Annotated in this window: 49 protein-coding genes, 1 tRNA gene, 1 other RNA gene and 3 pseudogenes (1 of these 54 running past the window's edge); 36 read left to right on the plus strand and 18 right to left on the minus strand. The window is 52.8% G+C overall.

Features of this window, described 5'->3' with window-relative positions:
* Positions 1 to 221: 221 nt before the first annotated feature.
* Positions 222 to 1841: a class I adenylate-forming enzyme family protein gene (locus tag Y017_RS11665; RefSeq protein ID WP_035461001.1), complete on the minus strand. Its 1620-nt coding sequence runs from the start codon at positions 1839 to 1841 to the stop codon at positions 222 to 224.
* Positions 1842 to 2169: 328 nt separating this feature from the next.
* Between Y017_RS11665 and Y017_RS11670 the strand changes: the two genes are divergently transcribed.
* The 15 genes from Y017_RS11670 (at position 2170) to Y017_RS11740 (ending at position 18064) form a co-directional block, all read left to right on the plus strand.
* Positions 2170 to 2646 carry an NYN domain-containing protein gene (locus Y017_RS11670; protein WP_035461004.1) on the plus strand — a complete coding sequence of 159 codons (477 nt, stop codon included), beginning with the start codon at positions 2170 to 2172 and terminating at the stop codon, positions 2644 to 2646.
* A 177-nt stretch (positions 2647 to 2823) separates the two neighbouring features.
* Positions 2824 to 4179, plus strand: a complete 1356-nt coding sequence (locus Y017_RS11675) for a wax ester/triacylglycerol synthase family O-acyltransferase (RefSeq protein ID WP_011589085.1) — start codon at positions 2824 to 2826, stop codon at positions 4177 to 4179.
* Positions 4180 to 4495: 316 nt separating this feature from the next.
* Positions 4496 to 5215 carry a YebC/PmpR family DNA-binding transcriptional regulator gene (locus Y017_RS11680; protein ID WP_035461007.1) on the plus strand — a complete coding sequence of 240 codons (720 nt, stop codon included), beginning with the start codon at positions 4496 to 4498 and terminating at the stop codon, positions 5213 to 5215.
* A gap of 41 nt (positions 5216 to 5256) precedes the next feature.
* Positions 5257 to 5745: a CinA family protein gene (locus tag Y017_RS11685; RefSeq protein WP_035461009.1), complete on the plus strand. Its 489-nt coding sequence runs from the start codon at positions 5257 to 5259 to the stop codon at positions 5743 to 5745.
* A gap of 202 nt (positions 5746 to 5947) precedes the next feature.
* Positions 5948 to 6982, plus strand: a complete 1035-nt coding sequence (gene recA / locus Y017_RS11690) for a recombinase RecA (RefSeq protein WP_011589082.1) — start codon at positions 5948 to 5950, stop codon at positions 6980 to 6982.
* Positions 6975 to 7439: a regulatory protein RecX gene (locus tag Y017_RS11695; protein ID WP_035461010.1), complete on the plus strand. Its 465-nt coding sequence runs from the start codon at positions 6975 to 6977 to the stop codon at positions 7437 to 7439. The genes recA and Y017_RS11695 overlap by 8 nt, the downstream gene beginning before the upstream one ends.
* Positions 7440 to 7690: 251 nt before the next feature.
* Positions 7691 to 8458 (plus strand): sulfite exporter TauE/SafE family protein, encoded by a 768-nt coding sequence (locus Y017_RS11700; protein ID WP_011589080.1) that lies wholly within the window; start codon positions 7691 to 7693, stop codon positions 8456 to 8458.
* A 234-nt stretch (positions 8459 to 8692) separates the two neighbouring features.
* Entirely contained in the window at positions 8693 to 11284 is a 2592-nt protein-coding gene (alaS, locus tag Y017_RS11705) for an alanine--tRNA ligase (protein WP_035461011.1), read from the plus strand.
* 156 nt (positions 11285 to 11440) lie between these two features.
* Positions 11441 to 12667 (plus strand): aspartate kinase, encoded by a 1227-nt coding sequence (locus Y017_RS11710; protein WP_011589078.1) that lies wholly within the window; start codon positions 11441 to 11443, stop codon positions 12665 to 12667.
* A gap of 210 nt (positions 12668 to 12877) precedes the next feature.
* On the plus strand, positions 12878 to 13066 hold the full coding sequence (gene csrA, locus Y017_RS11715; protein ID WP_011589077.1) for a carbon storage regulator CsrA: 189 nt from the start codon (positions 12878 to 12880) through the stop codon (positions 13064 to 13066).
* A 106-nt stretch (positions 13067 to 13172) separates the two neighbouring features.
* Positions 13173 to 13262, plus strand: a tRNA-Ser gene (locus Y017_RS11720).
* 158 nt (positions 13263 to 13420) lie between these two features.
* A complete protein-coding gene (gene pyrC, locus Y017_RS11725) occupies positions 13421 to 14455 on the plus strand; it encodes a dihydroorotase (protein ID WP_035461012.1) in 1035 nt (344 codons plus the stop codon).
* 5 nt (positions 14456 to 14460) lie between these two features.
* A complete protein-coding gene (locus tag Y017_RS11730; protein ID WP_035461013.1) occupies positions 14461 to 15492 on the plus strand; it encodes a GTP-binding protein in 1032 nt (343 codons plus the stop codon).
* A gap of 44 nt (positions 15493 to 15536) precedes the next feature.
* Positions 15537 to 15866, plus strand: a complete 330-nt coding sequence (locus Y017_RS11735; protein WP_035461014.1) for a multidrug efflux SMR transporter — start codon at positions 15537 to 15539, stop codon at positions 15864 to 15866.
* 41 nt (positions 15867 to 15907) lie between these two features.
* Positions 15908 to 18064, plus strand: coding sequence for an acetyl-CoA hydrolase/transferase C-terminal domain-containing protein (locus Y017_RS11740; RefSeq protein ID WP_035461015.1), 2157 nt, complete (start codon positions 15908 to 15910; stop codon positions 18062 to 18064).
* An 84-nt stretch (positions 18065 to 18148) separates the two neighbouring features.
* Here Y017_RS11740 and Y017_RS11745 read toward each other — a convergent pair whose 3' ends face one another.
* Both Y017_RS11745 and Y017_RS11750 read right to left on the minus strand, forming a co-directional pair.
* Positions 18149 to 18685: a DUF4282 domain-containing protein gene (locus Y017_RS11745; RefSeq protein WP_011589071.1), complete on the minus strand. Its 537-nt coding sequence runs from the start codon at positions 18683 to 18685 to the stop codon at positions 18149 to 18151.
* On the minus strand, positions 18679 to 19713 hold the full coding sequence (locus Y017_RS11750; protein ID WP_011589070.1) for a DUF2804 domain-containing protein: 1035 nt from the start codon (positions 19711 to 19713) through the stop codon (positions 18679 to 18681). The genes Y017_RS11745 and Y017_RS11750 overlap by 7 nt, the downstream gene beginning before the upstream one ends.
* A gap of 429 nt (positions 19714 to 20142) precedes the next feature.
* Here Y017_RS11750 and Y017_RS15465 point away from each other — a divergent pair.
* The 7 genes and pseudogenes from Y017_RS15465 to Y017_RS11790 form a co-directional block, all read left to right on the plus strand.
* Positions 20143 to 20442: pseudogene (locus Y017_RS15465) on the plus strand (transposase); the annotation flags it as partial.
* Positions 20443 to 20521: 79 nt separating this feature from the next.
* Positions 20522 to 21715, plus strand: a pseudogene (locus tag Y017_RS15095) (IS3 family transposase).
* 37 nt (positions 21716 to 21752) lie between these two features.
* A pseudogene (locus tag Y017_RS15470) lies at positions 21753 to 22429 on the plus strand (DDE-type integrase/transposase/recombinase); the annotation flags it as partial.
* Between the two features lie 267 nt (positions 22430 to 22696).
* Positions 22697 to 26782, plus strand: a complete 4086-nt coding sequence (locus Y017_RS11770; protein ID WP_081737618.1) for a non-ribosomal peptide synthetase — start codon at positions 22697 to 22699, stop codon at positions 26780 to 26782.
* Between the two features lie 122 nt (positions 26783 to 26904).
* Positions 26905 to 28206 (plus strand): glycosyltransferase, encoded by a 1302-nt coding sequence (locus tag Y017_RS11775; protein ID WP_035461016.1) that lies wholly within the window; start codon positions 26905 to 26907, stop codon positions 28204 to 28206.
* A gap of 26 nt (positions 28207 to 28232) precedes the next feature.
* Positions 28233 to 28964 (plus strand): 4'-phosphopantetheinyl transferase, encoded by a 732-nt coding sequence (locus Y017_RS15245; protein WP_155849266.1) that lies wholly within the window; start codon positions 28233 to 28235, stop codon positions 28962 to 28964.
* 708 nt (positions 28965 to 29672) lie between these two features.
* Complete coding sequence (locus Y017_RS11790; protein ID WP_035461017.1) at positions 29673 to 29897, plus strand: hypothetical protein; 225 nt, start codon at positions 29673 to 29675, stop codon at positions 29895 to 29897.
* 171 nt (positions 29898 to 30068) lie between these two features.
* Here the strand turns inward: Y017_RS11790 and Y017_RS11795 are convergent, their stop codons facing one another.
* Together Y017_RS11795 and Y017_RS11800 are read right to left on the minus strand one after the other, a co-directional pair.
* On the minus strand, positions 30069 to 30257 hold the full coding sequence (locus Y017_RS11795) for a hypothetical protein (protein ID WP_035461018.1): 189 nt from the start codon (positions 30255 to 30257) through the stop codon (positions 30069 to 30071).
* Positions 30257 to 30817 carry a PadR family transcriptional regulator gene (locus Y017_RS11800; RefSeq protein ID WP_011589061.1) on the minus strand — a complete coding sequence of 187 codons (561 nt, stop codon included), beginning with the start codon at positions 30815 to 30817 and terminating at the stop codon, positions 30257 to 30259. Before Y017_RS11800 ends, Y017_RS11795 begins: the two co-directional genes overlap by 1 nt.
* A 683-nt stretch (positions 30818 to 31500) precedes the next feature.
* On the opposite strand from Y017_RS11800, the gene Y017_RS11805 reads away from it, so the two are divergent.
* From Y017_RS11805 to Y017_RS11815, 3 genes are all read left to right on the plus strand, one after another.
* On the plus strand, positions 31501 to 31968 hold the full coding sequence (locus tag Y017_RS11805; RefSeq protein WP_035461020.1) for a YbjN domain-containing protein: 468 nt from the start codon (positions 31501 to 31503) through the stop codon (positions 31966 to 31968).
* Positions 31969 to 32018: 50 nt separating this feature from the next.
* On the plus strand, positions 32019 to 32684 hold the full coding sequence (locus Y017_RS11810) for a 2OG-Fe(II) oxygenase (protein ID WP_046961980.1): 666 nt from the start codon (positions 32019 to 32021) through the stop codon (positions 32682 to 32684).
* A 297-nt stretch (positions 32685 to 32981) separates the two neighbouring features.
* Positions 32982 to 33431 (plus strand): Hsp20 family protein, encoded by a 450-nt coding sequence (locus tag Y017_RS11815; RefSeq protein ID WP_011589058.1) that lies wholly within the window; start codon positions 32982 to 32984, stop codon positions 33429 to 33431.
* A 199-nt stretch (positions 33432 to 33630) separates the two neighbouring features.
* Here the strand turns inward: Y017_RS11815 and gap are convergent, their stop codons facing one another.
* The gene (gap, locus tag Y017_RS11820; protein WP_035461021.1) at positions 33631 to 34647 is read right to left on the minus strand and encodes a type I glyceraldehyde-3-phosphate dehydrogenase; all 1017 of its coding nucleotides are present in this window, start codon (positions 34645 to 34647) and stop codon (positions 33631 to 33633) included.
* A 224-nt stretch (positions 34648 to 34871) separates the two neighbouring features.
* Here gap and ffs point away from each other — a divergent pair.
* From ffs to Y017_RS11840, 5 genes are all read left to right on the plus strand, one after another.
* An RNA gene (gene ffs, locus Y017_RS15105) (signal recognition particle sRNA small type) lies at positions 34872 to 34968 on the plus strand.
* A gap of 145 nt (positions 34969 to 35113) precedes the next feature.
* On the plus strand, positions 35114 to 36961 hold the full coding sequence (gene dnaX / locus Y017_RS11825; RefSeq protein ID WP_035461023.1) for a DNA polymerase III subunit gamma/tau: 1848 nt from the start codon (positions 35114 to 35116) through the stop codon (positions 36959 to 36961).
* A gap of 84 nt (positions 36962 to 37045) precedes the next feature.
* Complete coding sequence (locus Y017_RS11830; RefSeq protein ID WP_011589055.1) at positions 37046 to 37363, plus strand: YbaB/EbfC family nucleoid-associated protein; 318 nt, start codon at positions 37046 to 37048, stop codon at positions 37361 to 37363.
* A gap of 24 nt (positions 37364 to 37387) precedes the next feature.
* Positions 37388 to 37990, plus strand: coding sequence for a recombination mediator RecR (gene recR, locus Y017_RS11835; protein ID WP_011589054.1), 603 nt, complete (start codon positions 37388 to 37390; stop codon positions 37988 to 37990).
* A 151-nt stretch (positions 37991 to 38141) separates the two neighbouring features.
* Positions 38142 to 39284, plus strand: coding sequence for an acyl-CoA dehydrogenase family protein (locus Y017_RS11840; RefSeq protein WP_011589053.1), 1143 nt, complete (start codon positions 38142 to 38144; stop codon positions 39282 to 39284).
* A 121-nt stretch (positions 39285 to 39405) separates the two neighbouring features.
* Here Y017_RS11840 and Y017_RS11845 read toward each other — a convergent pair whose 3' ends face one another.
* Together Y017_RS11845 and gpmA are read right to left on the minus strand one after the other, a co-directional pair.
* Positions 39406 to 40398 carry a putative solute-binding protein gene (locus Y017_RS11845; RefSeq protein WP_011589052.1) on the minus strand — a complete coding sequence of 331 codons (993 nt, stop codon included), beginning with the start codon at positions 40396 to 40398 and terminating at the stop codon, positions 39406 to 39408.
* A gap of 815 nt (positions 40399 to 41213) precedes the next feature.
* On the minus strand, positions 41214 to 41960 hold the full coding sequence (gpmA, locus tag Y017_RS11855; protein ID WP_011589050.1) for a 2,3-diphosphoglycerate-dependent phosphoglycerate mutase: 747 nt from the start codon (positions 41958 to 41960) through the stop codon (positions 41214 to 41216).
* A gap of 220 nt (positions 41961 to 42180) precedes the next feature.
* Here gpmA and rnd point away from each other — a divergent pair, with 220 nt between their 5' ends.
* The 5 genes from rnd to Y017_RS11880 are packed head-to-tail and all read left to right on the plus strand — an operon-like array spanning position 42181 to position 44868.
* Positions 42181 to 43254, plus strand: a complete 1074-nt coding sequence (gene rnd / locus Y017_RS11860; protein ID WP_035461027.1) for a ribonuclease D — start codon at positions 42181 to 42183, stop codon at positions 43252 to 43254.
* On the plus strand, positions 43254 to 43571 hold the full coding sequence (locus Y017_RS11865; protein WP_011589048.1) for a YcgL domain-containing protein: 318 nt from the start codon (positions 43254 to 43256) through the stop codon (positions 43569 to 43571). Before rnd ends, Y017_RS11865 begins: the two co-directional genes overlap by 1 nt.
* Complete coding sequence (locus Y017_RS11870) at positions 43561 to 44022, plus strand: YcgN family cysteine cluster protein (RefSeq protein ID WP_011589047.1); 462 nt, start codon at positions 43561 to 43563, stop codon at positions 44020 to 44022. Before Y017_RS11865 ends, Y017_RS11870 begins: the two co-directional genes overlap by 11 nt.
* A gap of 49 nt (positions 44023 to 44071) precedes the next feature.
* Entirely contained in the window at positions 44072 to 44419 is a 348-nt protein-coding gene (locus tag Y017_RS11875) for a hypothetical protein (RefSeq protein WP_231483492.1), read from the plus strand.
* Complete coding sequence (locus tag Y017_RS11880; protein ID WP_011589045.1) at positions 44416 to 44868, plus strand: HIT family protein; 453 nt, start codon at positions 44416 to 44418, stop codon at positions 44866 to 44868. Before Y017_RS11875 ends, Y017_RS11880 begins: the two co-directional genes overlap by 4 nt.
* Positions 44869 to 45120: 252 nt before the next feature.
* Here the strand turns inward: Y017_RS11880 and Y017_RS11885 are convergent, their stop codons facing one another.
* The 5 genes from Y017_RS11885 to Y017_RS11900 form a co-directional block, all read right to left on the minus strand.
* The gene (locus Y017_RS11885) at positions 45121 to 45483 is read right to left on the minus strand and encodes a PilZ domain-containing protein (RefSeq protein WP_011589044.1); all 363 of its coding nucleotides are present in this window, start codon (positions 45481 to 45483) and stop codon (positions 45121 to 45123) included.
* Between the two features lie 5 nt (positions 45484 to 45488).
* Complete coding sequence (locus Y017_RS15250) at positions 45489 to 45641, minus strand: hypothetical protein (protein ID WP_155849267.1); 153 nt, start codon at positions 45639 to 45641, stop codon at positions 45489 to 45491.
* A gap of 186 nt (positions 45642 to 45827) precedes the next feature.
* On the minus strand, positions 45828 to 48158 hold the full coding sequence (locus tag Y017_RS11890; RefSeq protein ID WP_035461029.1) for a TRAP transporter large permease subunit: 2331 nt from the start codon (positions 48156 to 48158) through the stop codon (positions 45828 to 45830).
* Positions 48159 to 48355: 197 nt separating this feature from the next.
* The gene (locus tag Y017_RS11895) at positions 48356 to 49369 is read right to left on the minus strand and encodes a putative solute-binding protein (RefSeq protein WP_011589042.1); all 1014 of its coding nucleotides are present in this window, start codon (positions 49367 to 49369) and stop codon (positions 48356 to 48358) included.
* A 67-nt stretch (positions 49370 to 49436) separates the two neighbouring features.
* Positions 49437 to 50465: a hypothetical protein gene (locus Y017_RS11900; RefSeq protein WP_011589041.1), complete on the minus strand. Its 1029-nt coding sequence runs from the start codon at positions 50463 to 50465 to the stop codon at positions 49437 to 49439.
* A gap of 175 nt (positions 50466 to 50640) precedes the next feature.
* On the opposite strand from Y017_RS11900, the gene Y017_RS11905 reads away from it, so the two are divergent.
* Positions 50641 to 52002 carry an AarF/ABC1/UbiB kinase family protein gene (locus Y017_RS11905; protein WP_011589040.1) on the plus strand — a complete coding sequence of 454 codons (1362 nt, stop codon included), beginning with the start codon at positions 50641 to 50643 and terminating at the stop codon, positions 52000 to 52002.
* A gap of 167 nt (positions 52003 to 52169) precedes the next feature.
* On the opposite strand, the gene Y017_RS11910 is transcribed toward Y017_RS11905, so the two are convergent.
* The 5 genes from Y017_RS11910 to Y017_RS11930 form a co-directional block, all read right to left on the minus strand.
* The gene (locus Y017_RS11910; RefSeq protein ID WP_081737620.1) at positions 52170 to 53345 is read right to left on the minus strand and encodes a putative solute-binding protein; all 1176 of its coding nucleotides are present in this window, start codon (positions 53343 to 53345) and stop codon (positions 52170 to 52172) included.
* 125 nt (positions 53346 to 53470) lie between these two features.
* On the minus strand, positions 53471 to 54541 hold the full coding sequence (locus Y017_RS11915; protein ID WP_011589038.1) for a putative solute-binding protein: 1071 nt from the start codon (positions 54539 to 54541) through the stop codon (positions 53471 to 53473).
* 136 nt (positions 54542 to 54677) lie between these two features.
* Complete coding sequence (locus Y017_RS11920) at positions 54678 to 55679, minus strand: putative solute-binding protein (protein ID WP_231483493.1); 1002 nt, start codon at positions 55677 to 55679, stop codon at positions 54678 to 54680.
* A gap of 556 nt (positions 55680 to 56235) precedes the next feature.
* Positions 56236 to 57003 (minus strand): YciK family oxidoreductase, encoded by a 768-nt coding sequence (locus Y017_RS11925; protein WP_035461035.1) that lies wholly within the window; start codon positions 57001 to 57003, stop codon positions 56236 to 56238.
* 128 nt (positions 57004 to 57131) lie between these two features.
* Positions 57132 to 57671 carry the 3' portion of an HAD-IA family hydrolase gene (locus tag Y017_RS11930; protein WP_035461037.1) on the minus strand. The gene runs 129 nt beyond the window's last position, so only the last 540 of its 669 coding nucleotides appear in the window; its start codon lies beyond the right edge, outside the window; the stop codon is at positions 57132 to 57134.

Genomic DNA, 57671 nt, shown 5'->3' on the forward strand with positions numbered 1-57671 from the left:
CCTCGATTAATTTTCGGGGGGATTACATGTCCACTGCCCCTGGCCGAAATCAATGAGAACCCGTGCTCAACAGAAGGGGGAGTGAACAACTGGTGTTTGAGTCAGGTAACCGGATTATTTCTGTCTTGATTTTGTGCGTGTCCCCGATGAGTACAGCCTGTAAAAATGGATATAGAAGTGCAATAAAACGGGCCGGAAGACAACATTCCGGCCCTTTTGCGTTACTGAGCCCGCAATTCTTTCTTCATGATCTTACCTATCGGATTGCGGGGAATGACATCTACTAGCCTCATCTTTTCGGGAAGCTTGTAAACACTCATACCCTGACTCTTCAGGTAGTCATTGATTTCCTCTAACGCTGGCGGATGGCTCTCATCCGCAGGCACCACGCAAATGCAGACACGCTCCCCCATGATTTCGTCCGGGTGGGGTATGACGGCCACGTCTTGCACCTTATCAAAGCCAAGCACGGCGTTTTCCACCTCGACACTGGAGATGTTGAAGCCTCCGCGGATCACCATGTCTTTCTTGCGATCGTAAAAGCCTACGTGGTTGGCATTTTGCACAATGAACAGGTCTCCGGTGCGGAAGAAACCGTCAGCGGTGAAAGACTGCTCGGTGATGTCCGGGCGTTGGAAGTAACCGGCAAAGACCCCCGGGCTTCGGTAGCAAAGCTCTCCGATGCCTCCGGGCTCGGTGATTTCCTCATCCTGGTCGCCGAGAATCTTCACTTCAATGCCATTGATGCCGGAGGGCCATTCGACGCTTTCTCTGCCCCACCAGGGTAGATGATCCACCCGCATAGCCAGGTCAGGTACGTCGGCGGGGCCGGCCACTAGGCAGGAGCCTTCGTTCTGGCCCCAGATATTGACGATGTCGATATCCCAGCGGCGCTTGAACTCCTGCATGGACCAGGCAGAAGGCGGTGCTGACCCGGTGGTGATGGTCCGCACGCTGGACAGATCGAGCTGGTCCACGTTGGGCAGTTTGGCGATCATGTTCAGCATCGCCGGTACTAGGATGGTATATTGAATGCGCTCTTCGGTAAGCTGGCGCAGCAAGATCTCCGGCGTGATGGGATGGTGCAGCACTAGGGTCCCTGCTGCCGCTAGCCAAGGTACGTAGTTCACCCCCACCGCTGTCATGTTTACCAGGGGCGCCACGCATAGAATCCGGTCGCCCTGCTGCAAGCCACAGGTGGTGAACACGAGGTTAATCATGTACTCCCAGTTGTTGTGGCTCATGGGGCAGCCTTTAGGGTCTGCCTCAGTGCCAGATGTCCAGCACAGCGTAAAAATATCATTGGCTTCTACTGGCACCTCAGGTCCCTGGCTGGGTTTGCTGCGGGCAATATCGGTCAGTTCTTTCAGGCCAATGTAGTGCTCGAAACCCAGCTCCTGGCCTAGAGCTTGGTAATCAAAGCCGTGAAAGCTCTCAGCCGACGCGTAGAAACGGGCCTCGGTCATTTTTTTCACATAACCCACATCCTTGCTTCGCCATTGCATAGGCAGTGCAGAAAGCAAGCCGCCGGCCTTTGCTGCGGCTAGGTACAACATGGCCAGCTCCCACACGTTGGGTAACTGGGCCACTAATACGTCGTCCTTACCAAAGCCGCGGCGCGACAATTCTGCTGCCGTAGCATCCACTGCCTGGCCGAACTCTGCCCAGGTGAGGCGCTGGGCGGGGGTGCCCACCAGCTCGTTCCGGTTGGGGGGATCCACCACCGCTTCTCGCTCTGGGTGGGCGATACAATTGGCGGCAGCGCGCTGGAGCAGGGTCTTGTCCCCCCAGTGCCCCATGTTCGTATATTTCTCAACCAGTTCAGGTTTGTGCAAAATCATGAATTAATTCTCCTGTGACGGTTATTGTTGTTGCCATCCAATTGGAAGCGATGATGGTTGACGTCGACACTCGGGACCATATTCCTGCCAGTAGTGCTTCGACACTATCCGCCAGTGATACTTATTTTTCTAGGACGGGTTTGAACGTCTCGATCATTTTGCTGGCATTGCTAATATTGTATTTCTTGGTGTAAGTGGCGGCATGGGTGTAGATGCTGAGGGCATGTTGCTGTAGTAAGTTACGGTAAAGAGCCGCAATGGGCCGCTTTGGAAAGGGCGGTGATCTCCACCGAAGCGCATTCAAAAAGTCTCGCTAACCGGAATGTATATGCCTCGCATCGCCGTCTTTGCTGACGTCCAGAATATTTATTACACCACCCGCCAAGCTTTTGGGCGGCCTTTCAATTATCGGGCGCTTTGGCAGCAGCTGTCGGCGCAGGGCGAAATAGTTCACGCATTGGCCTATGCCACTCACCGTGGCGACGACGGGCAGACGAAATTTCAGGATGCGCTTAAACACATTGGCTTCACGGTTAAACTCAAACCCTATATTCAGCGCAGTGACGGTTCCAGCAAGGGTGACTGGGATGTGGGCATTGCGGTGGATGTGATGACGCTGGCTCCAGAGGTGGATACGGTGGTGTTGCTTTCCGGGGACGGAGATTTTGATGTGTTACTAACGCGAGTTGGCGCTAACCCGGGGGTTCGTACTGAAGTGTATGGGGTTGAGCCGCTGACTGCGCGTTCGTTGATTGATAGTGCCTCGGTGTTTCATCCGATAGGAGATGCGTTGCTATTAAAGTGATATCAGAGACTTCCGAGCGCTGATAGGCGCGGCAATGGATATCTTTGGCTCACTGTTGATAACCAAACGCAACGATTTTGCTAATGCTCTGGGGTTAAAAATCCGGATGATAGGACGTTCGAGCCTACCCTAGGTGTCAGGCCACTGCGATACGGATAACAATAAGGAGCAGCAAGCATGGCCCGTAAATTGTCTATTATGGATTCCGGCTGGTTAATGATGGAGACCCGGGAAACCCCTATGCATGTGGGGGGGCTGGCGTTGTTTGCCATTCCAGAAGGTGCTCCTGAGGATTATGTGGAAAGTATCTATCGATACCTGGTGGATGTGGATAGCATCTGCCGCCCATTTAACCAAAAGATTCAGTCTCATTTGCCCCTGTACTTAGATGCTACTTGGGTGGAAGACAAAAATTTCGATATTGACTACCACGTACGGCATTCTGCCTTGCCTCGGCCGGGACGGGTGCGTGAGCTGTTGGCGTTAGTATCGCGGTTGCACGCCCAGCGTTTGGATCCTAGCCGCCCGTTGTGGGAGAGCTATTTGATCGAGGGGTTGGAGGGAAACCGTTTCGCTCTTTATACCAAGATGCATCACTCCATGGTGGATGGGGTGGCAGGGATGCACCTAATGCAGTCTCGCCTAGCTACTTGTGCCGAAGACCGTTTACCCGCCCCTTGGTCTGGCGAGTGGGATGCAGAGAAGAAACCGAGAAAGAGCCGTGGCGCTGCAGCGGCGAATGCCGGCATGAAAGGAACAATGAATAACCTGCGCCGAGGTGGTGGTCAGCTTGTGGACCTGCTGCGACAGCCCAAGGATGGCAACGTAAAGACTATCTATCGGGCGCCGAAAACCCAGCTAAACCGCCGGGTGACGGGCGCGCGACGCTTTGCTGCCCAGTCGTGGTCGCTGTCGCGGATTAAAGCCGCGGGCAAACAGCATGGCGGTACGGTGAATGATATTTTCCTTGCCATGTGTGGCGGCGCGCTGCGTCGCTATCTGCTCAGTCAGGATGCCTTGTCCGATCAGCCGTTGGTGGCCCAGGTGCCAGTAGCCTTGCGTAGTGCGGATCAGGCTGGTGAGGGTGGCAATGCCATTACTACGGTTCAGGTAAGCCTGGGTACGCATATTGCTCAGCCGCTGAATCGGCTGGCCGCAATCCAGGATTCCATGAAAGCGGTGAAATCTCGGCTTGGTGATATGCAGAAGTCCGAGATCGATGTTTATACGGTGCTGACCAATATGCCGCTGTCTTTGGGGCAGGTCACGGGCCTGTCCGGGCGCGTAAGCCCCATGTTTAACCTAGTGATTTCCAATGTGCCGGGGCCGAAGGAAACGCTTCATCTCAATGGTGCGGAGATGTTGGCTACCTATCCGGTGTCATTGGTTCTGCATGGTTACGCCCTAAATATCACTGTGGTGAGCTACAAGAATAGCCTTGAGTTTGGCGTGATCGGTTGCCGTGACACGTTGCCTCATATTCAGCGTTTTCTGGTTTATCTCGAAGAATCGCTGGTGGAACTGGAGCCTTGATTCGGTAATGGTGACTTGATGTATAGAGGCTCCCTAACAACATTGCAGCTTGGGGATTGAGTCGATAATCAACGGGCATTTCTGCTGTATGTTTTTCCCCTTAACCGCACGTTGCCGGCATGCTAACGGGTTCGCGTATGGAGCCCATGCTGCCGCATCCCTCAGGGGGCTGTGTTCTGGTGGAGTAGGTGTATCGATGTAATCGAAGGTTTATGAGGCGTACGTTAAATTGCCACTCCCAACCGCTCTTTTGTTCTTCTCGCCTGCATCTTCCCTTAAAATACCGGGCAACTAATTCCTCTGGAGCAAGATGTCTATGGGCCGCGCCTACCAAAACCGCAAAGAATCCATGGCGAAAACCTCGGACATGAAAGCCAAGGTGTACAGCCGCTATGGTCGGGAAATCTACGTTAGCGCGAAATCCGGTGGTGTGGACCCTACTGCGAATCTGGCATTACGCAGCCTGATTGAACGCGCCAAAAAAGATCAGGTGCCCGGTCATGTGATTGATAAAGCCCTCGACAAGGCTAAAGGGGGTGGCGGTGAGGATTACTCCCCGGCCCGCTATGAAGGCTATGGCCCTGGTGGCAGCATGGCACTGATTGAATGCCTCACTGATAACCCGAATCGTACCTTTGGTGATGTGCGTATGGCCTTTACCAAGACCAAATGTAAGATCGGTACCCAGGGTACGGTGAGCCACATGTTCGATCACGTGGCGATTTTCGTTTTTGCCCACGAAGATGAAGATGCGGTGCTCGAAGCCCTGATGGATGCGGATGTGGATGTCAGCGAAATAGAAAACGATAACGGTATGCTGACGGTGTTCACGCCTAACACCGAGTATTTCAAGGCTAAGCAGGCGCTGGTCGAGGCCTTCGGGGAATTGGAATTCGAGGTGGATGAAATTCAGTTTATTCCGCAGAGTTACACCACCATCAGCGCCGAAGACATGGACATGTTCGATAAATTCATGGCCATGTTGAATGATTTGGATGACGTTCAGAACGTCTATCACAACGTGGATCTGGGCTGATTCCAGTCCTGCAATCGTCAATCCGCAACGGAGAATGCCCTGTGCTGGATAACGACATCCTCGCCGCCGCCGTCGCACTGGCCGGTGCCCTGCAAAAACAACGTTTGCTGTTGGCCACTGCGGAGTCCTGTACCGGGGGGGGCATTGCCCAGACGCTCACCAGCCTGTCCGGCGCATCCACTTGGTTCGATCGGGGTTTTGTCACCTATTCTAATGAGGCTAAGCAAGAGATGCTTGGCGTGCCGGCCTCCACGTTGGCGACCTCGGGCGCGGTTAGTGAAGCAACGGCACTGGACATGGCGCGGGGCGCTATTAGCCATTCCCGTGCCCATGTGAGTGTGGCGGTGACGGGTATCGCCGGGCCGGATGGCGGCACGCCAGATAAGCCGGTGGGCACCGTCTGGATTGCCTGGGGGCAGAAGCTGGGTCATGCAGAAGCTCGCTGTTTCCAATTCGACGGGGATCGCGATGCCGTCCGTCAGCAGACCATCCTGCACGCCATTCTGGGCTTGAATGCCCGTCTCAAGTAGCCACAATCAGGCTATTCCTTTCAGCCCTGCTGAGGCGGGGCAGACCAGACAACGATCTGGAAGGTTGCAATGCACAGCCAATGTTGTTCATAATACTGTCCATAACGCCAGTGCTGGTCGAAAGGTCAGATAAGGCGGGTCGGATACGGTTAGATACGGTTAGCGTCAATGAATGACGCGCCGAACACGGAGAGGGGTCACAATGAGCGATAAAAGTAAGGCGCTGTCCGCTGCGCTGTCACAGATTGAGCGCCAATTTGGCAAAGGTTCTGTCATGCGCATGGGCGATCGCAAGCGTGAGCGCATGCCCTCCATCTCGACCGGCTCACTGGGGCTGGATGTTGCCTTGGGTATTGGCGGTCTGCCCAAGGGCCGTATTGTCGAGATTTATGGCCCTGAATCCTCCGGAAAAACCACCCTGACATTGAGCGTGATTGCCCAAGCTCAAAAAAAAGGCGCCACCTGTGCCTTCGTGGATGCTGAGCATGCGCTAGACCCGGATTACGCAGAAAAGCTGGGCGTAAACGTGGACGACCTGATTGTTTCCCAGCCAGACACCGGAGAGCAGGCACTGGAAATCACCGATATGCTGGTGCGATCGGGCGCGGTGGATGTGGTCATCGTCGATTCTGTGGCGGCGCTGGTGCCGAAAGCTGAAATCGAAGGGGAAATGGGTGACACCCACGTGGGGTTGCAGGCTCGTCTGATGAGCCAGGCGCTGCGTAAAATTACCGGTAATGTGAAAAACGCCAATACACTGGTGGTCTTCATTAACCAGATTCGCATGAAGATTGGTGTGATGTTTGGTAACCCGGAAACCACCACCGGTGGTAATGCCCTGAAGTTCTACTCCTCTGTACGCTTGGATATCCGCCGTATTGGTGCGGTGAAGCAGGGCGACGAAGTAACCGGTAACGAAACCCGGGTGAAGGTGGTGAAAAACAAGGTGTCGCCGCCGTTCCGTCAGGCTGAGTTCCAGATTCTCTACGGCCAGGGCATTAATCAGCTGGGAGAAGTGTTGGACTTGGGTGTTCAACAGGGGTTGGTGGACAAATCTGGCGCCTGGTATGCCTACAAAGGCGACAAGATTGGCCAAGGTAAGCAGAACGCCTGCGAGTACCTGCGAGAAAACCCGGCCATTGCCGAAGAAATTGAAACCGAAATCCGGGCCCGCCTGTTGCCGGACCCTACAGCTGAAGCCCCGGCAGAAGAGGCCGCCCCCGCTGACGATGAGTGAGCCGCTGACCGAAGCCGAGTTGCGCCAGCGGGCAGTTGCCCTGCTGGCCCGGCGCGATCACTCCCGCCGTGAGCTTGTCACCAAGCTGCAACAGCGCCTGGGGGATCAGCCGGCGCTGGAGGCGGTGCTAGCCTGGTGTGAGGAGCACGATTTTATCGATGACCGGCGCTTTGCCGGTTTTTTTGTGCGCGCGCGTATTGAGCGAGGGCAGGGGATGTTGCGGATTCGTCAGGAACTGCAGCTAAAAGGCGTTGAGAATGACTGGATTGCTGAAGCGCTAGAGAATGCCGAGGTAGATTGGTTCGCGCTGGCGAAAGACGTTCGTGCCCGCCGTTTCCGGCACTACCCCGAAGACCAGAAAGAAAAAGCCAAGCAGCTACGTTTTCTGCAAAGTCGCGGCTTTAATGCGGAACAGAGCTTCGCTGCGCTGGATATGCAGGACGCTGAACAGGATTAAGTCTGCTGTTTTCTTGTGCTTTCAAGTGCTCCCCCGTTGCGTTGCTGGCGGCGAAATTCAAGCCAGGACCAAAAGCACTTTCGCCACAGAGCGCACAGGACAGATAGAGATGCCCTTAGGTGAGCGTGCCGCTAGCGTTGCTCATGCTCTTAGCGCGGGAATGCGATTGGGCGGGAGTATATGTGTTGTGCTCTGGTGAGCATCTTCTTGGCGGCGTATTCTGCGTTTTTAATGCGTGTGTGAGATTTTTCATGGAATACCTGTCTGATCCTTGGCTGGTGGCTGCCATGCTAGGCGCTGGTGTGTTGGCAGGTTTTATCAACACTCTGGCAGGAGGCGGCGGTTTGCTGATCTTGCCACTGTTAATGCTCAGCGGCATGAGTGCGGCCCTGGCCAACGGTACCATGCGCGTTGCAGTGTTGATTCAAAGCGCGGAAGCGGTGCGCCAATTCAATAAACGTGGCTCTATGCCCTTTGCCGATCTGCCCGCGATATTGGTGCCGAGCTTGCTGGGAACATTGGTGGGGGCGCTGGCAGCAGCCTTTCTTCCCGAAACTATTCTTAAGCCTGTGCTTCTAATTACGCTGGTGGTGGTCGCGTTACTAATGGTGCTGCGCCCGTCGCAGATGTCACCGGACCCGAACTCAGTGCCATTGTCTCCTAATACCAGCCTGTCGGGCTGGATAGGGCTGTTTTTCGCTGGAGCCTATGGTGGTTTTGTTCAAGCGGGCGTGGGCTTCGTGTTACTGGCGGTGCTTGCCGGGCAGTTACGCTACGACCTGCTACGCAGTAATGCGTTGAAACTGGCTATCACGGGCAGCTTCACCATATTAGCGCTGGCTATCTTTGTGGCCCGGGGGCAGGTGGCCTGGTTGCCTGGGCTGGTGGTTGCGGCGGGTAGTCTGATTGGCGTTCGGCTTGGGGTCAGCTTTGCTCACGCCGTGTCCCCACGTGTGCTCAAGCGTATTTTGCTGGTGATGGTGTTGGCAGTATGCCTAGCCGCGGCAATCAAGGGGTGAGCTTCAAACCATACCCCATAAGGTGCGAGAAGAAAGAGGGTGAGCGGGGAGCGCTTATGACCGTATTTTTCCTCTCAGGTTTGTACGTGGCCAGGGTCTGTCAGCTTTACAGGTGATGCTTCTTTGTTGCCGCTTGGGGTTTGTTGCTTCAGGTTAACTTGTCACCATCGCAACCACGCCTTGAGGGCGGTATACTCGGCGCCTCTGACCGCCAGCCAAGAAAACGTTTCTCTTATGAAAAGTGCTGAATTACGCCAGGCCTTTCTGGACTATTTTGCCAGCCAGGGGCACACCAAGGTGTCGTCCTCCTCACTGGTACCTGCTAATGACCCGACACTGTTGTTTACTAACGCGGGCATGAACCAGTTCAAGGATGTTTTTCTGGGACGTGAGTCCCGGGATTACACGCGTGCTACAAGCTCCCAGCGCTGTGTCCGCGCCGGCGGTAAGCACAATGACCTGGAAAACGTGGGTTATACGGCGCGGCATCACACCTTCTTCGAGATGCTGGGCAACTTCAGCTTCGGGGACTATTTCAAGCGCGAAGCGATCAAGTTTGCCTGGGAGTTCCTCACTGGCACCTTGGGGCTACCGGAAGAGCGGCTGTGGGTTACTGTGCATGTTTCCGACGATGAAGCCGCTGATATCTGGCTAAAAGAAATGGGAGTCAGTGCCGAGCGCTTTTCACGGTTGGACGAAGACAATTTTTGGCAAATGGGCGATACCGGCCCATGCGGCCCGAGCTCTGAAATTTTTTATGACCACGGCGCCGATGTGCCCGGTGGCCCACCGGGTTCTGCAGATGAGGATCTGGATCGCTATATCGAGATATGGAACCTGGTGTTCATGCAGTATGACCGCCAGCCAGATGGGGAACTGCAGCCTCTGCCTAAGCCCAGTGTTGATACCGGCATGGGCCTGGAGCGCATTGCCGCAGTGCTGCAGGGCGTACATTCCAACTACGAGATCGATCTGTTTCAGGCATTGTTGCAAGCTGCGGCCAAGGCCACGGGCTGTACTGATCTGGAAGAGAAATCACTGCGCGTGATCGCAGACCATATTCGTTCAGCCAGTTTTTTGATTTGTGATGGGGTGATTCCTTCCAACGAAGGTCGTGGCTATGTATTGCGCCGCATCATTCGTCGCGCCCTGCGCCATGGCCACAAGCTAGGGCAGGACAAACCGTTCTTTTCCACCTTGGTGGCCGCACTGGTGGCGGAGATGGGTGAGGCCTACCCGGAGCTGGGCCGGGAACAGACGAGAATTGAAAAGGCCCTACTGGCGGAAGAAGAGCAATTTGGCCGCACTTTGGCTGCGGGCATGAAAGTACTGGAAAGTGCCATTGAGCAGCTTGATGGTAGGGTGTTGCCCGGTGACGTGCTGTTTAACCTCTACGATACCCATGGCTTTCCACCGGATCTGACCGCGGATGTAGCCCGTGAGCGCGATTTGAGCGTGGATATGGACGGGTTTGAGGCCGCCATGGCTGCCCAGCGAGAGCGGGCCCGTGGTGCCGGTAGCTTTGCCAATGATTACAGCGATCGCCTGAATATCGATGCGATAACCGATTTTTCCGGTTACGAGAAATTGGCCGATGACAATACGGTGGTTGCTTTATACAAGGACGGCGCCGCTGTGGACACCCTCAATGCCGGCGAAGAAGGCATGGTGGTGCTGGATCGTACGCCGTTCTATGCGGAATCCGGTGGGCAGGTGGGTGATACCGGTGCTCTAATTGCGGATGAAGCCCGCTTCATGGTCACCGATACCCGTAAGCGTCAGGGAGCACATGTGCATGTGGGCAAGCAGGTAAGCGGCAGCTTGACCATTGGTGGCAAGGTGTCGGCCTGTGTGGATGTGGATCGTCGTCTTGCGGTGATGCGTAATCATTCCGCAACCCACCTTATGCACGCCGCCCTGCGTAACGTGTTGGGCGAGCATGTACAGCAGAAAGGATCGTTAGTATCGGCGGACTATCTGCGGTTTGATTTCTCCCATGGAGAAGCGGTCAGCGAAGCCCAGCGTGAAGAGATTGAAATTCTGGTGAATCGTCAGATCCTCGCTAACACTGCGGTAACTACGGAGTTGATGGATATTGAGTCCGCCCGTGAAGCCGGTGCCATGGCACTGTTTGGTGAGAAATACGATGATCAGGTGCGTGTGCTGAGTATGGGCAGTGACGGTTTTTCCAAAGAATTGTGTGGCGGCACCCACGTAAACCGCACCGGTGATATTGGATTATTCCGCATTACTCTGGAAGCCTCCGCAGCGGCAGGTGTGCGGCGTATTGAAGCGGTCACCGGTGAGCATGCGCTAGCGGTGATGCGCCGACAGGAGCGCGCGCTCAGCGAGATTGCGGCCACGGTGAAAAGCTCGCTGGATAATGCTGCTGATCGCGTGCGTAGCCAGGCACAGAAAGTCCGTGAACTGGAAAAAGAGATCGAGCGTCTCAAGCAGAAATTGGCCAGCGGCGCCGGTGGTGACTTGACCAGTGAAGTACAGGATATTAATGGTGTGAAGGTGTTGGCGACGCAGATTGATGGTGCCGATGGTAAAACCTTGCGGGTCACTATGGACAAGCTGAAAGACAAGTTGGGTTCCGCGGTGATTGTGTTGGCAGCAGTGGAAGGCGAAAAAGTGGCTTTGGTGGCCGGTGTTACTAAGGACCTGACCACCAAATACAAAGCGGGTGATCTGCTCAAGTTCGTGGCCGAACAAGTTGATGGTCGCGGCGGTGGTCGCCCGGACATGGCCCAGGGTGGCGGTAATAATCCCGCTGCGCTGCCCGGGGCGCTGGAAAGTGTAAAGGCCTGGGTGGCCGAGTAGGGCTGCTGGGCCACTAATGCGGGGTATTTTTGGCCAAGAAAACCCACTTTGGTGGCGGAATGAGGCTCAAATTCATTCCTCCACACCACCTCAACATGAAATGGTGGCGCGTCTCTGGTATAGTTTCGCGCTCCTTTTTGCAGAAAAAGCGACTTTATGGCTCTTATCGTGCAGAAATACGGCGGTACCTCGGTAGGTACAGTCGAACGTATCCAGGCCGTTGCCGAGAAGGTAGCGGGCTTTCACAAACGGGGTGACCAAGTGGTCGTCGTGGTTTCCGCAATGAGTGGGGAAACCAACCGGCTCATCGAGCTGGCCAACGGCGTTACCGACAAACCCTCTCCACGGGAAATGGACGTGCTGGTCTCTACCGGCGAACAGGTCACTATCGCCCTGTTATCCATGGCGCTGCAGAAGCAAGGCCTCAATGCCCGCTCCTACACCGGCAGCCAGATTCCTCTGCGCACCGACAATACCTACTCCAAGGCCCGCATCGAAGAGATCGACGACAAGAAGGTTCGCGCCGATCTGGATGGTGGCAGTGTGGTAGTGGTGGCGGGTTTCCAAGGTGTTGATAATGACGGCAACATTACTACGCTGGGCCGTGGTGGCTCCGATACCACCGCGGTAGCGTTGGCTGCTGCGCTGAAGGCGGATGAGTGCCAGATTTACACCGATGTGGATGGTGTGTACACCACCGACCCACGAGTAGTGGATAACGCCCGCCGCCTAGACAGCATTACCTTCGAGGAAATGTTGGAAATGGCTAGCCAGGGTTCCAAGGTTCTGCAGATCCGTTCTGTGGAATTCGCCGGCAAATACAATGTGCCGCTGCGTGTTTTGTCCAGTTTCCAGGATGGCCCTGGGACACTTATTACCGTCGAAGACGAGGTTGATATGGAAAAGCCGGTAATCTCCGGAATTGCCTTTACCCGTGATGAAGCCAAGATCATCGTGCGTGGCGCCCCGGATACCCCGGGTATTGCCTACAAAATCCTCGGCCCGGTGAGTGCAGAAAACATTGAAGTGGACATGATCGTACAGAACGTAGGTAAAGACGGTGCTGCCGATTTCACTTTTACTGTGCATCGCAACGATTTTGCCCGCGCTCAGGAAGCCCTGCGTAATGCGTCTGAAGAGCTGGGTAACCCGGAAATCATCGGCGATGACAAGATTGCCAAAGTCTCTTTGGTGGGCGTGGGCATGCGTTCTCATGCTGGCGTGGCGTCCAAAATGTTTCAAGCGCTCGCTACCGAAGGTGTCAATATCGAAATGATTTCCACCTCTGAGATCAAAGTGTCAGTGGTCATCGCCGAGAAGTATCTGGAGCTGGCAGTCCGTGCCCTGCACTCCGCCTTCGAGCTGGATCAGCCCGGCGTCTGAGCGACATACCATCAGGTAGGTGTGGGGCGACGACCGGTCGGTCTAGCCCCCTTTCACGGCAAGACTTGAGAATGTGATTCAGGCATACTATCGGCCCCGTGCCAGGGGTGGGTAAAGGTCTCTACACCAAGGAGTCGTCAAGGACGGCAACCCGCGAGCCTTAGGTACGGAAAGCGCTCACGGAAATGAAAGGACCCCAGGAGGGATCATATGTTAATTCTTACGCGTCGAGTTGGTGAGACCTTGATGGTGGGTGACGAAGTCACTGTTACTGTGCTGGGAGTAAAAGGCAATCAAGTTCGTATTGGTGTGAATGCGCCAAAAGAAGTTGCCGTGCACCGTGAAGAAATTTATCAGCGAATTCAGCACGAAAAATCATCAGATGGCGAGTCTGCCTGATTTTTGAGCTGTATTTTGTTCGCAAAGTCGTTATCATGCGCGGCGAGTTTGGTGACAGGGCCGATTAAGAGCGTTCACCACCAGACCACAAGCAGTACCGCATTCCGGAGAGGTGGGTGAGTGGCTGAAACCAGCTCCCTGCTAAGGAGCCATACGGGAAACTGTATCGCGGGTTCGAATCCCGCCCTCTCCGCCATATTCAAAAAAGCCCCGCAATGCGGGGCTTTTTTTGTATTGTTTCCGCTGGCGCTGCTTCTGCGCAGCATTGGCTTTCCTAACTCCGCCTAGCCCTGAACTTGCGCTACACTACGCTCCCGAACCGCTGTCCCCATTTCCATGGTAAAAGGTGATCCCATGACCGACTCCCTGACTATTGCTCGCCCTGACGATTGGCACTTGCACTTTCGCGACGGCGATTTGTTAGCGGAGACAGTGCCTGCCACGGCAAATGTATTTGGCCGGGCCATTGTTATGCCTAATCTGACACCGCCGGTAAATACCGTGGCCGAGGCCGCCGAGTATCGTGAGCGGATTCTGGCGCAGGTGCCGGCTGGGGTGAACTTTGAGCCGTTGATGGTGTTGTACCTCACGGATAGCACTCCGGTGCAGGAAGTAGAGCGCGCTGCGAACAGTGATTTTGTCCATGCGTTCAAACTCTATCCAGCGGGGGCCACCACCAACTCCGACAGCGGGGTGACCGACCCGGGCAAAATTACGCATCTCTACGAAGCGATGGAGAAGCACGATGTGCCGCTGCTGGTGCATGGTGAGGTCACCGATGCGGAGGTCGATATTTTTGATCGGGAGCGAGTATTCATCGACCGATACCTAGCGGATATCCGTGACCAATTTCCAGCATTGCGCATTGTTTTTGAGCATGTGACCACGGCAGAAGGCGTTAACTTTGTGCGCGAGGCGAATGCGCTTACAGCGGCGACGGTCACACCTCAGCATCTTTTGATGAACCGCAATGATTTACTGGTGGGAGGCGTGCGCCCGCACAATTACTGTCTGCCGATTCTCAAGCGTCGCCAGCATCAAGAAGCTATTCAGAAAGCGGTGATTGAAGGCAATAGCCGTTTCTTCCTGGGCACTGATTCTGCACCCCATGCACGCACTAAGAAAGAAGCCGCCTGCGGTTGTGCCGGTTGTTATTCAGCTCGTGCGGCATTGCCGCTCTATGCGACCTTCCTAGAGCAACACAATGCGCTGGACAAGCTGGAAGGGTTTGCCAGTCACTTCGGTGCGGATTTTTATCGCCTGCCTCGCCACACTGATACCGTAACCTTGGTGCGTAAACCTTGGGCTGTGCCTACAGTAATCGATGCAGCAGGTGAGCCGGTGGTGCCTTTCTTTGCCGGCGAGCAGCTGCCCTGGTCGCTGGGTTGATCGCCATGGAACCACGCATTCCGGTTGTAGTGCTGACTGGCTTTCTGGGTAGCGGTAAAACCACACTGCTTAATCGTTGGTTACGCGAACGAAAGAACGTTGCCTTGATCATCAATGAACTGGGTGATATTGGCATCGACCAGTACCTTACCGGTCGCCGAGATGTGCCGGTGTCGCTACTGGCTGGGGGCTGCTTGTGCTGCGTGATTCAGGGCTCCTTGTCCACCACATTGCGCAACCTGTTCATGGCTCGCAAGAGCGGAGACATTTCTGCTTTTGAAACTGTGGTGATTGAAACTACGGGGGCGGCGGACCCCTTTGGTGTGATTTCACCACTGGAGCAGGATCTCTGGTTAAAAAAACGCTTTTTTTGTCAGTCTGTACTGACTGTGGTGGATACCCTGGCCGGTACCGATGCGCTTGACCGCCACCCCGAAGTGCTCGAGCAAATCCACGCTGCAGATGTGTTGTTGCTTTCCAAGGCAGAGCAGGTCGATGAGGCTTCACTACAAGGGTTGCAGTCGCAGTTGCGGGAGCTGAATGCGACAGCACGGCAATATCGATTGGACAACGATGATCCCGGTTCGCAATTGCTGGATAACGTTTTTGAGCGACGCTGCAGGGTGACGGGTCTGTTTTCGCTGGTGGTTGATCCTGCTACGCCTGCGGTATCCGGTTTGGTGAGTCGCCCGGTACAGAGCCAGGGGCGTCATAACTTATTTAGTGCTTCCTTGCGCTGGCCCTATGGATTGAGTTGGGCGCTGTGGCAAGCTGCTCTGCAGCAGTTACAAGAGCAATGCGGCGAAGCGTTGGTGCGGGTGAAAGGGTTGCTGCAGGTAAGCGGCTTGGATGGCCCTTTGCTGGTGCAGTGGGTGGCGGGGCAAGCTCCGGAGATGACACCATTGAATGATTGGCCTGACCAAGACGGTGACTCGCGACTGGTGCTGATTGTGAGACATAATCAGGCTGACTTTGCGGGCGAACAACTGGCACACTGGCAGGCATTGTTGGATCAGTTGCTGACGACTTCGGCGTGAACCGCCAGCCCTAACGAAAGCGCCTTTCATTGCGGCAGAGTTTTATGGGTTACCTCTATTTGTCCCTAGCCATTGTGGCGGAAGTCGTGGCCACGTCGGCATTGAATGCCTCTCAGGGCTTTACCCGGTTGTGGCCCTCGGTGACCACCGTAGTGGGCTATACCATTGCTTTTTATGCCCTGTCCCTAGCCTTGCGCACTATTCCTATGGGTATCGCCTATGCGGTTTGGGCAGGAGTGGGTATCGTATTGATTGCGTTGGTGGGAGCGGTGTTTTTCAAGCAGCTCCCTGACGTGCCTGCCATGGTGGGTATGGGTTGTATTATTACGGGCGTGGTGTTGGTCACGCTGGTCTCTAATACGGCCAGCCATTGAGCACGTTGAGTCAGTAAGCCGATTAAAAACAAGGAGATGTTGTGACGGATCGAATTAATCAGGTAGAGCTGGCGGTGGATCGGGTTATTGAGGCCACTGGTGGCGAAATTCGCCTAGCCATGCCGCTTGGGCTGGGTAAGCCTAACCGGTTTGTGAATGCGCTCTACGCCCGTGTGGAGGCGGACACACGCTTGAGCCTTGATATCTATACGGCTTTATCTCTGAGCAAGCCCAGTGCTGGCAGCGATTTGGAAAAGCGTTTTCTGAATCCGTTTGCCGATCGGCTTTTTGCTGACTACGAAGAGTTAACCTATTTGGCCGCGCAGAAACGTGGAAACCTGCCTGCCAATATTCGTGTATTCGAGTTTTTTGTGCAGCCAGGCAGCATACTGGGCAATGATGTGGCGCAACAACATTACATTAGCAGTAACTACACTCATGTGGCGCGAGACCTCAATGCTCGGGGCGTGAATGTGGTGGCACAGTTGTTGGCGCATCGCCAGGTAGACGGCAACGATGAATACAGTTTTTCCTGCAATCCAGAAGTCACTCTCGACCTTATGCCGCTGTTAAAGGCGCGCCGTGAAGCCGGTGAAACCATTTTGGCCGTGGGCCAGGTGCATCGGGATCTGCCGTTTATGGAGAACGATGCTCGGGTGGAGGAGTGGCTGCCCGAAATGGATCTACTGGTAGATGATCCGCAAGGACATACCCGTTTGTTCAGTACACCGAACATGCCGGTGAATATTCAGGACCATTTCGTTGGGCTGCACGCCAGCACTTTGGTGCGCGATGGCGGTACGTTGCAAATCGGTATTGGAGCATTGGGTGATGCGCTGGTGCACCATTTGCGCTTGCGAGATCAGGATAACCCCCGTTACTTGAAGGCAGTAAAAGCCTGGGCAGTGCCACCGGAGCATGAGGCGCTGATTGAACAAGAAGGGGGAACCGGTGTTTTCCGTGAGGGCGTTTATGGTTGTAGCGAAATGATGACCCATGGGCTGTTGACGCTGATTGATGACGGCATCATTCGCCGCCCTGTGTATGACTGGGCGCCATTGCAACGGTTGGAAATGCATAACCCGACCACCCCGGGGCTGGCACTGCTGGATGCTTTGCGAGAACAGTCAGCAATTAGTCGGCGGCTGGATAAGGAGCAATTGCGTACGCTGAAGCGGTTTGGCATTTTTCGTAATGAAATTGATAAGCACGGGGATGAATTACAGTTGCCCAATGGGGTGACGGTACCCAATGATCTGGATGATCGCACCACCCGTGAGGCTCTGAAAGCGGTGTTCGGTGACCGTTTGGTTGGGGGGGTAGTCATGCATGGTGGCTTTTTCCTGGGCCCCCGTGATTTTTATGCGCGCCTGCGGGAGATGAGTAAGCAAGAGCACGCCCAAATTAACATGACCCGGATCAGTTTCATCAATCACTTGTATGGTGATGAAATCCTCAAACGGTTACAGCGTCAAGATGCCCGTTTTGTGAATACCGCTTTCACCGTCACCTTGCTTGGCGCGGTGGCTTCGGATCAAATTGAAAACGGCAGGGTACTTAGCGGGGTAGGCGGGCAGTATAACTTTGTCAGCCAGGCCCATGAGCTGGAAGGTGCCCGTTCTATTTTAATGGTACGAGCCTGGCGAGAACGCGCTGGCGAGGTCATGAGCAATATAGTGTTCAGTTATGGCCATAACACCATTCCTCGACACTTGCGCGATATAGTGATCACAGAATATGGGGTTGCCGACCTTCGTGGTAAGACCGATGAGGAAGTGGTGATGGCCATGCTAAACGTGGCCGATAGCCGTTTTCAGATAGAGCTGATGGAGCAAGCTCAGGCAGCAGGTAAATTGCGTGAGGATTACCAAATACCTGAAGTGCATCGTCGTAATAATCCCGAACACCTGCACGAAATAGCAGAACGGTGCGGTAAGGATAGCTTTCCATTGTTTCCGCTGGGTACGGACTTCACTGAGGTCGAGCAACGCTTGTTGACAGCGTTAACTTGGTTGAAAGAAAAAGTGAGTCACAAGGAGTACCTGAAATTGGGACGCAGGGCGTTATTCCACGATGGCAGCCCGTCCGAGTTTGCTGCGCAATTGAAACGTATGGAACTTAACAAGCCGGAAGGGGTTCGAGAACATATTTTCCAGCGCTTGTTGCTGACTGCGCTGGAGGCCACACAGGAAAACTAGGTTTATACAGGCTTTCCACCAGTCTGTTGGGTGTCTAGGCTGGGGCGGCAGAGAGCGCTGCCGTAACCCCTGTTGGCGAAGGCGTTACTTGTTATCGTTCTTTTTGTTTTCCGGGTTGATTTTTCGGCCCGGGCGGGGGCGGTCGCTACTGGAAAGGGTGCGCCAGAAAGGAATGCGACGGGTCACCGAAACCATTTCGTCGACGCTGTCGCTAATGCCGGACAAGCGATCAACCGTGTCGCGTAACCCCACCAGTTCATCCACGTGAGCAGCAATTTTGAACATCACCATGTAAAATTCCAGCAGGGCGCGTAATACCGATGCGGTTACTAGGAAAGTGAGTGGCGCGCCAATGAAAAAGTAAAAAAGGCCGCGCCAAGTGGACGTCATAAACGCGTCCACACACAAATAAATCAGAACCAAGGCGATGGCGGCCAGAGCGATACCATACACACCCGGTAGGACCTGAATGATCATGTATTTATCGAACTTGAAGTTAAATAGTTCGCGCCAGTATTGCACCATCCAGAAGTAACCCCGGCGGATTTTTTCATTGAAGGTTGCCGGTGTGGAAGTTTGTTGGTCGGTACTTTCATCGGTGTCGCGTTTTTGATCTACCATTTTGCGTATTGCTCCTCGACAAAACCGTAGTGGCGTTTGATGCAAAGTCGGCGCCCGTCATCCAGGCGAAGTTCGCCATCGAAGTGGCCAAACAGCTGATTAAAGTTGCTGGCAAAGAGGCCCAAATTAAGGCGCTCTTTGTGGTTCCCGTTGGGAGTGAACTGCAGGTTTACCCGCCCGCAGAGGCTATGGATATCCCAAGGTTGCATCAGATCATCACGATTGTAATCAAATAGCACCCCGCCGGTAGGGACCATGACATTATCAATCCACAAGCAGTTTTCGGAAAAGGTTGTCTCATTGACACCGCAGGATAGGTTCAGTCCGACGCGAGTGTCGCCCACCCGGGTGGACAGGCAGGCCCAATTCCAAAAGGTTTCACGGCGCATATAGCCGGCGGAAAAATCATGGTGCCCGCTGGCATCTAAGGCAGTCAGGTCAGTATGCTTGCCTTGGCGCTGCAGTGATCCGGTGACGGCTTTGCCTGCCACTTTATTGGCATACACCCAACCATTAATACCGGTGCGGGTGCACAAAGACATGGGTTGAAAATCTGTGCCTTCGTCCATCTGGGCATGGAGGGTTAGGTCGTCTAACTTCACTGATAGACTTTTGCTGAGAGCACCTACACTATCCTGCTGGTAACCGAGGCGGATAACCACATTCTTTTGCTGAAATACGCTTTCTCCTTGTCGTGGAGAAGGCGACATGTGCAACCCTTTGCCTAATGGTGAGCGCCAAGTATACTGGTGGAGAACGCCGGTTTGCGGCTCAAAAAGATAGAAAAAAGCCATGCCCAAGTAGGCCGTGTGGGCAAATGCGCAACCGGCTAGAAGTTCATCGCTGATAATGCCGAAGTACTGGAACTGCTTGTAATGAAAATGCCGAGTAAAAGACGACGCCGGCTTGCCCATGGGGGTGCGATAATCCGCTTCACGACCGTTGATGGTAGCAACAGTGTGCGGGAATACGCCGAAAGCGACCTGGCCTTGATCATTAACTAAGGCCGGCGGTTGTTGTGATTTCATAGGGTCGGCCAGCTGACAGGTATAATGAAGCCCGGTTGGTCATGGAGAGGGTTTGTGACCATGAGGGGCGAGAGTTTGATCCAACATAGTCAATCAATGAAGGGGGATCAACGAAAGTGGGCTCTTTGTCCGACATAAACGGGGGCGTCCAGAACGGACGATCAATGATGGACCTAGTACCCTCATCCAACTCATGTATGGTTCGCCACCATCCGTGCTCGTGGCTAGCGGCCAGCATTTCCCCTTCGCTGGGAGTGTCGCAGTGATAGAAGAGGCTGCCGCGTGTTAGCAGGGGCTGGCCGTTTTCTTCCCCGCCTTGTTTTACTCGCTGAGCGCGGGCAATCTCTGATTGATATCGGCATAATCCCCCAGGAATTAGCAGGAGCCAAAATTAGAGTATTCTCGTGCTCTATGCGCAGAAGGTTTTGCATTAAACGATCAAAATTTACTGACAACCAAGTCATGGCTATTCTCAAGCAAACCGAAGGCGGTGTTCCGGTACCTGAGCTGTGCCGGGAATAGCTGAGCAGTGCTAAATTTACAAGTAGCGCAGCAAATACGGTGGCACGGATGCCTCAATAATGGCTAGCCTGAAGGAGCTTGAAGATAGAGAATCGGCGGCTGAAAAAGATGTACGCTGAGGAGCGCCTCAAGTCTGAGCTACGTAAGGAAGCCGTCGAAAAAAGTGATAAGCCCTGCCAAAGGCGCGAGCTTTCTAAAGCAGCGGTTGGTTAACAGGGCGTCAGTATGCGGGTGTGTAGTTCCCCCGCTTTAGTGGACACCTTCTCTTAATCAGAGGAGGTGGCATATGCCCCGATACAACAATCCGAGAAAGACTTGGCGGTATTCGACAGACTTTAAAGTAAAGGCCGTTGAGCTTAGCTGTCAGGAAGGCATTCAGGTTCAGCAAGTGGCGGCTGGGTTGGATATCCACCCGATGATGCTTTCGAGGTGGCGCAAGGAATACCGTGAAGGAAAGATCAAGCCAGATGGCCGAAAGCGTGTTGGTGTGATGAAAGAAAAGAAAGCTCCCTCCGGCGAGGAGTTGAAAGAGCTCGATAAGCTCAAACGGGAAAACACCCGCTTGCAGAAGGAAAATGACCTTCTAAAAAAGTGGCAACGGTATCTGTCGGATCGACATCAGAGCGATTTGGATTCATCCAGGAACACGGACGAAGACTAGGCGTCAGGTACCTGTGCAATTGGTTGGGTGTGTCGAGGAGTGGCTACTATGCGTGGTGCAAACGCAAGGAGCCGCCACGAGCCCGAGAAGATAGATGCTTGCTGAAGAAAGTGCGCCGGATCCATGGGGATTGCCGGGGCGTCTATGGCAGCCCGAGAGTGCATCAGGCCTTGCGTCACGAAGGCGTCCGGATTGGCCCGTAAGCGTGTTGAGAGGCTGATGAGGGAGGCTTCGCTGGTGGGGCGTGTGGCAAAGCTGTACCGCAGGGTGCCGGGGGTGGAGCGATTCTATCAACGCCACAAGAACCTGCGCCTGAATAGGCCCGCTCCAACCGGGGTAAATCAGCAGTGGGTAGCGGATCTCACTTATATCAAGGTTAACCGGCAATGGCAGTACCTGGCGGTCGTGTTGGATGTCTATTCGAGGAAGGTGATTGGCTGGTCGCTGGGGGACAGGAAGACAGCTAATCTGACTCTGAGGGCCTTGCGCCATGCTTTACGGGTGCGAATGCCGTGTTCCGGTCTAATATTCCATACGGATCGTGGAGTGGAGTATGGCGCGTACTTGATCCAGAACGAGCTAGGTAGGCACGGCATCAGACCCAGTATGAATCGGCCTAAACACTGCACGGACAATGCGCATATGGAATCGTTCTTGCATAGTATGAAAGCTGAAGTGATCCATGGCGTATCGTTTAAGGATGAGCAAGAGTTGCGAGCGGTTCTGCGTGGCTACATCAACCAGTTTTATAACCAGAAAAGGTTGCACTCTGGCATTGGCTACGTGGCCCCGGCAGAATACGAGAGAATGGCAGCGTGAAATGAAGCGTGTCTATTTTGTCGGGGGAAGATTAGTGGCCTGCGAGGCCTATAGTATGAGTGAACGCGGTTACCGTTATCAGGCCAGATTCAGCGACGAAAATGCCGCCATCGTCGATTGGCTGCTGCGGTTAACTCGCAACCAGCGCAACAGGAACTTCGGTCTATGTTTCTTGTACTTGCGCAACGTGAAGGGTTTTCCATGGAATCACAAGCGGGTGTACCGCATTTGCCGAGAGCTGGAGCTTAACCTTCGAATCAAGCCTAAGAAGCGGCTCAAGCGTGAGAAACTTGAGGAACTGTCGGTACCGGCTGAGCATCACCGAGACGTGGTCGGCGAACTTCATGCATGACCAGTTGGGCTATGGCCGCAGTTACCGGTTGCTCAACGTGACCGATGAATGTAATCGATAAGGCCAGAGTATAGAGGTGGATTTCTCCTTGTCCGCTGAGGGGGTTATCAGAACACGGGATCGGCTGATTGAATGCCGAGGTAAGCTCAAGCGATTGCGTGGCGACAATGGGTGGGAATATCTCCGTGGTGTACTCGCAGCCTAGACTGATAAGAATGGCATCACACTGTCATTTATTCAGCCAGGTAAGCCGCTACAGTTTCCACTCAATTATTGATGTTCAGGATTGTGCAACTCAGTGGCGATGGCTTTACAACCATGAATGGAAAATATGGCCCTTGGCCCATAACCTCTACTTTTAGCTCCAGTTAAAATGGGAGGTTATTACATTTGAATGAAATTCGAACGAATTAAAGAGGCGGTTCTGGCCAAAAAGTACGGACGTTAAAAAATAAAAAAAAGCGGCTAAAGAACGCAGAAGGTTTAATCGAAGATTCAGGAATATATTGAATTATAAAACCCCAGCGGATTTAATGAGAAAGCATATCAAGGTCATTGCCACTTAAAGGGTGGTGTGCTTCTGATTTGAATCTGCGATTGAAAATACTCAGCTATCGAGACCAACGTCAATGAAAAAACGTATAGCCGCTCAATCAAGCTCAACGGTAGCGCTTGTTAATTCATCAAATGGTTCATTACGGGGCACCCAGCCTGAAGACAAGTTCAATGAGCAACAGGATTGCACAAACCTTGGTGGATCTATCTCGCCGGAAGTCAAATCCCTCCCTTTGGCCAGCGCACAGCGTGGTTTATGGTTTGGTGAGCAAATTGGGCCTAAAGATGCGGTATATAATATAGCGGAATATTGTGAAATTCTTGGTGAAATTAAAGTCGATATTTTCATTGCCGCGCTTAAGCAAATTACCCAAGAGGCTGAGACTACTCGAGTCGAGATTCACGACACAGCAGACGGTCCTAGGCAAATTATTCTAGATCGCTATAAAGGCGAGTTTCCGGTGATAGATTTGAGCGGGGCCACTGATCCTAGGTCTGAAGCAGAGAAATGGATGATGGATGAGCTCCATCGGCCTGTTGATCATGCCTGTGACCCGCTGTGGTTTTGCGCACTCTTTAAAATTAGTGAGCAGTGTTATTTTTGGTATCAACGTAGCCATCACCTAGTGCTTGATGGTTTTAGTGCCGGCATTATTTCACGGCGATGCGCCGAGATTTATAATGCTTTACTTGAGCATCGAGACATTGGTCCTAGTCCATTTCTACCTTTGCGCATTCAGCATGAGCAAGAGCAGCGCTACCGTGAGTCTGCACGGTATGAGCGTGATCGTAATTACTGGATAAATCAACTTAGCGGATTACCCGATCCGGTGTCGCTTACCCGACACAATGCAGTGCGCGCGGGGGGAATGCGCAGGAGCACCGCTCAGTTATCTATAGACACTAGCAATACACTGCGTAATTTAGGAAAAGACACTAAGGCGAGTTTGCCTCAGATACTAATTGGTTTGTTTTCGGCCTATATATATCGGATGACAGGCGCAGATGATTTGGTATTTGGTATGCCCGTATCTGCTCGCCCCAATCGTGATATGCGCAGTATTCCGAGCATGATGGCCAATGCAGTATCGATTCGTTTGGCGATGAATGCTGAGCTCAATTTAAGCACTTTAACAGCGCAAGTATCTAAAGCTGTCAGGCAGGCTTTGCGACATCAGATGTTTCGCTATGAGGATTTGCGCCGTGAGCTAGGCTTGCTAGGCCAAGGACAGCAAATTTCTTGGGTCGGCGTGAATATAGAGCCCTTCGATTATGACCTGCGATTTGGCGGTCATCAGTGCCTCGCCCATAATATTTCCAACGGCACCGTCGAAGATTTAACGGTTTTTATCTATGATCGTGGTGCTCATGCGGGCTTGCGTATTGATTTGGATGCTAACCCCGCCCTGTATTCTCAACATGATTTAGATACTCACAGAGACCGTTTTGTGCGGCTAATTAGTTCGGTTGTTAACGATCCTAGCGCACCAATCGGAAACATAAGCCTGTTGTCTGAATTTGAAAGAAAATGCATCTTAGATGACTGGAATAAAACTGAGAAGCCATTACCAGACACTAATTTGCTGGCGCTATTTGATAGCCAAGCGATAAAAACGCCGGATTCGATAGCTCTTACAAGTGGTGACAAAAAACTCACTTACCAGCAACTACAGAGTGAAGTCGTTAGGTTAAGCCACGCCTTAATCCAGCGTGGCATTGGCAGCGGCGACATTGTTGCAGTTGCTCTTCCCCGCGATGAATCTATGCCAATCGCTCTTCTCGCCATAATGAGAACTGGTGCCGCCTATTTGCCGTTAGATCCGACGGCGCCTGCAGAGCGCTTGGCATTGGTATTGGGTGAGGGTAAGCCTACGCTGATCTTATCTGCGTCGTCTATTAGCCGTGCATTATTTAAAGACGATGTCGCTGTACTTAATTTAGATACTGTCGATACTGGCTTAGCTGAAACAAGTATTAACCCTGCACCTATTCACGGCAACACCAGTGCCTATGTTATATATACATCTGGATCAACTGGGCGCCCTAAAGGGGTTGAAATCAGCCACCGGGCGTTATTGAATTTTTTGTTAGCTATGCAGGATGAACTGCAAGTTCATGCCAATGATAAATTATTAGCTTTAACGACCGTCGCATTTGATATTGCCGCTCTTGAATTATATTTGCCATTGATCAGTGGTGCTGAGGTGGTGATCGCAAGTCGCGAGATTGCAAAAGATCCCGAAAAGCTTGCAGCGCTTATTGCCGATGAAAAAATTAACCTAATGCAGGCGACACCTTCCCACTGGCAAGCATTATTGGCAGATTATGCCGATCAAATTAGCAATGTGCGGCCCTTGGTGGGGGGGGAAGCATTGCCTGCGCAACTCGCCCATAAAATGCGCAAATTAGGCCATCCTATTATTAATCTCTATGGCCCAACTGAAACTACGATTTGGTCTACCATCATGAAGTTAGATGGCGACGATTTAGACGCGCCGCCGATTGGTCGTCCGATCCAAAACACGACAGTATATGTGTTAGATCAAGAGATGCAGCCAGTGCCCTTAGGAGCGATTGGGGAACTGTATATTGGCGGTGTTGGTTTAGCAAAAGGCTATTTACATCGGCCTGAACTTACCGCAGAGCGTTTTATCGAAAACCCCTTTGGTGCTGGTCGCTTATATAAAACCGGTGATTTAGTTCGTTGGCGCGCAGACGGTGTATTAGATTATTTGGGCCGTAATGATTTTCAAATTAAAATCCGTGGTTTTCGTATAGAAGCTGAAGATGTAGAATCAAATATTCAACGTTGCGAGGGTGTAAAACAAGCCGTTGTCACCCTTCGCGAAAATCCGGACGGCGAGAAAAGGTTAGTCGCGCACTTTGTTCCCTGCAGGCTCGACACCGGAGAGAGCGCAATAGTTGATACTGCAGTGTTGCGTAAGCGCTTAGCGCAAAGCTTACCTGATTATATGATTCCATCGGTGTTTATGTGTGTCGATACCTTGCCCACCAACGTTAATGGCAAGTTAGATCGAAACGCCCTGCCGGAGCCGACCTGGCAAGCCTCTCTTGGTTATGTCGCACCTCGTACAACGCTAGAAACACAGCTCGCGGCTTTATGGTGTGAGATTTTTGGGCGTGAACGAATCGGTATTCACGATAGCTTTTTTGACCTAGGCGGCGACTCTCTAACAGCTGCAAGAATGGTATCGCGTTTACGTGAGTTGCTTACTCAGGATATTCCTCTCGCCGCCATCTTTGAAGCCAGCACAATCGCAGAACTTGCTGCGCAATTAGAACATCATCAATCTGTTGACCCCTTGGACATGATGTTACCGCTTAAATCCTCTGGCACCGCAAGCCCGCTGTTTTGTATCCATCCGGTAATTGGTTTAAGTTGGAGCTACAGCGGTTTAACCCGCTATCTCGATAAAGAACAACAGCTTTATGGTGTGCAAGCCCGAGGTTTAGCCACCGAACCCCAACAACATGGGGCTGCAGGTTTAGGTTTACCTACAAGCATCACAGAAATGGCTGGCGAATATATTGAACAACTGCGACGCGTGCAGCCAGCAGGGCCGTATAAACTATTGGGCTGGTCCTTAGGTGGATTAGTGGCACATGAAATCGCACGACTCCTAGAGGCTGAAGGCGAGGAAATAGGTTATTTAGCAGTGTTGGATTCCTACCCTTATGTGCAGCAGCCAGCGCAGTTAGCAGACGAAGCACAATTAGTACAAAGTGCATTGACTTTTATGGGTTTGGCCTCGGACTCTTTGCCTCAAGGCGAAGAAAGTATGGCCAATTTAAGCGATTTGTTGTGCCGCGAATATGATATTCACAACCTCCCTTTTGTGAAAGAAATGCAGCAAAGTAATGGCAATATTATAGAGAGCGTTAGGCTGATTATCGAAAATAATCTTGTTATTTCCCGCCAGTTCACGCCAGGGAAAATCAAAGCTGCAATGCTGTTTATTGCCGCAACTGAAACAGTAGAAACTGACATGGTCGATGTACTGCACAATAGCGCTGATATTTGGCAAGAGTATGTTGGCAAACTCACGATTCATCACGTGGACTGCCATCACCAAGATATGTTCGACGCACCTGCGCTAACGAAAACCGGCCCCTTAATCGCTGACTCACTTATGCCATAAAATGTGGCGTACAAATGAACTACCGTGAAACCTCAGTACAAGGTGTCAAGTGCGAGGCACTTATTAGCGCTGTAAAAGAGCAGTAATTATGCTTAAACATCACTACCATATTTAGGCTGTTAATGAATATTACCATCTTTAGTATCGGCACTCAGGGTGACGTTAGGCCCTTTATCGCTCTGGGTTTAGGATTGCAGGCTGCGGGCCATAAGGTCTGTATCGCCAGTGGTAAAACCTGTAAGGACTTGGTTATAAATCACGGCCTGAGATATGCGCCCTTGACCGCAGATTTCTTTGAACTTATGGCTAAAGATCCGCGTGCTATTCAACGCGGCCTGAATCCCTTGACCTTAATGAACACCGCGCGCAAGCATCTTAAGGATATGGGGCGACACTGGGCTGAAGAAGGGTTGGCCGCCGCTAAAGATGCTGATTTACTGTTAGGCAATGGCATGATGGCGGTGCTAGCGAACTCTCTGGGCGAAGCACTGAATATCCCGACGGTAGAAACGCATTTGCAGCCAGTAACCCCTTGCCCTGACATTCCGCCGATGATGCTGACACCACCGAGCAAACCACGTAACGGCAGGGTTAACGAATGGCTTTACCACCTTTTGCGAGTCATTACATGGCGTATGCTAAGTGCAGCTTACAGTCCAGTGCGTAAAGCCCTTCAACTGCCGGCACTACCTTGGTATGGCCCGTATTATCAACAAAAGATAGAAGACCGCAGGATTCTTTACGGCTACAGTCCCGCTTTACTTCCACGATCACGCCACTGGCCCGCGAGTGTGCAAGTGACAGGAAATTGGTTTTTAAACGGTGAATCACAGTGGCAGCCATCAGCGGAGTTAGAGCAGTTTCTCGCTACTGGCGACAAACCAATATATATCGGCTTTGGCAGTATGCTAAGTGACGACACCGATAATCTTAGTGCCCTCATCTATGAAGCCGTTGCAGAAAGTGGACGCAGAGCAATTATTGCGACGGGATGGGGGGGGCTTAAAGCAAAGTTCAATAATAATCCTAATATTTTAGTTATTGAGGCTGCGCCGCATGACTGGCTATTTCCCAAGGTTTGTGTCGCGGTTCATCATGGCGGAGCGGGTACCACGGCCGCAACCATTCGCGCGGGCATTCCTTCGGTGGTTATTCCATTTTTTGGTGATCAACCGTTCTGGGCTTGGCGACTTGAGCAAAATGGTGTGGCGCCCAAAATGATTAAACGCAAAGACCTCACCGCTGAGAAATTAGTCGCAGCGATCAACATGGCTTGTGTACCCGAGATGCAAAACGCCGCCGCTAAACTGGCAGTAAAAGTGGCCGAGGAAAATGGCGTTCAATGTGCGATAGATCTATTGACACAATGGGGCTTACTCGATTCTTCCGACCTCAATGCCAACACGTTATCGGCTGATACTTGAGCGCTATCCACGCAAGTGGCGGCGACGTGATTAAGCCATTAACACAGGGGCTATCGAATTTTTTTACTGCTGGTAAAACCGTTACACTCAGCGGTTTTACCGGCACCTGCTATCACTGCCGCTTTGACGTCGCGCATTACCATGATGCCCTCTTTGCACGTTACAAAACTCCCCTTCCCGCCACGCTAAGCAATGCGACAGCCTCACGCAAAGCCGAATTTCTTGCTGGACGCATTGCAGCACATAATGCTTTTATTCAATTAGATTTAAGGCCAGAGATTATTGGCATTGGTTTGCGGCGTGAGCCGCAGTGGCCGCCGACAGTGTTGGGTTCAATCAGTCATCATGGAGACAGTGCATTCTGTATGATGATGCCTCGTCCTGCTCAGGCACCGCTTGTTTCTCCTGGAATTGATGTCGAAAAAGTGATTTCAGCAGACGATCGAGCCCTCTTGAGCCCAAGTATTCTCAGTCATGAGGACTTAGAGTTTATTCACGGAAACTTTGTAAATATAGAATATGGTTTTACGGTGGTATTCTCAGCAAAGGAGGCCCTGTTTAAAGCACTGCACCCAGCGGTGGGGCGATATTTTGATTTCCTAGATGTAAAAATATCGTCAATTCATACTGAGCGTTGTGAGCTAGAACTTCGCCTAGTAACTAATTTGTCCGCGCAGCTTTTAAACGCCCATACCGTCACCGTATATTGGAGGAGGGAGATAAATACCGTCATTAGCTGGGTGCTCCCTAGCCATTGAGGGTTGTAGTGGCATAGCGAATTTGGCCACCTGTTTTTAAGTGCATGATCTCTCACAGAGAAAGTCATGTGGATATGATGACGGAGAAAAGAACTTTTAGCCCGGAGTTTCGTTTGGAGACGGCGGAGCTTGTGGTCGACCAGGGCTACACTTTGAACGCGGCTGCGATGCTATGGGGGTCGGCAAGTCCACGATGGAATATTGGGTGCGTAAACTGTGGGCTGAGCGCGCAGGCGAATGAAGGAGCTTGGGCTGGTCAGCACTCAACCGTCGAGTCACGTCTACAAGAAGGCCGATCAGTCGCACGTGGATATTTTTCCAATCTGTTCGACTGTGAGTTCGATGTAAGAGCGCCCAACAAGGCCTAGGTAGGGGATATTATCTATATCTGGACGGGAGCCCGCTGAGCTTATCTGGCGGTCGTCATCGAGCAGTTCCCTCGTAAACCGGTGGGCAGGGTCTTGTCGTTCTTCCCGAACACCGACATGGTAGAAAAGGCGTTGATGCTAGCCTATGAATCTCGCGGCTGTTCACCCAAAGACGTTCTGTTTCACTCGGATTAAGGTTGCTAGTACACCAGCCTGGGGTTCCGGCAGTTGCTTTGACGTTACCGGATGACGCAGAGCCTCAGTCGACAAGGTAATTGCTGGGACAATGCCTCGACAGAGCGCTTCTTCAGGAGACTGAAAACGGAATGGATGCCTGAGATTGGCTACCCCCAATGTTGCGGCAGTGAAGCAATCTGTGACCGGCTATATGCTCGATTACTACAGCAGTCTCAGACCACACAAGCATGCCGATGAACTAGCGCTGAATGTGGCGGAAAAGAGCTACAGCAATGCTCAAAAGTCGGTGGCCAAAAACACTTCACCACTACAGTGGAGATTCGGGCTGTGCTTTATGTATTTACGCAACGTGAAAGGCTACTCCTAAAATCATAAGCGCGTATATCGGCGACCCAGTGGCTGTGGCAATACAATAACGAACGGCCGAATTCAGTCATCGGCGGAGTACCCCCGACCCAGCTACTACCGGTGGGCTAACCTTCTACTCATGGGGGCGGTTAAAAAAGGGGGCGCGGATTACAATGCTCAAAGAGTAATCCTAGACGCCGTGGCGCGGCGTGAACGTGTAATCGTTCGGCCGCTCGGCGCGTAGTAATGCCGGGTCCGCCTGCAATTCATGCTGCAGTAGAATACTGGCATCCAGAAATGGAGAGCAGCGCAACAGAGCGGGAGCGTGTACTAGCCAGCCCAGTTGGCGGGCGAGCGTCTCTGTTGCACTATGGGGCATTACACCGATGTGGGTACGGAGGAAGCCTGCTCTTCGCGCTTTTCCAGGGCGCTACGGACTTCGTCGGCCCAGCGTAGCCAAGTTTGTTGGTCCAGAATGCCACGGCGCAGGGTTAGGTAAGTGAACAGGTCACGGTCCTGATGGGTGTCATTCAGTTTAGCGGCCAAGGCTTCAAAGGTGTTCAGTCGCTCACGCCGTAGATCCGTCTGGTCGTCTAGCTCTCGAATGATGGTGGCGCTGTCGGACATGCTTCCGCCAGCAATCTTCACCATAAAAGCGTCACGAACTCGAGGTGGAGCTGCGGGTTTACGAAGCCAACGAGTCAACTCGTCACGCCCTTCATCCGTGATCCGGTATAGTTTTTTGTCTGGTTTGCCATCTTGGGGAATATGGCGATATTTCACCATGCTTTGATCGTTGAGCTTACCCAGCTCAAGATAGATCTGCTGGTGGGTGGCGTTCCATACTAGCCCGATACTGTTGGCAAATTCGCGAGCGAGGTCGTAACCGCTGGCTTCCTGATCTTGTAATAGGACAAGTATGGCATGGCGCAAAGACACGGCTCACTCCTCGTTTTTTTATGATGTCTTACCCGTTTGATAGTAGAGAGCTGTGTAGTTGCTGCGCAATCTGTTGAATAAGGAGTTTTGTAAAAACTTGATGAGGTTACTCTACAGGCTTCAGCAAATGTAAGTATTTGTTATAAAAATAGATGCATCTTGTAGGTCGTATGGCGGATAAAGGAAAACGATGTTGTATTTCTATATCCGCCTTAATGTAACGTTATGCAAGCGAGAGCTTGGCGGATGCATATTCGTCAGCAGCCTAATGTTGCGTTAGATCTATCTCGGGGCGTTACGGTCGATACTAGATGAGATGTTTTACTGGTAATATTGTCGAAGGGTGTCATCTTTTTAGGTTATTTTAATCGAAGCTTTATTAGGTTTTTATCCGTAGAAATTATGAGGACCTCAATCTGCTTGGACTCCTCGGGCGTTTGCGGCCTTTACATACTCGCTGAATAACGGCTTTGGTCGCTGGTGCAGGTTGTCACTGGAGTATAAGGCTAACGGTGGCGTTGTTTTTTTCAGTCAATGAGCCAAGGACAGTCGTCATATCCGCTAAAGTGCAGGGGTGAATGACTTGAAGTGGTGTTTCGATGGCTGTTTATTTTTCTTGGCGAATGGCAGATGATTCGCGACCGTCAAGAGGCTTGCAAATCAGTAAGCCTGAGGAGAATGTCATGTTAGGCGTCGTGAACGCGGATGCTGACCAAGTTAAACGCTGGTTGCAGCAGGCCAATATTCAGCACTATATCTGTGAGCACTGTCATGCCCTGCACTTGTCCGAACTACAGGAACGGGAAGGGGTGGTGGACGCGCGCCTGTTCGTAGAAGAAGACGGGATTCTGTTGACCAGTGAATTGGAAGTGCGCCCTGCGGCTTTATTTGCGGTGCAGGCGGAGCTGGGCCGGCTGAACATGGCTTACCCCTCGGTGAAGGTGTTTTTGGATGTGAATGATGATTCCCTGCCACGCCTTGTGGTCTGCGATTTGTTGTTGGGCCGCAAAGGGGTGACCTTTGAGCAGTTTATTTATTTTGTCCAAGCGACGGTGGATGCTACGTTGCAACTGCTTGATGAAAGCCAGGAATCTGATTGGTTGCTGTGGCCGGATGACTTTGAATCCGGCGCCAGTGGCGCGCTGCATTAACATTGCCGCCGGGTCCCGGCGTTTGCGCATACGCTAAGAGGGCACGGACGGTGCACGATAATGCGGATTTGTTGGGTGGTGTGGGCGGTAGCCTTTTAGACGGCCTGATTGATGGTTTGGTTAGGCGTGGCTATGCGGTGGCGCCAAATTATTTTTCTGCTGCTTTGGTGCGGGCTCTTCGTGAAGAAGCGCGCTACAAAGATCAGCATGGTGAATTTCGTCTTGCCGGCATTGGTCGTCGCCAAGAACATCAGAAGGACACCCGGGTACGCAGCGACCGTACCTGCTGGTTAAAAGGTGATTCGCTGGCTCAGTGTCAATTGTTTGAAGGGCTGGAAAGTCTGCGTTTGGCTGTGAATCGTGAGTTGTTCATGGGGTTATTTGAGTTGGAGTCTCATTTTGCCATCTATGGGCCGGGGGATTTTTATCAGCGACATGTAGATGCCTTTAATGGCAATAACGGCCGGCTTTTGTCGGTGGTGCTGTATCTCAATGAAGGTTGGCAAAGTCAGTGGGGGGGGCGTTTGCGTATCTGGCCCAAAGCGAATGCTAACCGCGTAGCCACGGAAGTGGAGCCTCGGGCAGGGACGCTGGTGGCGTTCCTAAGTGAGAACATTCCCCACGAAGTCCTGGCAGCTACTCGAGAACGTTACAGTATCGCTGGGTGGTTCCGTTGCAATAACACCACGGCCGACAGGCTCGACCCAGCACGTTGATAGCGTGATGTTTTTTGCCGCCTCGACACCCATTTTGGCCATCGGGCCTGATTCACTATTATAACAATGCCAGAGACACTGTTTTGGTTTCTCAGCGTTGCTTGCCAAAAAAACATCCAACCCCTTGAAAGCGGCTCCCTGAGCCCCATTTTCTTATTCAGTGACAACTGGCCGGTTGGAGTAATGCAGACAGTCTTAGTGACTGCTTTTGACTCCTTGTCACATCAACCATTTTTAAACCGTTTTCCAGCGGATGCCTGCGGGGTCTGCTGGTGAGATTGGAATGAGGATAGTGTGATGAATACCGGATTTTCCCTTGCCCCATTGTTTCGCCATTCTGTTGGCTTTGATCGTTTCGATGAATTGCTGGACGCGGCGTTGCGTGCGGACCAGTCCAATGGTTACCCGCCGTACGATATTATCCGTGAAAGCGATGGCCGCTACCGTATTGTTATGGCGATGGCAGGCTTTGCGCGCAATGACCTGGATATCACCGTGCAAGAAAATGAACTTCGCATTCGCGGTAACTTGAAAACGGAAGACGATAGCGAACGTACTTGGCTGCATCGTGGTATTGCCCGCCGGGCTTTTGAGCGGACGTTCAAGCTGGCTGACCACGTGGAAGTGGAAGCGGCTGGGTTAGAAGATGGCTTGCTGACCGTGACCTTGACCCGCGTGGTGCCAGAAGAGAAAAAGCCCCGTGTGATCCCGGTTGAGGGCGCGTCGCCACCTGCGAAAAGTAATTAATCAGCCATATTGTCGACGCAAATTTGTGACACGGCAAAGGGGCTCTAAGGAGCCCCTTCTTTATTGAATGTGGGTAACCATATGATGGTTTAGGTGCGTAATGGCTGGGTGGCTTGCGCGGCCTCTCGTCCATAAACCGTCACCTGTCCCCGCATCATGCCTGCTGCTTTTTGGCGATGCGGGCTGGCTCTGTCTGTGCCTAGCGTTCCATCCAATACGCCGCAACATCCAGCATACGGTGGCTGAAGCCCCACTCGTTGTCGTACCAGACCAGCACTTTTAATTGTTGCTCCAATATCCGTGTGTGGTTAGTGTCGACCACGCAAGAGTAGGGTTGGTGGTTAAAGTCACTGGAAACCAGGGCCAGATGGTTCATGGCCAATACCCCCTGCAGGTCACCGTGGGCCGCATTGTTCAGGCTGTCATGAATCGCCTCCACCGTAGCGGGCTGTTCCAGCAGCAATGTCAGGTCCACCAATGATACGTTGAGGGTGGGAACTCGCACCGCCATTCCGTCCAGTCGCCCGGCCAGGTGAGGCAGCACTTTTCCTACGGCTTGAGCTGCGCCGGTGCGGGTTGGAATCATATTGACTGCCGCGGCGCGGGCGCGCAATAAATCTCCGTGGGCCTTGTCTACCAGGTTCTGGTCGTTCGTGTAGCTGTGGATCGTGGTCATTAGCCCCTGTTTCACCGTGAAGTTGCGGTCCAGTACATCTACCAGCGGAGCCAAACAGTTGGTGGTGCATGAGGCGTTGGAAACGATGCGTTGATTGTCATCAAGAATCTTGTGGTTGACGCCATAAACCACCATGGCGTCGGCGTCGCCCACCGGGTAGCTTGCAAGTACCCGGCGAGCGCCAGCATCAAGGTGCTGTTGAAGTTGTGCTCGTTGCTTGTAGCGGCCGCTGCATTCGAACACTAAGTCTGGAGCCAGTTCACGCCATGGTAATTTTTCCAAATCGGCAATGGCGTAGCAGGGCACGCTGAGACCATTAATTTCCATGGTTTGGCCGTCATAATGCACAGGATAAGGCCAGCGACCATGGGTGGTATCGAAGGCAAGCAGGTGCGCGAGTACATTGAAATCGGCAAGATCGTTGATGGCGACAAGTTCAAAACGCTCCCGGGCTGGATGTTCGCTGAGGGCCCTAACTAGGCAGCGTCCTATACGGCCGAAACCGTTGATGGCAATGCGAATGGTCGGATTGCTGTCCATGAAGCCTCCCTGTTCGCGCTGGGGTTAGATATAGAGCCTGATGGACCCTACTTTGCTTTTTCAAGTGTAGCCTTGCGGCTCGACTGGGGCCAGCCTGCTCAAGCTTTAGCCTGATGAACGCCCAACCCCGGTCGTGCTCTTGCAATAGCGGTGGGCTTTCGCCACAATGCGCGCTCGTTTCGCGGCTACTTGGTTACTAGGCTGCAAACGCGTTATGGTCGACCCGTCGGTCCCCCCGCAACGATAAGCTGCGAACCCCGCCAGGCCCGGAAGGGAGCAACGGTAGCAGTGGACTTGTGTGCCGGGGTGCGGCTGGCGGGAAGACCGCTCTAATTCCTGTACTCCCTCCCATCGCGCTTTTACGTAACACGCTTCTTGTACTGTCCTCCTTTCGGGAACTTCGTTAGCATAAGCTTTTTGATTCCAATCCTTTTTTCTTCGTGGTCGAGAAAGCCGCTGGAGTGCTATGAGTTACCAGGTTCTTGCCCGTAAATACCGCCCCCGCACCTTTGATGAACTGGTGGGGCAGGAGCACGTTTCACGGGCCCTGATGCATGCCTTGGACCAAGATCGTCTCCACCATGCCTATCTATTTACCGGAACCCGCGGGGTGGGCAAAACCACTATTGCCCGTATCCTTTCCCGATGCCTGAACTGTGAGCAGGGTGTTAGTGCCCGGCCGTGCGGTGTATGCCCTACCTGTCAGGAAATCACCGACGGCCGTTTCGTTGACTTGATCGAAGTGGATGCGGCCAGCCGCACTAAGGTGGAGGATACCCGCGAACTGCTGGATAACGTGCAATACGCGCCGACCCGAGGGCGCTACAAAGTGTACCTGATTGATGAGGTGCACATGCTTTCCGCCCATTCTTTCAATGCGTTGCTGAAAACTTTGGAAGAGCCCCCGCCCCATGTGAAGTTTCTGCTGGCCACTACAGATCCGCAGAAACTGCCGGTGACGGTGTTGTCCCGCTGCCTGCAATTTAGTCTTAAGGCTTTGCCTGCAGAGCAGATTGCTGGGCATTTGAAAACGCTGCTCGACAAGGAAATGATTCGCTACGATGAGCCTGCACTGCTCTCGTTGGGCAAGGCGGCTGAAGGCTCTATGCGTGATGCGTTGAGTCTCACGGATCAGGCTATTGCGTTTGGCGGTGAGCAGCTTAGTAGTGAGGCGGTGAACGCCATGCTGGGCACCGTGGACCGTAATCATGTGCTTACCCTGCTGGTGGCGCTGGCCGAACAGGAACCGGGTGGGGTGCTGCAGGCATTAGCATCGGTGAGCGAGCATTGTCCTGGTGAGTTGGCATTGCTGGATGAGCTGATCAGCCAGCTGCACCAACTGGCGGTGTGTCAAGCGGTGCCAGGCAGTTACGATGAGACGCAACAGCAGCTCGCTGCAGCGCTTACTGCAGAACAGATTCAGCTTTATTACGACGTGGCTCTACGTGGCCGCCGTGACCTGCAGGATGCCCCAGATAGCCGCGCAGCCTTGGAGATGCTATTGCTGCGCATGGTGTTGTTCACTCCCAAAGGTGTATTGGTGCAAGGGGATAACCCCTCAGTAAAAAAGCCTAAAGCGGTAGCGTCGTCGGAGGAGCCCGGCGACAAGCCAGATTTGCGTGCCCTGTTGAACAAAACGCCTGCCGCTGCGCCGGCCCCGGTCTCGCTGCCTACACCTACATCGGCTTCTGCACCTGTTACAGCACCAGAGCCTTCGCCGACACGGGCTGCACCGGCCGCTGCCGAGCAGGCAGCATCAGCGGACGATGCGCCACCTTGGGATGAAAGCCCTGGCCCATCAACGTTTGCTGTCGCGGTCGCGCCGTCGCAGAGTGAACCGCAAGCTGAGCCAGAGCCTAATCAAGCGCCAACGCAGGAAGTAGAACCTCTGGCGCCGCTCGCGGAGCCCACCAATGAGGCGGAAGTTGCCACCTGGTGGGCCGCGTTGTTGTTGCGGCTGGACGTAGATGGCACGGTGCGCAATATCGCTCGCAATGCGGTGCTGATCAGCCGCGAGGAAAGCGTCTGGACGCTGCGCATCAGCCCAGGTCATCAGGTCTTGGTTAACCGCGAGCGGTTGGAAGAATTGAGTGGGGCGCTGGGGAATTACTTCCAGCGGCGTATTCAGGTTCAAGTGGAATTTGAGCAGCAGCCGGGCGCGACACCTGAGGTCATCGCCGAAGCTCGCCGGCAGGAATTGCTGCTCCAAGCTAAAGACACTTTGCATTCGGATCCGGTGGTGCAGCAGTTGATCACCACCTTTGGCGGTCGGTTGGATGATGAGAGTGTCACCCCGAAAGAGAGAGTGGAATAAAGAACGCGACACGCAACAGGCGAGATGATAAAGCATGGTTTGTCCGTGCTGGATGCTGCTTGAAGCGTTATATGGGAGTAAACCATGGATTTCGATATTAACAATCTCATGCAGCAGGCCCAGGCCATGCAAGAGAAAATGAAGAAAATGCAAGACGAAGCCGCCAATGCTGAGGTGGTAGGTGAGTCCGGTGCCGGCTTGGTGAAAGTCACCATGAATGGCCGCCATGATGTGAAAGGGGTGGATATTGATCCAAGCCTAATGAGTGAAGACAAGGAATTGCTGGAAGACTTGCTGGCCGCTGCGGTGAACGATGCGGTGCGCCGGATCGAGAAGCAGCAGCAAGATAGCATGCAGAACATGGCGGGTGGTTTTCCGTTCCCACCGGGTTTCAAACCCTAAGTTCAGCGACGAGACCCCGAAACTGTGAAACACGCGCCGCTGGTTGACCAGCTTATCAATGCCTTTACCTGCTTGCCCGGCGTTGGGCCTCGTTCGGCCCAGCGTATGGCTTATGCGTTGCTGGACCGCGGACGCGAATCTGGACGTCGCCTGGGCGATGCCCTCCATGCGGCTATGGATGGGGTTCAGCATTGCGAACGGTGCCGCAATTATGCGCAATCGACGCTTTGCCCGGTGTGTGAAGATCCGCGTCGAGATGCGTCGTTGGTGTGTATTGTGGCAACCCCGGGAGATGTGTTGGCCTTTGAGCAATCAGGCGAATACCGCGGCCAGTATTTTGTACTGATGGGCGAGTTGTCGCCGCTGGATGGCATAGGCCCCCGTGAGCTGGGGTTAGATGTGCTTGAGCAGCGTCTTAATGAAGGGCAAATCAGTGAATTGATACTGGCCACAGGCACCACGGTGGAAGGCGAAGCCACTGCGCACTATGTGTTGGGCCTGGCTCAAGATGCCGGGGTGGGTGTGAGTCGTATCGCTCAAGGGGTGCCAATGGGGGGCGAGTTGGAGTTTGTGGATGGCGCCACCTTAGCACAGGCTCTGAAAGGTCGCAGGCCCTTTGATGCTTGAAGTTTCGGTCCCTTTCTTGAGCGCCTAATTTTTCCACTTTATCGATAAATCAAAACGATTGGATTCGTCTGGTTTCCTCCTCTGGCTTTCTGGTAAGGTAAAACCAAGCAAGCGCTAGGTTGTTTGTAATCAATAAATCCAAGGAGGCCCTGTGAGTGCCCTGAATTATTTCAATGAAACCCATCAGATGGTGCGCGATACGGTGCGCAAATTCGTTGAACGGGAGATTCTCCCGGAAGTAGACGATTGGGAGGAGGCGGGAGAATTTCCCCGTGAGCTGTACAAGAAAGCGGCATCTGCAGGCATTCTTGGCATCAATGCACCGGAAGAATTTGGTGGTACCGGTGAAGATATCTTCATGAAAGTTGCTGCCTGCGAGGAGCTGGTACGGTGCTCGTCCGGCGGCCTTTGCGCGAGCTTGGGCTCACTGGATATTGGCCTACCCCCCGTTTGGAAATGGGGCAGCGAGGCCATGAAGCAGCGGGTCGTTCCGGAGGTAATCAACGGAGACAAGATTTCGGCGCTGGCGATTACCGAGCCTAACGGGGGGTCTGACGTGGCCAACCTGCAAACTCGAGCGGTACGTGACGGTGATCATTATGTGGTAAATGGAGCTAAAACCTTTATTACCAGTGGGGTGCGCGCCGATTATTACACCGTAGCCGTACGCACGGGTGACAAGGGTTATGGCGGTATCAGCCTGTTGCTGATCGAAAAGGGTACCCCGGGCTTCACCGTTGGGCGCAAATTGAAAAAGATGGGCTGGTGGGCGTCTGATACTGCTGAGCTATTTTTCGAAGACTGCCGGGTGCCGGCGGAAAACCTTATTGGTCCGGAAAACGGTGGCTTCTACTGCATTATGAGCAATTTCCAGATGGAGCGACTGGTACTGGCAGTAACTGCCAATAGCACGGCTCAACTGGCACTGGATGAAGCTCTGCGCTATGTGAAAGAAAGGGAGGCATTTGGTCGGCCACTGGCAGGCTTTCAAGTAACACGGCACAAGTTGGCAGAAATGGCCACGGACGTAAAAGCCAGCACAGAGTTTACCTATCGGGTTGCCGCCAAAATTGCAGCTGGCGAGAATTGCGTGCTGGATGTGTCCATGGCCAAAAATGTGGCAACGCGTTGTGCTGATCGCGTGACCTACGATGCGGTACAACTATTTGGCGGCAGCGGATACATGCGGGGCACCGTGGTGGAGCGCCTATTCCGCGATAATCGGATTCTCTCTATCGGCGGCGGCACCCACGAGATCATGAATGAGGTGATTGCAAAGCAGATGGGGTTATAAACGGCAAGCTTCAAGCTTCAAGCTTGCAGCTTAGAAAAGCGCTAAACGTAAGAGGCCGCGTCTAATTTTTATGGACGCGGCCTCTTTGCTTTAGAGCGAAAAAAGCTTCAATTTTTAACTGTCAGCTGCACTCTGCACGGGTCGCTTCCATTTTGCAGCGAACCTTGCGCAGAAGAGTGAGCATGTCCTGATCGTAGTAACCTTCGTCGCGAAGTTGATCACGGGCTTCCTGCATCATGACTTCATATTCGGCTTTGTCCGCATCGGGGATTTCTACCCACCAATGCTTGGCCACATGCTTGGCCTCATTATCTAACTGGCTGGTAATCCGTTGCAGGTTATTATAGAAGTATTCCCGTGATTTTTGAGCCATTTCTGCTGGGAACCGGTCTTTCTTCGCAATTAACTGGAAGGTTAGCTGAACCAGTGGGTAATTGATGATTCCACCGTCTGGGCTCAAGCCCTTGTACAATTCCAGAGCGCTGTAGGCCACCAGCGGTGCAACAATGATATCAACAACGCCATTGTTGAACTTGGTGGAGAAGTTGGTGATGTCTGAGGCGATGGGTGTAGCGCCGACCTGGGAAACGAGTTTGGCTTGGGTTTCATCGTATTCTAGAACCGCGACCTTTTTGCCAGCAGCCTTAGCCAGAGAATTTACTTCTCGGTCATTCACGAAAACAAATGCGGCCCCAGCGGGCGCAATTCCCATAATTTGGTAGGACCCTTGGGATAGTTTGTCCGCGCTTTGGGGGTGGGAAAGTACTTGTAGCAGCACTTTCATATGGTCCATGGTGGGAATGGCCCCAATGGAATCCACTGTCCCTGCATATTTATTGAATGCCCGACCGCGAATGCCAGTAATCAAAGAGGCATCGCAAATACCGGCTTTCAGGTCCTCAGCAACAATGGCCTCGTTGGTATAGGGCACCAGCTCTGTTTCCAGGCCCCAGCCTCGCGCGGCGGCTTTCCAGTCTCTCATGGCGTTCATGATCGGGCCTACATTGCCGACAATATCAAATACACAGATTTTGCGTTTGATGGTGTTTGCCTGTGCGCTAAAAGGCGCAGACAGGGCATAAAGGGCTAGAATGGCGGTAAACAGCTTCTTCATCAGTGTATCCCTGCTTGTTATTACTAGTATGTTTGCCGATGGGTGATTTTCTCGATAGTAGAGATGTCAACCGTCAACGCAATGCCTTTGATTTTTTGCTCAAGGGCATTCTGGCCAATCGCCATCGTAATCAGGTTTGGTGTTGGCGGCGGGTGCACTCGGTGCACTTTCGGTAAGCTTTGCTGGAACTGGATTGATCACTGCAGCCAAGTAAATGGACAATTTTTTCCAGGGGCAGGCAAGGTATTGAGTTGCAAAGGTTTCCCGCACTTTGTTGCGGATACGATTAACGGCTGTGCCCGCCACTAACAAATGCTGCCGTAGCGAGCGCGACCTTCATGTCAAGCTTTTCAGTAATGGTTTGTAGTGAGCTATTACGACCAAAAGGATTTATTAGGGCACGGGAGGTCAGGTTATTTGATGCTGCGGGAAGGGTACTCTGGGCAGCAGGACGATATTGGCGCAAAAGTAGAGAACCAGTTTGAGCCGCATTTTCACTATCAGTTAGCCAGAAACGTTGGCCAACTGGAACCGCTGCGCTGTGTCGTGCATCCGGCTAGGTGTGAGCGTTATCTGCAACAGTGCCGCCAGCATAGAATGGTCGAAGGCATATCAAGATGGAGTCGCTGCATACTGGCCCGCTGGCGAGCAGCGCGCCACAGCGGAGATGGCCAATGAACGTGGCTGTATGCAAGGTCAAATAGGCCTGCAGTAATGTGAGAAGCTATGCTTGTATGATGACGAAGGTATGAAGCACAAAAAAGCCCCGCCGGGTTTGGCGGGGCTTTTTTGTGGCAGGCTCCTAGCTTGCCTGCTTACGCCTTACCTTGGTTGGCGACTGCTTCTGCCGCTTTCGCTGCAGCTTCGGCATCGCCCAAATAGTAGTTTTTAATGGGTTTGAGATTGTCGTCCAGCTCATAAACCATCGGCACTCCAGTAGGGATGTTGAGCTTTACGATTTCTTCGTCAGAAATGTCGCCGAGATACTTCACCAGCGCACGCAGACTATTGCCATGGGCGCAGATTAAAACCTGTTTCCCAGCTTGAATTTGCGGTTTGATATCACTTTCGAAGTAAGGAATAAAACGGTCCACCGTGTCTTTAAGACTTTCTGACAAAGGAATTTGAGCTTCACTCAAGTCCTTGTACACTCGGAAGTTGCCAGCGTAGCGCTCATCGTCACGTTCCATTTTCGGTGGCGGCGTATCGTAGCTACGGCGCCATATATGTACCTGGTCGTCGCCATATTTGGCGGCTGTTTCCGCTTTATTCAAACCCTGCAAGGCACCGTAGTGGCGTTCATTCAAGCGGTAGTCACGGATAACAGGGATCCACATCTGGTCCATGTTATCCAGAATGCTCCACAGGGTGCGGATCGCACGCTTGAGCACCGAGGTATAAGCCAGGTCAAATTCAAACCCGGCCTCTTTCAGTAGTTCGCCTGCGGTGCGGGCTTCTTCGCGGCCTTGCTCGGTAAGATCAACATCTTTCCAGCCTGTGAAGCGATTTTCCTTGTTCCATACGCTCTGGCCGTGGCGGACCAGTACCAGTTTCGTGCTCATTAGCGTCATCCTGTGCGATTTCAATGCGGCGCAAAGAGTAGCAGAAATGTGCCGGGAAATTGAGCGCCACAGGCCGTATAATCGTCGCAAATTCTGTTGTTGCCGCCGAAGGTGCCTGCTTTGTGTGTATTTTGCAGGTTATTTTGCCCTTCTCTTACGGCAGCAAAGATCCGAGAAAGCCGTATGTTAGGGCTTTTACATTCCCGGAAAAGGCAAAAAGATGGCGTATCTCTGGTGCGAAGATAACAAAGAGATCAGCGAATGGCAGGCAAGCCTGGCGGCAGGTAGTCGGCTATACCTGGACACGGAATTCATGCGTGAGCGCACCTTCTGGCCACAATTGGCACTGGTGCAAGTCCATGATGGTGTGCGCATTCGACTTATTGATACTACCGAGGTTGATGGGCCTACTTTGTTGCCAGTATTTCAGAATCATACCTTGGTGATGCATGCTTGTTCCGAAGACTTGGAAGCAATTGCTACGTTTACTGGCCAGTACCCGGCGGCCATTGAAGACACCCAGATTGCCGCTGCACTGAGCGGCGAAGATATGCAGTGGGGTTACCAGAAAGTGGTTCAAATGCTGTTGGGTGTTGATCTTCCGAAAGGGGCCACGCGAACAAATTGGCTGAAACGGCCATTAAGCGATGAGCAACTTCACTACGCGGAAGATGACGTAAAATATCTCCCGGAAGTGGCGGGGATTCTCGCCGAGCGACTCGATGGCTTGGGCCGCCGCGCTTGGTGGGAAGAAGAATGCGCTCGTTTGCTGAAGCAGGCTAGCAGCCAAGTGCTGCCGCAAGACGCTTGGCGTAACGTGAAAGGCGCGGGCTTGCTGCAGGGCGAAAGCTTGGCGGTATTGGCAGCACTGGCGCCGTGGCGTGATCAGATGGCTCGGGAGCGAGATCTGCCCAAAAGCTTTGTGTTAAAAGATGCCCAGTTGCTGGACTTGGCCCGTACCAATCGTACCGACAGAGGCTTGCTCGCGGACTTGGGCTTTCATCCCAAACAGATTCGTCGCGACGGAGATGCGTTGTTGGCATTGATTGAACAGGCCCGAGGGCAGACTCCCCCCGATCCGTTGCCGGGGCCGCCGGATATGGCACAGAAGAAACTTGCCAAAACCCTGCGTAGCCGGGTTGCGATTATTGCCGAAGAGTTGAATATGAAGCCCGACGTATTGATGCGTCGCCGTTGGCTGGAAGCCCTGATCCGCCACCCGGAGAGGGTGCCGGAACCGTTGACCGGCTGGCGTAATGATGTTGTCACCCAACCTCTGCTGGAGTTGCTGTAGTGAGTGAGGGAGTGCTGAAAGGCAAATTGTTTTGTTCGATCTATAAGAGCCGCCGCAAAAGTGGCATGTATTTGTATGTGGATCGGCAAAAAGGGCTTAAAGAGGTGCCCGAGATATTGATGGGGCAGTTTGGTCATGCCGAGCACGTGACTGATATGATTCTGAACCCGACGCGCCCATTAGCACGCGCGGATGTGGAGCAGGTCATGGAGAAAATCCGCGAGCAGGGTTTTTACTTGCAAATGCCACCACCGCCGGATGAAGACCTGTTCATGGCTGATGGCCACCCGGATAAACCGGTTCGACATGATGCCTGATACGACGCTGCCGCTGCGGGGTCAGTTCTGGACTCTCCCGCTGAGCGACCTCAATGTCCGCGAGTGGGAAGCGCTGTGTGATAATTGTGGCCGTTGTTGTCTTGTAAAACTGGAAGATGAAGACAGTGGCGAGTTAGCGTTTACCAATCTGGCGTGCCGCTTTCTGGATAGCAAGCAATGCCAATGTCGTGTGTATGAAGAGCGTTTTAAGCGGGTTCCGGATTGCATTCGTGTCACTGAGAGCATTGCTAGGGATACGAATTGGTTGCCACCCACCTGTGCATACCGTTTACGTGCAAAAGGTAAGCCGTTACCCGCTTGGCATCCGTTGCTCAGCAACAATGCTGACAGCGTGAGGCAAGCGGGGATTAGCGTCGCGGGGCGGGTGGTGTCAGAGCAACTTGTGCGGGAAGATGATTGGGAAGAGCATATTGTTCACTGGATCGACTGATGTAGGCGGTGACTTGCCGGTGGGTTCAATAACATGAGTGGGAGACGTTGTGACAACACAAGCATATTTATGGGGTTGGTTTGCCTATTTGCTGGGCAGTATCGGTGTCTTGTTCGTTTGGTGGTGGCTAACACGCCCTCTGAGCCGCTGGGCTAAGGTGCCGCTGCGAACTCTGCTAACTGCCCTGTTGCTCACACCATGGTCCGTATCGGCGCGGCATGACGAATGGGCTCCGGCTTGGGTGGTGAGTTTGTTTGACGGCCTGGCTCAGGATAATGTGAGCCTTTGGCGCGCCGGTGGCCCATTGGTGGCGATGTTGCTGGTGGCGCTGGTGGTGGCTGCATTAGAGCTGTGGCGGCAGCGGCGCAAACAAGCGGCTATGCTGGCTCAGCAATGAGCGAGTGTATCTTTTGTCAGATTCAGGCGGGGACTTTGCCCGCCAGCGTGGTCTATGAAGATGATTTGGCGCTGGTGATTCTGGATTTGTTCCCGATCCGTGAAGCCCATTGTTTGGTGATTCCTCGCCAGCATGAATCCTTGCTGGAAGGGTTGGATGCTGCGGTGACGCATCGGTTGATGGATCTGGCCCGGCGGACGATTGTGGCGCAGAAACGGGCCGGGCTTGCCGTAAAGGCGCATAATGTGGTGGTTAATGATGGCCGCGAAGCCAATCAGCATGTGCCCCATGTGCATGTGCATGTGATTCCCCGTCGCGGCGGCGACACTTTAGCGACCGCAATGACTTGGGCAACCCGCCTAATGAATGTGTTCGGGATGGCAAAGCGGCGTAAACGCCTTGATCGGCTTGCGGGTTTGTTAAGCGAACATTTTCCGGAAAAGCTCTAATGTTTGTTGTCTTGCAGCGTTTCTAAATGGTGCGCTGCGAGAGTCGGTGCTCGCGCTTTGTTATCTTTCTCCTACCCTGCCTAGGGTTTCTTTTTTCTGCGTTTGTGGTCATGTACGGCTTTTGCCAAGGCAGACTTGTCATAGGCTAGGGCTAGCGTTTAATGCCCTGCGGTCGTGCTTGGGGTTGCTTTCACTGAAACAGGTGAGGGGGCTCCCTACAGTAAAATGACTGGTCGTCCTGGCCCTGGACGGTCAGTCACTAAAATGTCCTGTTGAGTCGAAGTGAGCCGCCCATAAACGTCCGTCGGCGCGCTCCAGGTTCAAAGCTATTCCGGCGAGAAGATGGCCTTCAGGTGCTGCGCACCAAGCGATAGTGCCGTAAAGATGGTAGGTGCCGTAGTTTTCCAGCAGAGCAACCCAGAGCTCCACATCCGTATCGGGCTTGATTGGTGAGGGTAGCTCCACGCTGATACCCGCTAGGGAAATGTCGTGAGAGGTTAGATAGAGGCGATCTTCCGGGTCTAAGGAACTTGATCCTGCCGGTAACAAGGTGAGAGACAAGTTCTCTTCACGGTTGATTCGGGGGTGGCGTCGGTTGTCAATTTTTGTAGCCATGTGACTTATCCGTAAATCATTCTGTCAACAACGTAAGCGGCGGTGGCTATGGTGGCAACCACCCCGAACAAGAATAGCAAGAATAACAAGGCGGGTTTGGCCGTTTTGGGAAGGCCTTCGGTTTTTCGTGAAGGCCGGTTTTCTTGGGTTTTACTCATCCGCTATCTCCCTGAAATCTCCAGATACTTTACAGTATTCGTTATTGCGGAACGATAGGAAACTGGCGGGGTGAGAAGCGGGTAAATATGTCTGGTTAGTAGGGGCTTCTTTTTCCAGTTAAATAGTTTTTGTTGCTGAAATAAAAAAGGGCCCGATTGGGCCCTTTTCATGTTCAGTTTGGCGGGTTAATGGGCGCCAGCCTGAATTTTCTGGAACAGGAACTCGTGGAGCGAGTCCGACATCAGCGGTACGTAAGATACCAGCAGCAGTGCGGTCAGCATCACCGCAATAGGCAGTAGGAACTTCTCATAGCGACGGTAGAAGTTGCCATCCGGCACTTTTGCGGATTCCACTTCTTCGTCTCCCACTACTTGCCTTGTTAGCAAGTGGTTTAGCGCCACTGGAGGTGATAGATAACCCAGCTCAAAAGCTACCAGGGTAATCATCCAGAAGTGTAGTGGGTCAATCCCATTATCGAAGGCAATTTGTGCAAGGGTTGCGTTCACCAAAATTACTGCGCCATAGGGGTCCATAATCATGCCGATAATCACCATGGTGACCACCAGCAGTGTCATGGCTACCCAGATACTCGGGAACGTCTCAGGCAGCATTTCCATGACCCCGGAACGCTCGATGATACCGCCGACGCTTACCGATAGAGCCATCAGCATCAGCAACGCGCCAATGTGCCCGGTGGTTTCGTTAGTGGCAAACCGCAATGAGCTTTCCATCTTCTCACCCACACCGGGCTCTGGTTGGTAATGCGGGTCCATATCCGGTGTTTTTACAAGGTAATAAATTGCCAGACAAGCGCCGAGAATAGCATTACGCCAGAAAAGTCCCCAAAACAGATCGTTCAATTCCTCAGCGGAGGTGCCGGTAGGAATAGCACCAGCGTCTAGCGCATTGTTGATGCCCCACAGGTTGTAGCAGGAGTAGATCAAAAGGGGCAACAGGACGATCGTGAAAACGTGCAGGGATTTTGTGCTCAGTTTCTCGTAGGCCAGAATGGCTAGCAGCATTACCGGCAGGATAATGGGTGCGTAGTTTTCGTTTAACTCGGTGTCGAGTAGATCACGGAAGAACACCACTACGGTCCCCATGATAATCACATAGGGCAGTAGAGGGATGAGACGTTTCAAGCTTTGCGGTACTGCTTCAGAGAACGGAGCAATGCGTGCCGGAGCAGTACGGGCAAATTGGCTGTAAATGAAGAACAGGAACAGCGACAAACCAAAGATTTTCAGGCCGGAAGTGAATAGCTCATCTGTGGTCACGCTATTGTTCAAAGCGGCGATGATCACGACCAGCAGGCAGGGACGTAAAACCACGCCCATGGAGCCAGACATGGCGGTGGCGGCCAGCGCAAGTTGTTTACGAGCCCCAGCGCGAACCAACTCGTTATAGATGGTGGCACCGGCAGCAATAACGAAGATACCGGAGGCGCCAGTGTAGGCTGTAGGAACCGCTGCAACAGCAAGCACCACAAAACACATCAACTCCGGTGACATTTTCCAAGGACGTAGCACGTCGAAAACTAGGTGAGCCATCTTGGTTTGACGCAGCAGCATGCCGATCCAGATATACAGTGCCAAGCTCAGGAACAGGGTGGACAGTTCCATCATCATGCCAAGATAAACGCTAATCCCGTGGTAGTAGCCTTGGCTGATAAATTGTGCGCCAGCGGTAAGGCACATGAAGCTGTATAGCGGGATGGTCAACATTGCCTTGCCCCAAGTACCTCCTTCCTCAAGGTCTTTGGGCGGGCGAATCAGCTGGTAGAAAGCAGCGAAAGAGAGCAGCAGGAAGCCTGCAATCCAGAACTGGTGCAAGTAAAAGTGATTGACCTGAACTCCGTCGGCAATGGCGCTGATTTCTTCGCCTCGGTATAGCCAAGCAGAGAGGAGTAGCATTATGTTGGCGGCGAGCTGGCCCAAGCTAGAAACAAAGTGGTCTTTACGTGTATGAGCAGGACGTAGCGAAATGTGGTGGCGCGTTAATGTGGCGGTCGCGGCACAGATCATTACCAGCAAACAAAGCAGTAGACGCTTGTAGTTGCCCAGGGTAGTTACCACTTTGGCCACGCCTCCTTCCAAGGTACGGAAGGCAATCACGCCGGGGGTGGCTTTGTCCTGAATCAACTCATAGCGTTCCCATCTGCCGCGACAGTTATGCCTGGAAGATTCCAAGGACTGACGCAAGGCCGCTTCGTCCACGTCGGTTCCAAAGATGGAGGCTAGAGGATCGTCAGCCATTTGCTGTTTTTTCTGCTTAATGGCTTTTGCCAGCTCCTGATCCAGGTCTGGATCACGGTTACAGGTGGGCTGTTCCACCACTCCAGCGCCACGCAAAAGGAAATAGCCCTCCCAGGTATTCTCGCCGATCTTCAGTAGCTGCGAGTGAATTACTTCGCCGGAAGCCAGAAAAATGGTCAGCAGAAGAAGAATCAGGGTAGGAAGTGAGGATAGCCATTCCGCGACGGAACGGTTTGCAACAGTTAACGAAGGCTTGTCCATTGTGCACCCGGTTATTGTTATACCGCCTGAGCTACGGAGGGGGGGGGGGCGCTTTGGGGGGGAGGGTAGCGCTTTTGCCCCCGCCTTTTTAGGGCGATGTAAACATTTTTTCTTACCTGATCACCCATGGGAACGGGTGACAGAATGTGAGTTGTTAATGAAGGACGGGGCCAGTTGGCCCCGTTCAGTTGAACTTTTTATTCAACAGGGTTAACGCACTCTGCGCGTGATGGTTCGTGTTTACAGCGTACTTTACGTAGCAGACCCATCATGTCTTTATTGTAGACGCCGTCTTTGGTGAGGGCGATGCGAGCGTCACGCATCATTTCGTCGTAACGGAGCCTGTCCGCCTCAGGAATACGAATCCACCACTTCTTGTTAACTTCGCTGTTGGCGTTCTCAATGACACGCATGGCGCGGTCAAACTGACCGAGCATGTATTTGCGTGACTGTGCAGCAAAATCAGCAGGGAACTTGTCCTTTTTCAGAATGACTTGTGCGGTCAACTGACCGAGTACGTAATCGACGATGCCGCCGTCAGGCTGCATGCCTTTGTACAATTCCAAGGCAGAGTACGCAGCAATGGGGGCAAAGCAGACATCAACGGAACCATTATTAAACCGGCTAGAGAAGTTGGAAATGTCAGACATAACCGGTGACATACCTACGCGGGAGGCCATGTTTGCTTGAGCCGAATCGTATTCCAGTACCGCGATGGACTTGCCAGACAATTCGCTTACGGTGTCGATAGTGCTGTCTTTAACGAACAGGTAGGCTGCTCCCATAGGGGCGACGCCACCTACTTCATAAGGGCCGGAAACCAACTTTGCATTGATGGATGGGCTCTCGCTGGTTAGCACTGTAATCACGGTGCGCATAGCGTCATAGCTAGGGATGGAGCCAATGGAATCCAGGCTGCCAGTGTAATTGTTGAACTGACGGCCGCGGATACCGGTTAGGACGGCGGCATCACATTGGCCGGCTTTCAGGTCTTCAGATGCGATTTTTTCATCTGTGTAGGGCTTGAGTTCAAAGTCCACGCCCCAGTTCAGCGCCGCGGTCTTATAGTCCTTCATGATGTTGTAGATATCGCCATTCGCGCCAATGATGTCAAATACGCACATAGTGCGCTTTTCGGCGGCTTGGACGGGGGTGAACGTCAATGCCAGAGCGGCAGTGGCGACCGCAGTGAATGCCTTAACATAGCGCATGATAGTCTCCTGGTTACTTCTTTAACTGTTTAACGCGTTAAAAGCGGCCCGAAGGCCGCTAGATGGCTTATAGCAAATCGTTGATATCAATAGCGGGGCCAGACGAGGCTGTGTCATCCCAGAAAGTGCCAGTGCCGCCTATAGGTGTACGCTTACCGGTGTTTTCAGTCCATTCACGGTCCGAAATACCTTGGATAATAAAGCCAGCGATGGCGTCTAGCATAGCGTAGTCTGGATTCAGGCCTTCATCATTTGCTGCGTAATCACGGATGGCTTGGCGCAGACGCTCATCGTTGCCTTTGCTGAAAGCGCTCATGGCATACAGGGCGCTGCCCAAACGAATGCCGCTGTCGAACCCTGCCTTGGCTGAGGCTTCCAGCTCGGCCCATGCATCAGCGTTCGGTGGTGCTAGCATTGGTAGCAGGTTCCATACTGCAGCACGGGTACCGCGCGGTACGCCCCACCACTGATCGTTATCCAAGCATTTCATGTTGCGTTCAACTTTGGCTGCGATATCACGAGGTACGCCTACTGCGCCGTCGGAAGCGCCGTCGTTAAGCAGGGATTGAACACCGGAAATGTTACCGACCAGCCAGACCATTTCGTCAAAATCGTTATTCATGTTAGGACATTCACCGTCCTTGACTTCGCCGAAGGCTTGCATCATGTAGTTGTAAGCTTTGTACTGGCGATTTGCGGCAATGGCAGACCAGCGTTTCTGCTCGATGCGTGCATCTTGTGCTTCGCTGACTCGGCCATCTTTGACTGAACGCATGTAGCGCAGTTCAGCATCAAGAGCAATTTGCTCGGCGCAGGTGGCGGCAACGGTGAAGACCATGGCGCCCAGTTTGCTGGGGTCGGATCCAACACGCTCGAAAGACATCAACAGAGGTGTCTGTGCTTCGCCGGTGACGCATGCCATACGTACGTCATCATAGGTCATCATGTAGGGCAACATTTCGGATCGGCCGAAGCTGACCAAAACATCACCGGTAGCCTTGTAGACAACACCGCAGCCTTGCAGAGCTAGGATGGCGCTTCCTACCAAGGCCAGACCGGAATGTCGTAGCATTTTTTTCATGGAAAGAGAACCCATTCGTAAGCTCCTTGTTTTTGTTCTCAAAATAGGGTCGTCAAAGGTACGAAAGTCAGCCGTTTGACACAAGCGGCAATTACAAAAAATCCTTCAAGCAATTACAAACAATAAATTTGCTATATCATGGTTTCTATCCGATAAATCATGTACTTCATAAAATAGATACGACTTTATTATGAGTGATCACAGTGACGTCAAAGATATGCGGGCCTGGCTGGAGGGCGAACGCAGTGGCCTTTCCCTGGCACTGAATACGGCACGGGGCGGACTACGAATACTCGAAACGTTGGGTGTAGTGGGGCGCCATGGGCTGGGCTGGGCGCTCGGTGATCGCCCGCCAATCCCGGCTTTGCTGCGTGCCACCTTCGAATCTTTAGGGACGACATACATTAAATTAGGCCAATTTATTGCCAGTTCCCCATCAATTTTCCCTGAAGAGTATGTCGAGGAGTTTCAACGCTGTCTCGACAGGACTCCCCCCCTACCTTTTCATTACATTCGGGATACTGTTGAAGCCGAGCTAGGCTCCAGCCTGGAGACGCTTTATGAATTTGTGGACCCTAAACCATTAGCCAGTGCGTCAATTGCACAAGTGCACGCGGCAAAATTGAAGGATGGTCGCGATGTGGTAATTAAGGTTCAACGCCCGGGTGTAAAGAATGTTTTGCTTACAGATTTCAATTTCTTGTACTTCGCGGCAAGACTTACTGAACGGTTGGCGCCGGGGTTGTCGCGTTCTGCTATTTCGGGGGTCATTGAAGAGTTACAGGCGGGCATGCTGGAAGAGTGCGATTTCATAAAAGAAGCGGGCAATCTTAAAGCGTTTAATGTTTTCCTGCGCAATACCGGTAACACTCAGGCCATAGCGCCAGAACCCGTTATGTCACATACCACGGGTAAAGTCCTGACCATGGAGCGTTTTTTTGGCGTCCCTCTAACGGATATGAATGTACTAAAAAAGTATACCGACGATCCGGCGGGTACGTTGATTTCTGCGCTGAACACGTGGTTTTCTAGCCTTATGATGTGTGACTTCTTCCATGCAGATGTTCATGCGGGTAATTTAATGCTGCTAGAGGATGGCCGAGTCGGATTTATTGATTTTGGCATCGTCGGGCGTATTCGTCGTGAAGCCTGGAATGGTATGGCGGCTTTCTTTGATGCCATTGGTCGTGGGGATGTGCGAAAGATGGCGGAAGCCATGGTCGTGATCGGAATGACTCGTGACGAAGTAGATGTTGCAGCGTTGGCGCGGGATATTGAAGGATTGCAGGGAGCGTTGGGCCAGGTGGATCCTTCTGCGCTGATGCAGGCAGACCGTAACGACAAGGAAGTGAACAGCCTGCTGGTAGATATCGTGAAAATTGGTGAGGGGCATGGTATTCGATTCCCGCGGGAGTTCGCTTTATTGCTAAAGCAGTTTCTCTATTTTGATCGTTATGTGCAGGTGTTGGCCCCGGAAATGGACATGTTCAGTGATAACCGGGTCGATATGTTTGGTTCCATAGAGGAAATACCAGGCGGATTTTTACATTAGAATTAGCCGTTAGCAGCAAAGAAGATAGAAAAGGAGAACGAGGAAAGTGTCTTCGTTTTCCTTTTAGAATTTTGGGTTTGAACTCTTGAATTGAAGCCGCGGGTAGCGTGATAACCGTGTGGCAGGGCTTTTGGCTACGCGTTGTAGTTTGTGGCTTATTTCTGCGTTTATTCCACCGGATTACTGCATTCCGCTCGGGTGGCGTCGAGCTTGCAACGAACCTTGCGTTGCAGGGTCAGCATGTTGGCATCATAGTAGCCTTTTTGGCGTAGCCGTAGACGCGCTTCCTGCATCATCATTTGATATTCTTTTTTATCTTCTGGCGGAATCTGGATCATCCAGCGTTCTGGCACTTTGACGGCTTCAAGATTCAGTCGTTCCATGATTAGAGGGTAGCTTTTGTAGAATTCTTCGCGCACCAGCTGTGCTACTTCATTCGGGAATTTGTCTTTGCGACCGATCAGCTGCATGGTGATTTGAGCCAGCGGGTAATCAATGATACCGCCATTCGGCCCCATTCCTTTGTACAGTTCCAGTAATTCGTAGGCGAGTAGTGGTGCGACGATAACGTCAACCACGCCGTTGTTGAATTTATTCGGTGCTGAAACGATATCCGATGCAATTGGCGTCGCGCCAATCTGTGAAACCATTTCCGCTTGTGTGGGATCATAGTCGAGCACGGCCACGCGCTTCCCTGCAGCTTTGGCTAGAGTGTTAATGTTCTTGTCATTGACGAAAATATAAGCGCCACCAGCCGGTGCAACGCCGAGTATGACATACTCACCGCTGATCATCTTGTCCGCGCTTTTCGGGCTGGCAAGGGCTTGCAGAAGGATGTGCATGTGCTCTTGGGTTGGCAGGGCGCCAATGGCATCGATGGTGCCGGTATATTTGTTGAATTGGCGGCCCCGTAACCCTGTAATCAGCGCTGCATCACAGAGGCCGGCTTTGAGATCTTCGGCTGCTACGCTTTCTTTGGTGTAGGGCTCGATATGAAGATCCACACCATATTGCCGTAGCCGGGTACGCTGGTCCTCAGCTGCCTTGAAAATTGGCCCGGAGCGACCGCCAATATCCCAGATGCAAATTCGACGTTTGAGGGGCTCGCCCAGACTGAATCCCGCAGCTTTCTGCATGGCTTTGATCCGTTCATCCAGACTGCGGTTCTGGTCATAGGCTATCGCACGCAATGTGGCCGCCAGTTCCGGTGTAAATTCCACACCGGGGGCAAAGCGCTCTAGTTCGGCCCGTTGGGCCGGCGTCAGATCAAAGGCTTCATTGGCGTGAAGAAATGCGCTGCCGACTAGTAGAAAAGAAAGAAAAAAGTAACGAAAAAATCTCACGATAGCCTCCATGGCTATTATCGTTTGTTGTTGCCATAAGGCGCTGTGGTCTACAGCTATACTGGCAGTGTCGCTCATTAGCTTGGCCGGCTCGGGGGAGAGATGAGCAAAAGATATGTTGTTTATTACTCAATGCTTTGGCTGCATTCGGGGCGACCCGCTTCTAGGCTGCAACGAATACGTTTCATGATGTTCAACATGGTGGGGTCATAATATTCGCTATCGCGTAGCTTGATACGTGCATCGCGCATCAAGCTGTTGTAGTTCTGCTTTTCGTCTTCGGGAAGTGAAATCCACCAGTGAGAGGGAATGCGATCCGCTTCTTTTTTCAGCGTGCTTTGTACCGCTTGGAAACTGTCTGTTGCAATTTCACGAATCAATGCCGAAAAGGCGGGGGGGAAGCGATCTGCATGAGCGATCAGTTGCGCGGTCAATTGTACGATGGGGTAGTCCACGATGCCGCCATTGGGCTCCATGCCTTTGTAAAGTTCTAGGGCTTGATAGGCAATCAACGGGGCGGGTAACACATCAACACTGCCATTATTGAATTGACTGGGAGCAGTAGCGAGAGTGCTGGCGACGGGGGTGGCACCGATATGGGTAACCAATTTGGATTGACCAGGATCGAAATCTAGCACCGCAACTTTTTTTCCTGCTACTTTTGAAAGGGAGTTGAGCGCCCGATCATTGACGAAAAGGTAGGCCGCTCCAGCAGGCGTAATGGCTAGGGTCTGATACTTATTGCTGGCCATTTTTTCGGCCAGTTGTGGGTGAGCAAGGGTGCGCAGTAAAACGTTTACATGCTCCAGTGTAGGCAGGGCGCCCAGTGCATCAATGCTGCCGGTGAAACGGTTAAAATGACGAGCCCGGAACCCGCTCATTAGCGCGGCATCACAGTGACCGTTTTTCAAAGAGGCAACCAACACACCTTCATTAGTGAAGGCTTCTAGACTGATATCAATATTATAGCGCAACAAATCTATGCGTAAATTGGTGGCGCCATTATATATCGGCCCGGAACGCCCGGATAAATCCCAAAGGCATATGTGCCTTTTCAGCATTTCACCGTCGGCAAGCCCCATGGATTGTCGGGCCTGCTTGAGTTGTGTTTTTTGTTTATCGGTCAGTGCCAGAGCACTGCTATGGGTTGCAGCAACCAACAGCAGTGCTGAGCATAGATACCTAAACGTCCCCATGACGATTCCTGTGTCATTCAATGGGGGCGTTTATAGCATTTCGCCGTGTGGCGAAGTTTTACCTGTTGTATGACAATTGTACAAAGCTTTCCGAAAGTCAGGGCGCGCAGGGTTTCCAGTAAGTGTTGTCGCTCACCTATTGGCTGATGCTGCACTCAGAGCGAGCTGGGTTGAACTTGCAGCGGATCTTGCGCTGCAACGTCAACATGTCGCCACTGTAATAGCCTTGTTCGCGTAGCGCGTCGCGAGCATCCTGCATCATGACTTCGTATTCTTGTTTGTCTTTCTCTGGGATATGAATCATCCAACGCTCGGGTACCCGTTTGGTTTCCTGTTCGACGCGCTTTATAACCGTTGGATAGGCCTCGAATGATGCTTCGCGTATCAGTTGCGCTACTTCGTTGGGGAATTTATCCAGTCTTCCGATGAGCTGCATGGAAAGCTGCGTCAGTGGGTAGTCGACGATGCCGCCATCTGGACTCATGCCTTTATAAAGCTCAAGAAGTTCATATGCCACTAATGGGGCGGGCAAAATATCGATTTGCCCATTATTGAATTTGTTAGGTGCGGAAACGATGTCGGTGGCAATCGGTGTTGCGCCAATGGCGGCGACCATTTGCGCTTGGGTCTGATCATAATCCAACACCGCTACGCGGTGGCCGGCGGCCTTGGCCAGTGAACTGATGCTGCGATCGTTGACAAAAATATGGGCGGCACCGGCAGGGTAGATGCCCATTACTACGTAATCCCCTTGCACCATATGACCAGCCTGTTTGGGATGGGCGAGGACCTGTAGAAGGGTTTGCATATGCTGGTCGCTGGGAACGGCACCAATGGCATCGACGCTGCCGCTGTAAAGGTTGAACTGGCGTGCGCGCATGCCGCTCATCAAGGCCGCGTCACAGAGGCCGGCCTTGAGCTCTTCCACCATCACCGTTTCGTTGGTGTAAGGCACCATGTCCAAATTGATGCCGTACTCGATGGCCAGTGCTCGTTGCTCCATGGCGACATTAAACACCGGCCCATTGCGCCCGCCAATATCCCAAATGCAGATGGTGCGTTTCAGTGCGCTGCCAGCGGGCATTTGGTCCAAGCCCACCATTTGGCTGATGGCTTTGAGCCGGCTGCGAACCGGCATTTCACGGGTATAAAAAATGTCTTCCAGCTTTTCAAGGGTGTTGTCGTTGAGCGTGACGCCGGGCAGCAGTCCTCGTAATTGTTCTTTCTGTGCGTTGGTCAGCGTGGTGGCGCTCAGGGTGGCACATAGTAGGCTAAGAACAAAAAAAAACAGAAAGTCGGATGTGCATGGGGATCTCCAGGCCGAGTTGTTGTTATAAGCAACCTTGCGGTAACAGGACTGTGTGTTTTTGAAAAATGCGGCAGGTTGTCACGGCAAGAACTGTTGTGATTGTTTTATAGCCTATAGAGATAGCACGTGACGAGCATAGAAAGGAGGGCTTTGGCGCAGTGGGTGACCGCGTTACGGCAAGCTGTGGGGAAACGGTCAAAGGTGGGACGCGTTGAACGTACTGAAAGTGCCAAAAAGTGCAAATTTCAAACGGGGTAAAGGGTTAAGGGGATATTCAGGACAATGCCCGCGCTGCATTTAGCCGCGAGCATTGAACCGTACCAACACGCTGCTGACGTGATTGCCTCTTTCCAACGTTGACCGTTCTACTTTGAACTTGCCGTTGTTACTTCGGTTGAGCATCGATAGATGCGCCGGTGACGTTTCGGCTATCCGGGCCCAACAAGAACAGATAGGGGGCCATGATGTCGGCGGGGGGCTTCAATGTGAGAGGGTCTTCGCCGGGGTAGGCCATGGCGCGCATGTCGGTGCGCGTACCGCCAGGGTTAACGGTGTTGACGCGAATGTTGCTGGTGTTTTCCAGTTCTTCCGCCAGCACTTGGGCTAGGTTTTCAGTGGCCGCCTTGGAGACCGCATAGGCACCCCAGAAAGCACGGCCTTTGCGCCCCACGCTGGAGGATGTAAATAGCAGGCGAGCATCGTCGCTGGCGCGCAGCAACGGCAACATGGCTTGGGTTAGATAGAAAGCGCTATTCACATTGGTTTGCATGACCGAATCCCAGGTGCCAGTGGCATAACGATCCATAGGCGTAATGTCGCCGAGCATGGATGCGTTGTGCAAGATGCCATCCAGTCGCCCGAACTCTTTGTCAAAAAGCCCGGCCAGTTCCTGAAAATCTTCCGGGCGAGCGACCGTTAGATTCACCGGCGCCAGCGCGGGCTCCGGGCCACCCGCGGCTTTGATTTCATCGTACACCGCTTCCAGTTTTTCCTGGGTGCGGCCTAGCAGAATGACCGTGGCGCCATGGGCTGCCAGGGCCAGCGCGGCGCTGCGGCCGATGCCGGCGCCTGCACCAGTGACGAGGATAATACGACCTTTGAAGGTGTCTTCAGCGCATTGGTAATTGAGGGCTTGTTGTTGGATATCAGTCATGGAGGTTCCTGTGTCGCTTTCGCCAAGCCCGTGGCCTGACTTAGGTGCTGTAACTAACCGTAAGGTGGAGCGGGCATCTGCCTTAATTGCCGTTCTAGTGCTGCCCTATGATTAGTTTAGTCCGCGTTTTATGTATAGAGTTTCTGCAAAAGCGGCAGCAGGTCGCTGCCGTCTTCCAGGTAATAATCTGCCTGCCAGCCACGAGGGTCGTCGTCTGCATCGATGTAACCAAAAGCGGCAACGGCGGTGGCCATGCCCGCATTCTTGCCAGCTTGAATGTCGCGCAGGTGATCGCCCACATACAGGCAATGTGCGGGTTTTACCTGGTCGGCGTTGGCGGCAATCAATAGGCCTTCCGGGTCGGGTTTGCGTTGCTTGACGTGCTCCGGGCAAATCACCGGGCCAACGCGTTGGTGCAGCTTGAGCCCTTCCAGTACGGGGCCGGTAAAGCGGTCGGGTTTGTTGGTGACGATACCCCAGGGCAGTTGCTGAGCGTCCAGCCAGTCGAGCACGTCCTCCAAGCCTGGGAACAATACCGTATCCACGGCCAGATGCTGTTCGTAGGCATTGAGCAGTTCGTTCAGCAACAGAGCAAAGCTTGCATCGTCGGGGCCAACACCAAAACCGAGTTCGGTGAGCGCGCGCGCGCCATTGGATACATTAGCGCG

It is taken from the genome of Alcanivorax sp. 97CO-5, from assembly GCF_000524665.1.
GTDB lineage: Bacteria > Pseudomonadota > Gammaproteobacteria > Pseudomonadales > Alcanivoracaceae > Alcanivorax > Alcanivorax borkumensis.

What these genes read in the sequence shown, in the direction of transcription:
- Y017_RS11665 (WP_035461001.1), bottom strand. Translation starts at nt 1,841, where the DNA reads ATGATTTTGCACAAACCTGAACTGGTTGAGAAATATACGAACATGGGG.
- Y017_RS11670 (WP_035461004.1), top strand. Translation starts at nt 2,170, where the DNA reads ATGCCTCGCATCGCCGTCTTTGCTGACGTCCAGAATATTTATTACACC.
- Y017_RS11675 (WP_011589085.1), top strand. Translation starts at nt 2,824, where the DNA reads ATGGCCCGTAAATTGTCTATTATGGATTCCGGCTGGTTAATGATGGAG.
- Y017_RS11680 (WP_035461007.1), top strand. Translation starts at nt 4,496, where the DNA reads ATGGGCCGCGCCTACCAAAACCGCAAAGAATCCATGGCGAAAACCTCG.
- recA (WP_011589082.1), top strand. Translation starts at nt 5,948, where the DNA reads ATGAGCGATAAAAGTAAGGCGCTGTCCGCTGCGCTGTCACAGATTGAG.
- Y017_RS11695 (WP_035461010.1), top strand. Translation starts at nt 6,975, where the DNA reads ATGAGTGAGCCGCTGACCGAAGCCGAGTTGCGCCAGCGGGCAGTTGCC.
- Y017_RS11700 (WP_011589080.1), top strand. Translation starts at nt 7,691, where the DNA reads ATGGAATACCTGTCTGATCCTTGGCTGGTGGCTGCCATGCTAGGCGCT.
- alaS (WP_035461011.1), top strand. Translation starts at nt 8,693, where the DNA reads ATGAAAAGTGCTGAATTACGCCAGGCCTTTCTGGACTATTTTGCCAGC.
- Y017_RS11710 (WP_011589078.1), top strand. Translation starts at nt 11,441, where the DNA reads ATGGCTCTTATCGTGCAGAAATACGGCGGTACCTCGGTAGGTACAGTC.
- csrA (WP_011589077.1), top strand. Translation starts at nt 12,878, where the DNA reads ATGTTAATTCTTACGCGTCGAGTTGGTGAGACCTTGATGGTGGGTGAC.
- pyrC (WP_035461012.1), top strand. Translation starts at nt 13,421, where the DNA reads ATGACCGACTCCCTGACTATTGCTCGCCCTGACGATTGGCACTTGCAC.
- Y017_RS11730 (WP_035461013.1), top strand. Translation starts at nt 14,461, where the DNA reads ATGGAACCACGCATTCCGGTTGTAGTGCTGACTGGCTTTCTGGGTAGC.
- Y017_RS11735 (WP_035461014.1), top strand. Translation starts at nt 15,537, where the DNA reads ATGGGTTACCTCTATTTGTCCCTAGCCATTGTGGCGGAAGTCGTGGCC.
- Y017_RS11745 (WP_011589071.1), bottom strand. Translation starts at nt 18,685, where the DNA reads ATGGTAGATCAAAAACGCGACACCGATGAAAGTACCGACCAACAAACT.
- Y017_RS11750 (WP_011589070.1), bottom strand. Translation starts at nt 19,713, where the DNA reads ATGAAATCACAACAACCGCCGGCCTTAGTTAATGATCAAGGCCAGGTC.
- Y017_RS11770 (WP_081737618.1), top strand. Translation starts at nt 22,697, where the DNA reads ATGAAAAAACGTATAGCCGCTCAATCAAGCTCAACGGTAGCGCTTGTT.
- Y017_RS11775 (WP_035461016.1), top strand. Translation starts at nt 26,905, where the DNA reads ATGAATATTACCATCTTTAGTATCGGCACTCAGGGTGACGTTAGGCCC.
- Y017_RS11795 (WP_035461018.1), bottom strand. Translation starts at nt 30,257, where the DNA reads ATGCCCCATAGTGCAACAGAGACGCTCGCCCGCCAACTGGGCTGGCTA.
- Y017_RS11805 (WP_035461020.1), top strand. Translation starts at nt 31,501, where the DNA reads ATGTTAGGCGTCGTGAACGCGGATGCTGACCAAGTTAAACGCTGGTTG.
- Y017_RS11815 (WP_011589058.1), top strand. Translation starts at nt 32,982, where the DNA reads ATGAATACCGGATTTTCCCTTGCCCCATTGTTTCGCCATTCTGTTGGC.
- gap (WP_035461021.1), bottom strand. Translation starts at nt 34,647, where the DNA reads ATGGACAGCAATCCGACCATTCGCATTGCCATCAACGGTTTCGGCCGT.
- dnaX (WP_035461023.1), top strand. Translation starts at nt 35,114, where the DNA reads ATGAGTTACCAGGTTCTTGCCCGTAAATACCGCCCCCGCACCTTTGAT.
- Y017_RS11830 (WP_011589055.1), top strand. Translation starts at nt 37,046, where the DNA reads ATGGATTTCGATATTAACAATCTCATGCAGCAGGCCCAGGCCATGCAA.
- Y017_RS11845 (WP_011589052.1), bottom strand. Translation starts at nt 40,398, where the DNA reads ATGAAGAAGCTGTTTACCGCCATTCTAGCCCTTTATGCCCTGTCTGCG.
- gpmA (WP_011589050.1), bottom strand. Translation starts at nt 41,960, where the DNA reads ATGAGCACGAAACTGGTACTGGTCCGCCACGGCCAGAGCGTATGGAAC.
- rnd (WP_035461027.1), top strand. Translation starts at nt 42,181, where the DNA reads ATGGCGTATCTCTGGTGCGAAGATAACAAAGAGATCAGCGAATGGCAG.
- Y017_RS11870 (WP_011589047.1), top strand. Translation starts at nt 43,561, where the DNA reads ATGATGCCTGATACGACGCTGCCGCTGCGGGGTCAGTTCTGGACTCTC.
- Y017_RS11880 (WP_011589045.1), top strand. Translation starts at nt 44,416, where the DNA reads ATGAGCGAGTGTATCTTTTGTCAGATTCAGGCGGGGACTTTGCCCGCC.
- Y017_RS11885 (WP_011589044.1), bottom strand. Translation starts at nt 45,483, where the DNA reads ATGGCTACAAAAATTGACAACCGACGCCACCCCCGAATCAACCGTGAA.
- Y017_RS15250 (WP_155849267.1), bottom strand. Translation starts at nt 45,641, where the DNA reads ATGAGTAAAACCCAAGAAAACCGGCCTTCACGAAAAACCGAAGGCCTT.
- Y017_RS11890 (WP_035461029.1), bottom strand. Translation starts at nt 48,158, where the DNA reads ATGGACAAGCCTTCGTTAACTGTTGCAAACCGTTCCGTCGCGGAATGG.
- Y017_RS11895 (WP_011589042.1), bottom strand. Translation starts at nt 49,369, where the DNA reads ATGCGCTATGTTAAGGCATTCACTGCGGTCGCCACTGCCGCTCTGGCA.
- Y017_RS11900 (WP_011589041.1), bottom strand. Translation starts at nt 50,465, where the DNA reads ATGGGTTCTCTTTCCATGAAAAAAATGCTACGACATTCCGGTCTGGCC.
- Y017_RS11905 (WP_011589040.1), top strand. Translation starts at nt 50,641, where the DNA reads ATGAGTGATCACAGTGACGTCAAAGATATGCGGGCCTGGCTGGAGGGC.
- Y017_RS11915 (WP_011589038.1), bottom strand. Translation starts at nt 54,541, where the DNA reads ATGGGGACGTTTAGGTATCTATGCTCAGCACTGCTGTTGGTTGCTGCA.
- Y017_RS11920 (WP_231483493.1), bottom strand. Translation starts at nt 55,679, where the DNA reads ATGCCGGTTCGCAGCCGGCTCAAAGCCATCAGCCAAATGGTGGGCTTG.
- Y017_RS11925 (WP_035461035.1), bottom strand. Translation starts at nt 57,003, where the DNA reads ATGACTGATATCCAACAACAAGCCCTCAATTACCAATGCGCTGAAGAC.